Source organism: Herbaspirillum sp. WGmk3, assembly GCF_023952535.1.
GTDB classification, from domain to species: domain Bacteria; phylum Pseudomonadota; class Gammaproteobacteria; order Burkholderiales; family Burkholderiaceae_D; genus Herbaspirillum; species Herbaspirillum huttiense.
Map to the genome: position 1 here is coordinate 456,222 of NZ_JAKYWT010000002.1, position 57,671 is coordinate 513,892.

42 protein-coding genes and 4 pseudogenes (2 of these 46 cut by a window edge) are annotated in these 57,671 nt (G+C 60.8%); 22 read left to right on the top strand and 24 right to left on the bottom strand.

The features are described 5' to 3' along the window. The 5 genes from MKD49_RS08095 to MKD49_RS08115 all read right to left on the bottom strand — a co-directional run. Window positions 1-1,342 carry the 5' portion of a c-type cytochrome gene (locus MKD49_RS08095; protein WP_252696369.1) on the bottom strand. The gene continues 728 nt to the left of window position 1, outside the view, so only the first 1,342 of its 2,070 coding nucleotides appear in the window; its start codon is at window positions 1,340-1,342; its stop codon lies beyond the left edge, outside the window. A gap of 299 nt (window positions 1,343-1,641) precedes the next feature. Then, window positions 1,642-2,205 carry a cytochrome b gene (locus MKD49_RS08100; protein WP_134222444.1) on the bottom strand — a complete coding sequence of 188 codons (564 nt, stop codon included), beginning with the start codon at window positions 2,203-2,205 and terminating at the stop codon, window positions 1,642-1,644. 93 nt (window positions 2,206-2,298) lie between these two features. Further along, a complete protein-coding gene (locus MKD49_RS08105) occupies window positions 2,299-3,654 on the bottom strand; it encodes a HAMP domain-containing sensor histidine kinase (RefSeq protein WP_252696002.1) in 1,356 nt (451 codons plus the stop codon). Further along, a complete protein-coding gene (locus MKD49_RS08110; RefSeq protein WP_252696003.1) occupies window positions 3,651-4,322 on the bottom strand; it encodes a response regulator transcription factor in 672 nt (223 codons plus the stop codon). The genes MKD49_RS08105 and MKD49_RS08110 overlap by 4 nt, the downstream gene beginning before the upstream one ends. Before the next feature lie 129 nt (window positions 4,323-4,451). After that, window positions 4,452-6,071, bottom strand: coding sequence for an ABC transporter substrate-binding protein (locus MKD49_RS08115; protein WP_252696004.1), 1,620 nt, complete (start codon window positions 6,069-6,071; stop codon window positions 4,452-4,454). Between MKD49_RS08115 and MKD49_RS26430 the strand changes: the two genes are divergently transcribed. After that, window positions 6,070-6,204 (top strand): hypothetical protein, encoded by a 135-nt coding sequence (locus tag MKD49_RS26430; RefSeq protein ID WP_256497634.1) that lies wholly within the window; start codon window positions 6,070-6,072, stop codon window positions 6,202-6,204. The genes MKD49_RS08115 and MKD49_RS26430 overlap by 2 nt on opposite strands. Window positions 6,205-6,213: 9 nt before the next feature. On the opposite strand, the gene MKD49_RS08120 is transcribed toward MKD49_RS26430, so the two are convergent. The 3 genes from MKD49_RS08120 to MKD49_RS08130 all read right to left on the bottom strand — a co-directional run bounded on the left by MKD49_RS08120 (window position 6,214) and on the right by MKD49_RS08130 (window position 9,009). After that, complete coding sequence (locus MKD49_RS08120; RefSeq protein ID WP_252696005.1) at window positions 6,214-6,912, bottom strand: HAD-IA family hydrolase; 699 nt, start codon at window positions 6,910-6,912, stop codon at window positions 6,214-6,216. A 557-nt stretch (window positions 6,913-7,469) separates the two neighbouring features. Continuing rightward, complete coding sequence (locus tag MKD49_RS08125) at window positions 7,470-8,702, bottom strand: type II toxin-antitoxin system HipA family toxin (protein ID WP_252696006.1); 1,233 nt, start codon at window positions 8,700-8,702, stop codon at window positions 7,470-7,472. A gap of 1 nt (window position 8,703) precedes the next feature. Beyond that, a complete protein-coding gene (locus MKD49_RS08130) occupies window positions 8,704-9,009 on the bottom strand; it encodes a helix-turn-helix domain-containing protein (protein WP_134136366.1) in 306 nt (101 codons plus the stop codon). A 144-nt stretch (window positions 9,010-9,153) separates the two neighbouring features. Here MKD49_RS08130 and MKD49_RS08135 point away from each other — a divergent pair, with 144 nt between their 5' ends. From MKD49_RS08135 to MKD49_RS08150, 4 genes are all read left to right on the top strand, one after another. Further along, complete coding sequence (locus MKD49_RS08135; protein ID WP_252696007.1) at window positions 9,154-9,678, top strand: sigma-70 family RNA polymerase sigma factor; 525 nt, start codon at window positions 9,154-9,156, stop codon at window positions 9,676-9,678. 19 nt (window positions 9,679-9,697) lie between these two features. Beyond that, on the top strand, window positions 9,698-10,732 hold the full coding sequence (locus MKD49_RS08140; protein ID WP_252696008.1) for a FecR domain-containing protein: 1,035 nt from the start codon (window positions 9,698-9,700) through the stop codon (window positions 10,730-10,732). Between the two features lie 64 nt (window positions 10,733-10,796). Beyond that, a complete protein-coding gene (locus MKD49_RS08145) occupies window positions 10,797-13,250 on the top strand; it encodes a TonB-dependent siderophore receptor (protein ID WP_252696009.1) in 2,454 nt (817 codons plus the stop codon). A gap of 24 nt (window positions 13,251-13,274) precedes the next feature. Next, window positions 13,275-13,808: an RNA polymerase factor sigma-70 gene (locus MKD49_RS08150; RefSeq protein WP_252696010.1), complete on the top strand. Its 534-nt coding sequence runs from the start codon at window positions 13,275-13,277 to the stop codon at window positions 13,806-13,808. Here the strand turns inward: MKD49_RS08150 and MKD49_RS08155 are convergent. Together MKD49_RS08155 and MKD49_RS08160 are read right to left on the bottom strand one after the other, a co-directional pair. Next, window positions 13,741-15,048: a PepSY domain-containing protein gene (locus MKD49_RS08155; protein ID WP_252696011.1), complete on the bottom strand. Its 1,308-nt coding sequence runs from the start codon at window positions 15,046-15,048 to the stop codon at window positions 13,741-13,743. The two genes, MKD49_RS08150 and MKD49_RS08155, sit on opposite strands and share 68 nt — an antisense overlap. Continuing rightward, entirely contained in the window at window positions 15,042-17,282 is a 2,241-nt protein-coding gene (locus MKD49_RS08160) for a TonB-dependent siderophore receptor (protein WP_252696012.1), read from the bottom strand. The genes MKD49_RS08155 and MKD49_RS08160 overlap by 7 nt, the downstream gene beginning before the upstream one ends. 260 nt (window positions 17,283-17,542) lie before the next feature. On the opposite strand from MKD49_RS08160, the gene MKD49_RS08165 reads away from it, so the two are divergent. Beyond that, window positions 17,543-17,842, top strand: coding sequence for a hypothetical protein (locus MKD49_RS08165; protein ID WP_039785778.1), 300 nt, complete (start codon window positions 17,543-17,545; stop codon window positions 17,840-17,842). Window positions 17,843-17,954: 112 nt separating this feature from the next. On the opposite strand, the gene MKD49_RS08170 is transcribed toward MKD49_RS08165, so the two are convergent. From MKD49_RS08170 to MKD49_RS08195, 6 genes and pseudogenes are all read right to left on the bottom strand, one after another. Next, window positions 17,955-20,447: an EAL domain-containing protein gene (locus MKD49_RS08170; RefSeq protein WP_252696013.1), complete on the bottom strand. Its 2,493-nt coding sequence runs from the start codon at window positions 20,445-20,447 to the stop codon at window positions 17,955-17,957. A gap of 264 nt (window positions 20,448-20,711) precedes the next feature. Then, window positions 20,712-21,893: an acyl-CoA dehydrogenase family protein gene (locus tag MKD49_RS08175; protein WP_121045516.1), complete on the bottom strand. Its 1,182-nt coding sequence runs from the start codon at window positions 21,891-21,893 to the stop codon at window positions 20,712-20,714. 151 nt (window positions 21,894-22,044) lie between these two features. After that, a pseudogene (locus MKD49_RS08180) lies at window positions 22,045-22,755 on the bottom strand (LLM class flavin-dependent oxidoreductase); the annotation flags it as partial. Next, window positions 22,742-24,844, bottom strand: a complete 2,103-nt coding sequence (locus MKD49_RS08185; RefSeq protein WP_252696014.1) for a TonB-dependent siderophore receptor — start codon at window positions 24,842-24,844, stop codon at window positions 22,742-22,744. The pseudogene MKD49_RS08180 and the gene MKD49_RS08185, both read right to left, overlap by 14 nt. A 96-nt stretch (window positions 24,845-24,940) precedes the next feature. Further along, the gene (locus tag MKD49_RS08190) at window positions 24,941-26,170 is read right to left on the bottom strand and encodes an MFS transporter (RefSeq protein ID WP_121045398.1); all 1,230 of its coding nucleotides are present in this window, start codon (window positions 26,168-26,170) and stop codon (window positions 24,941-24,943) included. Continuing rightward, window positions 26,167-28,026, bottom strand: coding sequence for an IucA/IucC family siderophore biosynthesis protein (locus MKD49_RS08195; RefSeq protein ID WP_252696015.1), 1,860 nt, complete (start codon window positions 28,024-28,026; stop codon window positions 26,167-26,169). Before MKD49_RS08195 ends, MKD49_RS08190 begins: the two co-directional genes overlap by 4 nt. 324 nt (window positions 28,027-28,350) lie before the next feature. On the opposite strand from MKD49_RS08195, the pseudogene MKD49_RS08200 reads away from it, so the two are divergent. From MKD49_RS08200 to MKD49_RS08215, 4 genes and pseudogenes are all read left to right on the top strand, one after another. Then, window positions 28,351-28,688, top strand: a pseudogene (locus MKD49_RS08200) (transposase); the annotation flags it as partial. A gap of 272 nt (window positions 28,689-28,960) precedes the next feature. Continuing rightward, window positions 28,961-29,185: an exonuclease domain-containing protein gene (locus MKD49_RS08205; protein ID WP_252696370.1), complete on the top strand. Its 225-nt coding sequence runs from the start codon at window positions 28,961-28,963 to the stop codon at window positions 29,183-29,185. Between the two features lie 59 nt (window positions 29,186-29,244). Beyond that, window positions 29,245-29,466: a hypothetical protein gene (locus MKD49_RS08210; protein WP_252696016.1), complete on the top strand. Its 222-nt coding sequence runs from the start codon at window positions 29,245-29,247 to the stop codon at window positions 29,464-29,466. A gap of 16 nt (window positions 29,467-29,482) precedes the next feature. Then, window positions 29,483-29,902, top strand: a complete 420-nt coding sequence (locus tag MKD49_RS08215) for a hypothetical protein (RefSeq protein ID WP_371925447.1) — start codon at window positions 29,483-29,485, stop codon at window positions 29,900-29,902. A gap of 255 nt (window positions 29,903-30,157) precedes the next feature. On the opposite strand, the gene MKD49_RS08220 is transcribed toward MKD49_RS08215, so the two are convergent. Both MKD49_RS08220 and MKD49_RS08225 read right to left on the bottom strand, forming a co-directional pair. Continuing rightward, window positions 30,158-32,638 carry a hypothetical protein gene (locus MKD49_RS08220; RefSeq protein WP_252696017.1) on the bottom strand — a complete coding sequence of 827 codons (2,481 nt, stop codon included), beginning with the start codon at window positions 32,636-32,638 and terminating at the stop codon, window positions 30,158-30,160. 84 nt (window positions 32,639-32,722) lie between these two features. Continuing rightward, complete coding sequence (locus MKD49_RS08225) at window positions 32,723-33,418, bottom strand: helix-turn-helix domain-containing protein (RefSeq protein ID WP_252696018.1); 696 nt, start codon at window positions 33,416-33,418, stop codon at window positions 32,723-32,725. A gap of 276 nt (window positions 33,419-33,694) precedes the next feature. Here MKD49_RS08225 and MKD49_RS08230 point away from each other — a divergent pair, with 276 nt between their 5' ends. From MKD49_RS08230 to MKD49_RS08250, 5 genes and pseudogenes are all read left to right on the top strand, one after another. After that, window positions 33,695-33,976: a helix-turn-helix transcriptional regulator gene (locus MKD49_RS08230; RefSeq protein WP_252696371.1), complete on the top strand. Its 282-nt coding sequence runs from the start codon at window positions 33,695-33,697 to the stop codon at window positions 33,974-33,976. 59 nt (window positions 33,977-34,035) lie between these two features. Continuing rightward, window positions 34,036-34,509 (top strand): annotated as a pseudogene (locus MKD49_RS08235) (ArsB/NhaD family transporter); the annotation flags it as partial. 324 nt (window positions 34,510-34,833) lie between these two features. Further along, window positions 34,834-35,226, top strand: coding sequence for a hypothetical protein (locus tag MKD49_RS08240; RefSeq protein ID WP_252696019.1), 393 nt, complete (start codon window positions 34,834-34,836; stop codon window positions 35,224-35,226). Between the two features lie 79 nt (window positions 35,227-35,305). Next, window positions 35,306-35,626 carry a hypothetical protein gene (locus tag MKD49_RS08245; RefSeq protein ID WP_252696020.1) on the top strand — a complete coding sequence of 107 codons (321 nt, stop codon included), beginning with the start codon at window positions 35,306-35,308 and terminating at the stop codon, window positions 35,624-35,626. A gap of 115 nt (window positions 35,627-35,741) precedes the next feature. Then, a pseudogene (locus MKD49_RS08250) lies at window positions 35,742-36,490 on the top strand (IS3 family transposase); the annotation flags it as partial. Between the two features lie 231 nt (window positions 36,491-36,721). Here the strand turns inward: MKD49_RS08250 and MKD49_RS08255 are convergent. The 6 genes from MKD49_RS08255 to MKD49_RS08280 form a co-directional block, all read right to left on the bottom strand. Beyond that, window positions 36,722-37,165, bottom strand: a complete 444-nt coding sequence (locus tag MKD49_RS08255; protein WP_252696021.1) for a hypothetical protein — start codon at window positions 37,163-37,165, stop codon at window positions 36,722-36,724. Continuing rightward, window positions 37,155-39,479 (bottom strand): hypothetical protein, encoded by a 2,325-nt coding sequence (locus tag MKD49_RS08260; RefSeq protein WP_252696022.1) that lies wholly within the window; start codon window positions 39,477-39,479, stop codon window positions 37,155-37,157. Before MKD49_RS08260 ends, MKD49_RS08255 begins: the two co-directional genes overlap by 11 nt. Beyond that, window positions 39,476-41,005: a site-specific integrase gene (locus MKD49_RS08265; protein ID WP_252696023.1), complete on the bottom strand. Its 1,530-nt coding sequence runs from the start codon at window positions 41,003-41,005 to the stop codon at window positions 39,476-39,478. Before MKD49_RS08265 ends, MKD49_RS08260 begins: the two co-directional genes overlap by 4 nt. A gap of 2 nt (window positions 41,006-41,007) precedes the next feature. Then, window positions 41,008-42,228 carry a site-specific integrase gene (locus MKD49_RS08270; RefSeq protein WP_252696024.1) on the bottom strand — a complete coding sequence of 407 codons (1,221 nt, stop codon included), beginning with the start codon at window positions 42,226-42,228 and terminating at the stop codon, window positions 41,008-41,010. A gap of 70 nt (window positions 42,229-42,298) precedes the next feature. Then, a complete protein-coding gene (locus tag MKD49_RS08275; RefSeq protein ID WP_371925448.1) occupies window positions 42,299-42,712 on the bottom strand; it encodes a winged helix-turn-helix transcriptional regulator in 414 nt (137 codons plus the stop codon). A 756-nt stretch (window positions 42,713-43,468) separates the two neighbouring features. Then, window positions 43,469-43,723 carry a hypothetical protein gene (locus MKD49_RS08280; RefSeq protein WP_252696026.1) on the bottom strand — a complete coding sequence of 85 codons (255 nt, stop codon included), beginning with the start codon at window positions 43,721-43,723 and terminating at the stop codon, window positions 43,469-43,471. 736 nt (window positions 43,724-44,459) lie between these two features. Between MKD49_RS08280 and MKD49_RS08285 the strand changes: the two genes are divergently transcribed. From MKD49_RS08285 to MKD49_RS08315, 7 genes are all read left to right on the top strand, one after another. Beyond that, complete coding sequence (locus tag MKD49_RS08285) at window positions 44,460-44,663, top strand: hypothetical protein (protein ID WP_252696027.1); 204 nt, start codon at window positions 44,460-44,462, stop codon at window positions 44,661-44,663. A 995-nt stretch (window positions 44,664-45,658) separates the two neighbouring features. Continuing rightward, complete coding sequence (locus tag MKD49_RS08290; RefSeq protein WP_252696028.1) at window positions 45,659-46,165, top strand: RNA polymerase factor sigma-70; 507 nt, start codon at window positions 45,659-45,661, stop codon at window positions 46,163-46,165. A gap of 173 nt (window positions 46,166-46,338) precedes the next feature. After that, complete coding sequence (locus MKD49_RS08295; protein ID WP_209584958.1) at window positions 46,339-46,554, top strand: MbtH family NRPS accessory protein; 216 nt, start codon at window positions 46,339-46,341, stop codon at window positions 46,552-46,554. Further along, window positions 46,551-47,306, top strand: coding sequence for a thioesterase II family protein (locus MKD49_RS08300; protein WP_252696029.1), 756 nt, complete (start codon window positions 46,551-46,553; stop codon window positions 47,304-47,306). The genes MKD49_RS08295 and MKD49_RS08300 overlap by 4 nt, the downstream gene beginning before the upstream one ends. Next, the gene (locus tag MKD49_RS08305; protein ID WP_252696030.1) at window positions 47,281-47,964 is read left to right on the top strand and encodes a 4'-phosphopantetheinyl transferase superfamily protein; all 684 of its coding nucleotides are present in this window, start codon (window positions 47,281-47,283) and stop codon (window positions 47,962-47,964) included. Before MKD49_RS08300 ends, MKD49_RS08305 begins: the two co-directional genes overlap by 26 nt. Before the next feature lie 99 nt (window positions 47,965-48,063). Continuing rightward, complete coding sequence (locus MKD49_RS08310; RefSeq protein WP_252696372.1) at window positions 48,064-48,996, top strand: TauD/TfdA family dioxygenase; 933 nt, start codon at window positions 48,064-48,066, stop codon at window positions 48,994-48,996. 24 nt (window positions 48,997-49,020) lie between these two features. Next, on the top strand, window positions 49,021-57,671 hold the 5' portion of the coding sequence (locus MKD49_RS08315) for a non-ribosomal peptide synthetase (protein ID WP_252696031.1). Its footprint extends 3,550 nt past the window's final position; only the first 8,651 of its 12,201 coding nucleotides appear in the window; it begins with the start codon at window positions 49,021-49,023; its stop codon lies beyond the right edge, outside the window.

Consider the following 57,671-nt stretch of genomic DNA (forward strand, 5'->3'; position numbering starts at 1 on the left):
GCATGTCAGCCAGGCGCGGCGCTTCGAAGCGCGGCCCCACCGTATTTGCCGGCTGCGCGCCCAGTTCGGCACGCAGCCGTGCGACTTGGCGCTCACTGATATCCGCCTGTTGACGGCCGCCCCAGCTGGTCCGCGCAAAGTTGAGAATCTCGGCAATCTCGCCATCGCTCAACGCGGAAAACGCCGGCATGCTCATTGCCTTGGGCTGGGCATGGGTGCGCGCCGCCCGCCAACCGGTGAGCATGATGTGGATCAGCGAGGCGGGCTCATGGCTTTGCAGGGTCGGATTGCCCGCCAGCGGCGGGAACAGCCGCTGCACCCCGTTGCCGTCGCTACGATGACAGGTGGCACAGAACTGCACGTAACCCAGCCCGCCGCGCGAGAGGTAGAGGTCGGCCGGGATGGCGGCGACGACGGGTGCGGCGGTGGCCTGCGGCGGGCGCTGGCGCGCCGGCGAGGGCAGGCTGGCCAGATACGTGCCGATGGCCAGCAGATCCTCGTCGCTCATGTATTGCGTGCTGTGCTGGACCACGTCGACCATGTTGCCTGCCACCGTACCGAAGCGGTTGCTGCCGGTGCGCAGCAGCCCGGCCACATCCGCGGGCTGCCAGCGGCCGCGAAGGTCGAGCGCGCGCCAATTCTCTACCGTCTCGCCGGAGAGGAACAGCGGGCCATTGCTGCCGGATTCACTCATGGTTTTTTCCTGCATGCCGATACCCCGCGGTGTATGGCAGGCCCCGCAGTGCCCCGGCCCCTGCACGATGTAGGCTCCGCGATTCCATTGGGCCGACTGTGCAGGATCGGGCCGGAATGGACCGGCTTGCAGGAAGGCCATGTTCCATAGCGCCATCCCCCAGCGCTGGTTGAAGGGGAAGGACATCTCCAGCGGCCGGTTGGGTAGCGCCAGCGGCTTGACCGCCTGCATCAGGTAGACATAGAGCGCGCGCATGTCCTCTTCGCTCATCTTGGCGTAGGACGGGTAGGGCATCGCGGGATAAAGATGGCGACCGTCCGCCGTTACGCCCTCACGCATGACGCGATCGAATTGGGCGAAGCTGTATTGCCCGATTCCGGTCTGGCGATCTGGCGTGATGTTGGTGGAATACAGCTTGCCGAACGGCGTCTCCAGCGCCAGGCCGCCAGCCATCGGCTTGCGCTTGTCTTGCGTATGGCAGGCCACACAGTCGCCCAGCCGGGCGACATAGCGGCCGCGCAGAATTTGCTCGCGGGTAGTGGCATCGAGCGCGTCGCTGAAGTCGGAAGGAAGATCGTCGCTCAGGTTGGCCGCGCTCGTCGGCCTGGCGACGGCCGGTGCAGCACTGGCCAGCGGTGAGCAGAGCATCAGCGTGGCGAGCAAGAGAAAAATCAGGGGAAGAAGGGGGCGGTGAAGTGTTGTCATGATGGGTCCGGATCGTTATTCCGAGAGTGAAACCTGCCCCATTTAAACCTTGCACTGTGACCACATCGATGCGCTGATCGGAAGCCGTTTGATCTTCCGCAAAGACCGCTGGCGCGGCCTCTGTCAGGTTTTTGATGGATTTCACAAACCGGCCTTTCACAACAAAAAACGCCACCCGAAATGTCCGGATGGCGTGGTCGACGAAGGCGGCGCAGCATTCGCTGCGCGGGTGGCAAATCCGCTTACTTGCGTGGCGAGCGCAAGGACATGCGCTGCAGGATGGGCATGCGATCAAACAACTGGTGCCACAGCGCACCCAGCACATGCAGCCCGACCAGGAAATACACCGCATTGCCCATGAATTCATGCACTTCCTTGATGGGACCTCGCACGGCCATGTCCTTGGCCAGAATCACCGGCAGCGTCATGCCGAAGAACACCACATCACGGCCACCGGCCTGGGTGAACAGGATGCCGGTGATGGGCAGGCCGATCATCACGGCATAAAGCAGCAGGTGCACGGCGCTCGCGCCCAGCTGCTGCAGGCGCGGCAGCGGCAGTTCGGGCGGCACGCCCAGCAGCTTGCGGGCGATCAGGCGTACCACGACGAAGATCAGGACCAGTTGACCGGCATGCATGTGCACCGTGCGCAGCAGGTCGCGCAGCGGGTCGCCCTTGGGGATGTCGTCGCGGTATTCGATGGTGGCCAGCGCCACCACGAACAGGATGAACATCAGCCAGTGCAGGGCGGCGTAGAGGGGGTGGTAGCGGGTGCCTTGCCCGAGGGCATTATTGGTTTTGTTCATCTGGGTTCCCATTGGAAAAATGAGCCTGCATGGTAAGTCAGGAAACTTAGTTCAGCATTAGCCTGGCGCAAGAAACTGCCGACCAAACCTGACTCAGGCCTGGCCCGGCGCAGGAATATCCAGGATCACGCGCAATCCGGTCTGTGATTTCTCGTCCGATGCCTCCAGCCCGATCATGATATCCAGCCGCGCCGCCACCGACTGCACGATGGCCAGCCCAAGGCCAGCACCGGGAGCGGCTGCGGGATCGAGTCGATGGAAGGGCTGGAAAACGCGCTCGCGCTCGCTGGCCGGAATGCCGGGACCATTGTCGGTGATCTCAAGACGCACGCGACCCGGCGGTGTCTGAGCCGCTGCGGCCAGCGCCAGGCTGATGCAGCCACCCGGCGGCGTATAGCGGATCGCGTTGTCGATCAGGTTGCCCAGCAGCAAGCCGAGTTCTACCGGATTGCTGTCCACCTCGACCTCCAGCAGTCCGTCTACGCCAAGGTCGATGTCCCTTTGCTGAGCCAGCGGCAGCAGGTCCTCCAGCACCGGCCGCACGGCCTCGCGCAGCACCAGCCGGGTGCGAGGGGAGGCTGCCATCTGATCCTGGGCGCGCGCCAGGGCGAGCAATTGGGTGACCAGCGTGCGCGCCCGCTCCAGACCCTGTTCCAGACGCTGCAAGCGTGCGCGGGCGGTATCGGAGAGCTCGCTGCGCTGCAGCCCTTCGGCCTGCAGCGAGAGCGCGGCCAGGGGCGTGCGCAACTCGTGCGCGGCATCGGCCACGAAGCGGCGCTGTGCCGTCATCGCGCCTTGTACACGCGCCAGCAGTCGATTGATGGCGTCAACGAAGGGGCTGATTTCAGTAGGCAGGCCTTGGGTGGCCAAGGGATCGAGCTGATCATCGCGCCGCTGGTCGATCTCACGGCGCAGTTGGGCCAGCGGCGCGAAGAGCGTGCGCATGATGCGCCGGAGTGCCAGCAGCAGCACCGGTACCAGAAGCAGGACGGGAATCACTGCGCGCCAGGCACTGCGCGATGCAATGCCATCGCGCACATCAGTTTCCTGCGCCAGCGCGATGCGGCGGCCGGAAGGAAGCGGCTGGACATAGACGCGGAAATTCTCATGAAACATGACGGCCGTCTGGAAGCCGTCCCGCAGGCCCGAGGGCAGCGGCAAGGCGGCAACCGCCGATGGGGACTGGCCCGGCTCGGGCAGCCATTGCACGCTGATGCGCGATTCATGATCGGCACCGGGGTAGCTGCCCACCGCGCCATCCTCGGGCAGCGTGCCGCCCAGGCGGGCGATGAGTGTGCCCACCTGCAGCAACAGGTCGTCCTGCTGCCGGATCGAATCGCGATAGGCGCTGAGGAAGCCGAAGGCCCCGGCACACAGGGCCACCGCCAGTATGGCCAGCGTCAGCGCCAGCGACAGCCGCGCTTGCAGGGAGCGTTGCAGGGGTGTCATGACGCGCTTGCTCCGCGCGCCACCATCCAGCCCATGCCACGCACATTCCTGATGGCCGTACGATCCAGTTTCTTGCGCAATGCATGGATCAGGAATTCGACCGCATTGCTTTCCACTTCCTCGCCCCAGCCATAAATTCGTTCTTCCAGTTCGCTGCGCGACAGGATCGCGCCAGGGCGATGCATGAGTGCCTGCAACAGCGCGAATTCGCGGGCCGACAGCGTCACCGGCGCCTGGCCTTGCCAGCGGGCGGTCTTGTCGGCCAGATCCAGAGACAGTTCGCCATTGTCCAGCACCACCGTAGCCGCCCCCGACTTGCGCCGCATCACCGCGCGCAGCCGCGCCAGCAATTCGCCCATGGCAAAAGGCTTGAGGATATAGTCGTCGGCACCGCTGTCGAGTCCGTCGATGCGGTCCTGCACGCCATCGCGGGCGGTCAGGATCAGTACCGGCGTGGTGGCGTGCCGGCGCATCTGGCGCAGTACCGACAAGCCATCGGCACCGGGCAGGCCCAGATCCAGCAGGACGGCGTCGTAGTCCTGCTGGACCAGGGCAGCATGCGCGGCGTTGCCGTCGCGCACCCAGTCCGCCGCGTAGCTGGCCTCCCGCAGGGCCGCGCGGACTTCCTCGCCAATCATGGCGTCATCTTCCACCAGCAGAATTCGCATCGCTTGCCATGCCTCCTTCAATGCATCCGGCCATCGGATGGTGCCAGAGTCTAAGGCAAAAGCGCGAGTGACTGCGGAAAAGTGAGCCAGGCCGCCGTCGGACAAGCCCTCCAGCTTGTATGGATCAAATCATGAATCGAGCCATACATGCTCGGCAAAGGAGTAGCCCATCATGCCGCCCAGCGGAATCGGCGAGAGGCCCTTGACCTTGCTGCTGTAGCCATCCAGCAGGGCGAGGAACATGGGGATGCCGATCCCGGCTTCCTCATGGATGATGGTTTGCATGTCTCCATACATCTGCTTGCGCTTGCCGACATCGATCTCGGCCCGCGCGGCCGTGAGCAGCTGGTCGAACTTCTCGCTCTTGAAGCGCGACTCGTTCCATGCCGCCTGTGACTGGAAGAACTGGGTGAGCAGCACGTCGGCACTGGGGCGCGGGTTGACGTTGCCGAAGCCGACCGGATTGCTGAGCCACTGGTTGGACCAGTAGCCTTCCGGTGGCATGCGCTTGAGTTCCAGGTCCAGTCCGACGCGCTGTGCGGTCTGCTGCAGCACCGTGGCGATGTCCACCGAATACATGGCCGCCGCCGAACAGACCAGCGGTATCTTGCCGGTCACGCCGGACTTCTGCAGGTGGTATTTGGCCTTGTCCAGATCCATCTGGCGCTGCGGCAGGCCGGCGAGGTAAAAGGGGTTGGTCGGATCGATCGGCTGGTCATTTCCCAGCACCGCATGGCCGCGCGCGATGTTCTTGCGCATGACCTCACGGTCCATCAGGTACTTCATGGCCAGCACGAAATCGGGGTTGCTGCCGGGGCCCACATCCTTGCGCAGGATCAGGTCGGTATAGGCTCCGGATGGCGTTTCCAGCACCGCAAAGCCGGCACTCCCCTTGACGCGTTCGATGGAACGCGGATTGAGGTTGGCCACCAGATCGAGACCGCCCGAGAGCAGGGCGTTGACGCGCGCATTCTCGTCCCCGATGCCGACGAATTCGATCTCGTCCAGATAGGGCTTGCCGGGTTTCCAGTAATTGTCGTTGCGCACCACCACCGAGCGGATGCCGGGAGTGAATTCCTTGAGCTTGTAGGGACCGGTGCCGATGCCGGTGCTGAAGTCGGTGGTCCCGGCCTTCACGATGTGGAAGTGGAAGGTGCCGACGATGACCGGCAGGTCGGCATTCGGCGCGGTCAGGGTGACGGTCACTTCATTGGGGCCGGTTTCCTTGACGCTCTCGATCTGGTCGGCCAGGGTCTTGGCCTTGGAGGCGGTGGCCGGATCCTTGTGGCGCATCAGCGAGAACACCACGTCGGCCGGCGTGAGCGCCTTGCCGTCGTGGAAGCTGACACCCCGGCGCAGCTTGAACACCCACACCCTGGCATCCTTGCTGATGAAGGATTCGGCCAGCGCAGGTTGCGGCGTGAGGCTGGCATCCAGCGAGGTCAGGCCGTTGTAGAGCATGGTGCCGCGCGAGTAATCGGTCTTGTTGGATTGCTTGGCGGGATCGAGCGTGTCGCTCACCGAAGCCGTGTCGCCGCCCACGCGCAGCTTGCCGCCGCGACGCGGGGTCTGGGCGTAGGCACTGGCGGCGCTGGTGGCAAGACCGCCCGCCAGCGTGGCTTGCATGCCCCCGGCCAGCAGCATTTTGAGAATGTCGCGTCGGCTGGCACCGCGCTTGAGGCAATCCATCAGGCCAGCGGTGTCGCTGGCGCTGAGCAGGTCGAGTTTGTTCTTGCTGTTGTGGTCCATGGTGCAGCTCCCTGTGTTGTTGAGGCGTGAGAAGACCGGCGGGGCGATGGCGGCCCGCCTGGACTCGGATGCACTGATGCAAGCCGGCACGGCGCTGCGTGCCGGTGAACGCGGAGTCGGCGGTCCGCTGTGAGGGTGAAGCTTATTGCCCCGCTTCTACCGCATCGGCCAGTTGCGCCAGCGTGTGGAAGTGGTAATCGGGAACGGTGTGCTCGGAGGCGATGGTGCCGCCCGAGCTGGACTTGCCGTGACGGCGCTCGATCCAGCAGGTGGTGATGCCCAGGCGCTTGGAGACGCCGATGTCGTGATACTGGCTTTGCGCCACATGCAGGTTGTCGGCCTGGCGATAGCCCCATGCGCCTTCGAAGCGGCCGCGGGCGTAGGCGAAATATTGCGGGTCGGGTTTCTCGCAGAGGGCGTCGTCGCAGCTCAGCAGCAGGTCAAACGGTTCGCCAAGGGTGCGGGCGAAGTGTTGCAGGGCCCAGGTTTGCGCATTGGTCATGGTGACCAGCTTGTAATGCTTGCGCAGGCGTTGCAGCGCCTCGACCGAATCGGCAAAGGCCGGCCAGTCGGCCACCGAATCGCGCAGGCCGCGCGCCAGTTCCGGGGTGTCAGGCAGACCCAGGCCCGGGGCGATGACATGCCAGCAGCGCTCGAGGTCATCCGGATACCAGCCGGTGTTGCCATCGCTGCGCGCGGCGCGATAGGCGGCCAGGAAATCCTCGTCCGAGATCTTGCAGTCGGGAACGGTTTTGCGCAGGTAGGCGAGCATGCCGCCTTCGAAATCGATGAGAGTGCCGACGACGTCAAACGTGAGTACCTTGAAATCCTTCAGAGGCATGTCTTGCTCCAGAAAAAAGGGAATGACGATGAGAGTGGGGGACCTGGCCACGAATGGCTGCGCGGGGGCCAGTGGGTCCAGAATACGGGCGCGCGTGCCGGAGCTTGATGCAAAAAGGGACACTCAAACCGCACAGAATTTTTTTCTGGACGGCTGCTACAGCACGCTGTAGCAGCCGCTCCCGGCCTCTTCCGCAGGCCGGGAATCCGCGCCTGCGCGTTCTCATCACGAGGCCGCCACGCTGCAGCATGGCGAGGTGGCGGATGCCTTGTCGGGCAGCCGCAAGATGGTCAGTCTGTGGGAGGGCGGCGGAAGAAGCGCGCCGGGCAGGGAAACAACGGGGCAGGCACGGCAGAGGATGCCACGAGAAGAAAGCAGATGAGTCCCCCCCGAGCTGCCGACGCCGCGCTATGCGGGCCGATCTTTTCCCCCCTCCAGGGTGACTCATCTACCAGCGGCATTCTAACGGGGCTTGCCGGGAATGAAACTAGTCCATTTGGACTGGTCAGGGCACGGACCTTACGTTCCGGAGCGCGCGGCGCAGAGCATGGACGCGTTCAACGGCCGGCATCGATGCAGGTCCCCAGCAGCTGAAGATCGGTACGGCTTACCCCGCACTCCGCGAAGAGCGTGCGCCAGCCCGCAACACAAGATCGCACCTCCTCGATGATCGTCCGTGCTTCTTCCGGCGTGAGAAGGAAACGGCGGGATTGCGACAGGGCGTTGATGGTCGTGCTGGCAGCACCATGGTCCCCCACGCCGATGGATTGCGGCAGATAGGCGGCATCCAGATGCGGAAGCAGGTCGAAGGCGGGAGAGAGTCGATAGCGGCCACGCGTATCACGCAGCAGAGCATGATTGCGCATGTGGTCATCAACATTCCCGATCAGGATGTTGAAGACCATTCGGCGGAACAAGGCGTGAGCGTCCCGCACGGCATAATCGTCCAGCGGACGAAGGGCTTCGGCGATACCGGCATAGGAGTAACGGGTTCGAAGGAGCCCGGGGTCTACCTGGTCGATGTCGATGAGGCTGTTGGCGCTGAGATAATGAAGACGGCGTCCATCGTCCGTGCGGTCGAATCGGGTCAGCAGAAGCAGAGAACGGCTCCCCAATGTCACGAGTTCAAAGTCGGGTACGTCGATGCCGGCCTGGAGCGCCAGACGCAGTGTGGCATATTCAACCGTCGGAACGTCGAATCGATCGTCGAGGCGGCTGAACTTGGCGATGGCCTCCCGGCCTTCATGCAGCACCACGGTCTTTGGCCGGACACCGCCAAGGCTGGCACCGGGAAAGAACAGGCGCAGTGCTTCCTCATCCAATTCGCTATCCGGGTCACCCGTCAGGGCCTCGATCGCATGGGTCTGCCGCTCGTCCAGTCTCGACAACGGCTCGGGCCGGTTACCGGGCACGGGTACCACCGAATGGTGTTCGGAGAATCCCAGGCAGCCCGATCCGAAATGCCAGCAGTGGATGAACCAGTCTACCGGCGTCTCGGGCTGTGGGCGGCCGTACTGGCGATTGATGCTGGCGGTCAGGCGCACACCCCAGGCGTTTGGTCCGGCATCGGAGAGCACGCCGAAGGAGCCATCACGGCGTCGGCGCACTGTATGCAAGTCAGTCTGGAGCGGTAAGTGAACCGGGTCGAGCGAGAACGCGTCAGGGTGTGCAACGTAGTGCTTGCCGTAGCCCAGCCTGCCGTCGCCGTTGGCGTCGAGCGCGAAACCGGCCACCGGGCGGGGCGCGTCCGGATTGGAGCAATCGAAGACAGTGCAGGCTGTTTGCCGCATGTCAGAAGTCCTGATCGACTATTGGCGACGGCGCATCGCGCAAGTGCCGCGGAGTTTCCGGGCGGTTGACCAGCAATTCAACATCCGATAGCTCTTGCAAGGCTTCCAGTACGGCGAGGAAGCCGCCAATGGAAACGCCCGGGTCACCCAACTCCAGTCTGCCCAAGGTCGAGCGGTGGATGCGGGTGATCTGTTCCAATTGCGACAACGACAATTTGCGCGCTTTGCGCGCGCGCCGGATTCGCAGTCCAAGCTGGGTCAGCGTGTCGTGTACTGTCGCAGTAAGGAAATCCGATTTATGGCGCATAAATGCATCATGCAGAGAATAATGATGTATTTATACAGCATTAAAAAATCCATCGCAACGCAGCGTACCTTTCCCACCGTTGTCAAACTTCATATCCGCCGTTAAAATGAGAATTATTATTATTTAGAGACCGCCGGCTCCCTCATGTCTGTCCCGCACCCCGCCGACGCCCAGCGCATCGACTCGCTCTACCGCGAGCATCATGGCTGGCTGCAGCAGTGGCTGCGGCGCAAGCTGGGCAGCAGCTGCGATGCGGCCGACCTGGCCCAAGATACCTTCCTGCGGGTTCTGGGCAAGCCGCAAGTGCTGGCTGAAGTACGCGAACCGCGCGCCTGGCTGACCCGTATTGCGCAGGGCCTGGTGGTGGACAAGGTTCGGCGCGACGAGGTCGAACGCGCCTGCCTGGAGGCCATCGCCCATCTGCCGGCACCGGAAGTGATCTCGCCCGAGGCCAGGATGCTGCTGGTGGAGGCGCTGGCCACCATCGACGCCATGCTGGAAGGCCTGGGAGCCAAGCCGCGCGAGGCTTTCCTGATGTCCCGGCTGGACGACCTGGGCTATGCCGAGATCGCCCGGCGCATGGGCGTCTCGCTGAGCAGCGTCGAAAAATACATGGCGGCCGCCATCCGCCATTGCTACCTGATGCGGCAAGCCTGGCAAGCCAGCTGAAGCACATCCTTTCACGCTGATGTCTGCCAATCCAATGCCTTCGGCCTTACCTGATCCGGTCCTGGAGCAAGCCATCGCCTGGCTGGTCCAGCTGCGGGCGCAGCCCTCCGGTGTGGCGCCGGATCCCGCCTTGCAGGCCCGCATCGATGCCTGGCGCGCGGCAGATGGCCGTCATGAAAGCGTGTGGTCCGAGCTGATGGCATCAGAAGCCCAATTCCAGCGGCTGGTGGCCTTGCCGGTCGCGCCCGCGCAATGGCAGCAACCGCTCTCGGCGCTGAACCGCTCGCGCAGCCGCCGCCAGTCGCGCCGTCGCTGGCTTGGCGGGGTGGCGCTGGGACTGGGCAGCGTAGCCCTGGCCGGCCTGGCCGCGCGTCAGGCCGGGCTGTTCGATAACCTCGCCGGCCAGCGCTACGCCACCCGGACCGGCGACCAGCGCCGCGTGACCCTGGGCGACGGCACGCAACTGGCCCTCAATACCGCGACGGCCGTGCGCCTGCAGTTCGATGCGGAGCAGCGCCTGATCGCGCTGGAACACGGCGAAATCTTCATCGATACCGGGCGCGATGCACTCTCGCCCCGCCATCGCCCCTTCCTGGTCCAGACCGCCCAGGCCCGCCTGCAGGCGCTGGGTACGCGCTTCGCCGTGCGCCAGCAAGAGGGCGTGACCCGCCTGAGCGTGCTGGAAGGGCGGGTGGCCGTGGACCCGGGGCAGGGCACGCGCACCGTGATCGTCCCCGGCGAAACGGTGGAGATCGATACGCGCGGCGAGCTGCGGCGGCAGGCCATTCCGGCGGCCGCCATGGACCCCACGGCCTGGCTCGATGGCTCGCTGGTGGCGCGCGACATGCGCCTGGGTGATGTACTGGCCGAGATGGCACGCTATCGCCACGGATGGCTGGTTTGCGAGGACGCCGTGGCATCCTTGAAGGTGTCGGGCGTGTTCCAGCTGCGCGATGGCGATGCAGCGCTGGAGTCGCTGGCGCAAGCGCTGCCGGTACGCATCGAACAGCGTACCCGCTTCTGGGTCCGGGTGACGGCGCTAAACAGCCGATAAGAATTTTCTGGCAGGGATTGCGGGTTTTGGGGGCCTGCTTCGGCATACCTCATGAAACCAGTGAATGTTCTTGTCATTTTCCATGCCCGCCTTCATCCCGCCGCGACTGCACGCTGACCGTCTGCACCGCCCCTGCCTCGTGCTCGGGCTGCTGCTGGCCTGTGCCGTGCCGGGCTTCGGCGGATTCGCCTGGGCGCAGGAGGCGAGGGCAGTGCATCGCCATTACCAGCTCGCTGCCGGACCGCTGGACGAAGCCCTGAACCGGTTCGCGCGTCTGGCTGGCATCACGCTCTCCTATGCGCCGGACATGGTGCAGGGCCGAACCGCCCCCGCCCTCGATGCCGATCTGGCGGTGGAAGAGGCCCTCGCGCAGCTGCTGGCCGGATCCGGCCTGCGGGCCGTGCGCACCCCGGGCGGCGGCTATGGCCTGCAATGGCAGGGGCCGGCGCGCTCCGGCAATGACCTCATCCCCGAGCAGGGCCAACGCCTGAAACAGGTCGTCATCATCGGCCGTCCCGACCCTCTGGCGATGCACGAGGGGCAGCCAGACTACGCCGCCACCCACGGCCAGACTGCAACCCGCACCGCCACACCGCTGCTGGAGATCCCGCAATCGCTCTCGGTCGTCACGCGCGAGGAAATGGACGCACGCGGAGCCGCCAGCGTCATGGACGCGCTGCGCTACCTGCCGGGGGCCAACACCCAGACCCATGGCGTGGACCCACGCGGCTACGACTACTTCAACCTGCGCGGCTTCATCAATGCCCAGAACACCAGCAACTACCTCAACGGCCTGCGCCAGCTGGTGGCGGGCTTCGGCATGTTCCGCACCGAAGCCTATGGACTGGAGCGGGTCGAAGTGCTGCGCGGTGCGGCCTCGGCCACCATTGGCCAGGCCGATCCGGGCGGGGTGGTCAACCGCATCAGCAAACTGGCCGGCGCGGAGTCGCCCGATGAACTGGTGCTGTCAGCTGGGACCTTCAACGCGCACCAGCTGGCCGCCGACCTCAGCGGCACGCTGGATGAAGACGGACAGGCGCAGGCGCGTCTCGTGGCACTGGTGCGTGAGAGCGATACCCAGTTCCGTTACGGCAATGGCCGCGCCGTGGAGAACGACCGCCTGTATCTGGCCCCCTCGCTCAAGCTGCGCCTGAGCAGCGACACCAGCCTCATCTTGCTGGCCGACTACCTCAAGGACCGCAACGGCAGCAGCCGCTGGACCGCCGTGAATGCCGACGGCAGCCTCACCCACACGCTGGTGGGCGATCCCGGCATCGACCGCCAGCGCGGCGAGCAATGGTCGCTGGGCTGGCAACTGGCGCATCGTCTGGATGAGCGCTGGCAGCTGCTGCAGGATTTCCGCCAGGCCGGCTTGCGGTCGCAGTATTCGGTCCTCAATCCGGTCAGCCTCAGTGGCAGCGTGCTCACCCGCATGGCGGCACGCTACGACACGCAATTGGAAAGCAGCCAGCTCGATACGCGCCTGCAAGGCCAGTTGCAGCAGGGCGATGCCGAACATACGGTGGTGCTGGGCCTCGACCTGACTCGCCTGCATCAGGACGAGCAGCGTTATCGCGGCAGCGCACCCAGTCTGGACCTGGATGCGCCGGTCTACGGCCTGCCCATCGCCATGGCCTCGCAACTGGCCGCGCGCTTGCAGGAGGACATGCAGCAGACCGGGCTCTACGTGCAGGACCAGATTCGTGACGGCGCACTGGTCTGGACGCTGGGCAGCCGCTACGACCGCGTCACCGACACCACCCGCAACCTGAGCACGGCAGTGCGCACCGACACGCGCGCCCATGCGCTCAGTCATCGCGCCGGTGTGTCGTGGAAGCTGATGCCGTCGCTGGTGCCGTATCTGAGCGTGAGCACGTCCTTCCTGCCGCAGCCTGGGCAGGATGTAGCGGGCCGGCCGTTCTCCCCCAGCCACGGACGTCAGATCGAAGCCGGCATCAAGTTCCAGCCCGAGGCGGGGCGGGCGCTCTACACCGCTGCGCTGTTCCAGACCACCAAGGATCACGTCCTCACCAGCGATCCGCAGAACGCCAATTTCTCGGTCGACCAGAGCCAGGTACGCTCGCGCGGCTTGGAACTGGAAGCGCGCGGTGCGCTGTCACCTGGACTGAACCTGCTGGCGGCCTACAGCTGGACGCAGGCCATCAATACCGCCCATGCCGATGCGTCGCTGGTGGGCAAGACGCCCATGCTGGTGCCGCGCCATGCCGCCAGCCTGTGGCTGGACTACACGCCGGGTGAAGCCTTGCCCGGCCTGGGCATGGGCGCGGGCGCACGCTATACGGGGGCCAGCTACGCCAATGCCGACAACAGCGTGCGCAACGCCGCCACGGTGCTGCTCGACGCGATGTTGCGGCTTGACCAGGGCCATTGGCGCTATGCCCTCAACGTCAGCAACCTGGCCAATCGCCGCAGCACGTCCTGCCTGGCGGAACCGACGCTGACCTGTTTCTGGGCCGAGGAGCGCACCGCCGTGCTCAGTGCCCGCTATCGCTGGTAGCACTTCACGAGGAGACCCGGACGCATGCATCACGCCACCGCCGCCACCCCCACCGGCCTGCAACAGCACTTCATCGGCCAGCGCCAGCGCTTGCGCGAGGCGGCCCAGCGCATTCTGGGATGTCCGCATCGCGCCGATGACGTGGTGCAGGATGCCTATCTCAAGATCCGTGAAGTGCAGGAACAGGAAAACTGCGCCATCCGCCAGCCCCAGGCCTACCTGATGCGCATCGTGCGCAACCTGGCGATCGATCGTCATCGCCGCTGCCGCTTTGAGAGCGATGTCTTTGCCGAGGAAGAAGCCGGCGAAGACATCCACGAAGAAGCGCAGGGTCCCGAGGCCATCGCCATTGGCCGCCAGACCCTGGCACTGGTGAGCCAGGCGCTGGACGGCTTGCCTGCCCGTACCCGGCGGGCCTTCGAGCTGTATCGCCTGACCGGACTGAGCCAGCGCGAGATCGCAGCCGAACTGGGCATCTCGGTCACGCTGGTCAACTTCCTGATCCGCGATGCCCAGGCAAGCTGCCGCCAGTGCCTCGCCCTGACACCGCCGCCCTGACCGAACGTGGAGCGCGCGCCGCGCGTTTCTTCCACCAGATGACGATACCGGTCACGGTGAGCACGCTCACCAGCACGCCCAGCACGGCCAGGAAGATGCGCCATGGCAGGCCGAACACCTGGCCCATGTGCAGTGCGCCGATCCAGTTGCTGAAGGTATTGCCGCTGCGGTCGCCCTGCGGCAGCCAGTGGCCACGGATATCGCCGGTGGCGGGGTCAATCAGCAAGCCGGTATTGCCGGCGTCGCTGCGGATGTCTGCATTGCTGTGGACCATGTATGCATACAAGCCCCTGCGACGGTCCATACTCAGTTTTTCTTCGAAGTCGATGCTCAGGCCACGTTCCTGCGCGAAGCGCGCCATGGCCGCACGTGCCATGGCATGGGCCTGCGGCCATTCCAGCGGCGGCTGCGCCAGCGGCTTGGGCAGTGACGGGCGGCCGCGCCAGCTGGTATCGAAGGGCAGGATCTGCGACATCACCGGCAGATAGATCTGGTCGCGCAGGTTGAACATCACGCTGGACCATGCGATCAGCAACAACATCACCCATAGCCACAGGCCGCAGGCACGATGCAGGTCGAGATTGACGCGATAGAAACCGGCCTGCCACTTGATGAGCCAGGCCGGTTTCCATTTCACCAGGAAGGGCCGCGCGCGCGGCCAGGTGAGGATCATGCCGACGAAGCAGTCGAGGGTCCACAGCAGCGCCACGATGCCCATCAGCAGTGCGCCCGGCACGCGCGGCAGGGCCATCGAATGATGCACCTTGAACAGGAAGGGCATCAGTTGCGCGGGCCGCAGGCTGATCGCGTTGCGGTCCCGCACGCCCTGGACTGTGCCATCGTAGGGATTGGCGAAGACCTCGTCATAGCTGAGCCGATAGGGCTTGCCGCTGGCCGGATCCAGCGCCGGTTCCGCGATGAAGCGAACCGTGCGTCCCGGTTGCGGATGCAGGATCAACTGGTTCACCTGTGCCTGCGGTCCCAGCGCTCGTTCCACCCGTGCGCGCAACTGGTAAGGATCGAGCATCGCAGTGGCCGCCTGGCCCGGCGCCGGCTGCGCCAGGTGCAGCTCGGGTGCCAGCCAGGTATCGAGCTCCTCTTCGAAACTCAGGAGGCTGCCGGTGAGGCAGGCCACCAGCAGGAAGAAGGCGATGGCCAGCCCGGTCCAGCGATGCAGCAGGACCAGGTGGTGGCGGCGTGGCGCACGGCGACACAGCCAGGCGGACAGCGTGCTTACCATCGCGTGGTCAACTGCACGAGACCAGTGCGGCGCGCGCCATACTCGCAGAGTTCCGAGCAGAACGCGTAGACGCGATCAGTCACGTTGTTGAGCTTGAAGGCCAGCTCGAAGTTGCGCCAGTCCGCATTGATGCGGCCCAGGTCCAGGCGCGCGCCGAAGTCCAGCAGCGTGACCGAAGGCACCTCGAAGGTGTTGAGCGCATTGCCGTAGGAACGCCCGATGTAGCGCACGCCTGCCGACACATGCGCACCGGCCAGCGCGCCGCGCTGGAAGGCATAGTCCGCCAGCACGCCTGCATTGTGTCTGGCCGCGCCGGGCAAGGCCTTGCCCTCGGTGTTGGTGCTGCTGCTGGTGGCATTGTTGCTGGTGACCTTGGCGTTGGTATAGCTGTAGCTGGAGGTCAGGCTCAGGCCCTCGGTGAGGGACAGCTTGCCTTCCAGCTCCACGCCCTTGGAGCGGGCCGCACCGGTCTGCACCGAGTAGCCGGCATGGGCCAGGTCGGTGGTCGCCACGTTCTGGCGACGCAGGTCGAATACCGCCAGCGTGAAAAGCGCATTGGTATTGACGGGTGCGTATTTCACGCCGGCTTCATATTGCTTGGCGCGTTCCGGCTTGAGCATGTCGCCGCCGAAACTGGTGCCGGTGGTGGGCGTGAAGGATTCGGTGTAGCTCAGGTAGGGCGAGACGCCATTGGCCAACTCATGCACCAGCCCCAGGTTGCGCGTGTTGGCGCGGTCGCTGCGCTCGGTCCGGGTGCGCGCGATGGCATTGCTGACGGTCTGTTGCGAGCGGTCGTGGCGGATGCCGGCGGAGACAAACCAGCGTTCGGCGATCTTCAGCTGGTCCTGCAGATAGAAGCCCAGTTGGTCATCCACGGTGCGCAGATTGTAGTTCTCGGATACGGCGGGCAGATTGCCGTAGCTGGTCGTGTAAAGATTGGAGAGCACATAACCGGCCAGCGTATTGGGACTGACATAACCGCGTACCGTGCCTGCGGTGTGATGGAAGTCCACCCCCATCAACACCTTGTGCTGCACGGCACCGGTGCTGAAGTCGGCCTGCAGCTGGTTGTCGGCGGTGAAGGTATCGGACTCGGTACTCAGTCGCCAGCGCTGCAGGGCGGCGGTCGCCGACTGCGTGGCCGGATAGAAGGCGGCGAAGCGCATGCTGTTGCGGGTGCCGTTGTAATCCGTATAGCGCAGGTTCTGGCGGAAGCTCCACACCTCGTTGAACTGATGCGAGAACTGCGAGCTGAGCGACCAGTTCTCGTAGCGCTCGCTGTTGTCGGCGCTGCGGCCCACTGCCGTGCTGGTCGGGATCTGCCCGTTGGGATTGGCCGTGACCGTGCCGCTGGCGGGGAAGACGTTGTTGGACAGGCCTTCGCTGCGCTGGTATTCGAAGCGCCCGGTCCATTCGGTGCGGTCGGACGGACGCCAGGTGATGGCCGGGGCCAGGAACAGGCGGCGATCGACCGTACCATCGACCTGGGTGCCGGCGTCACGTGCCAGCCCGGTGATGCGATAGGACCAGACGCCGCCTTCATCGAGCGCACCCCCGAAGTCGCCGGCCACCTGCTTGCGATCAAAACTGCCGGCCTGCAGCTGCAGTTCACGCAGGGTAGTGGTGGTCGGTTTCTTGGAGACCACGTTGATCAGTCCGCCCGGCGCATTCTGTCCGAACATCACCGAAGCCGGTCCATGCAGCAGCTCGATGCGTTCCAGTCCGTAGGGTTCCGGCGCGTAGCGGCTGTAGCTGGCGTTGGAGGCGGTGAGCGTGCCGTCGCGATAGAGCGAGCCACCATTGTTGATGGGGAAGCCGCGCAGCAGCGAGGCCGTTTCGGAAATGGCGAAGGCACCATTGGAGACCTGGATGCCGCTGCTGTAGCCCAGTGCCTCCGAGACGGAACGCGCCTGCTGGGTGGCGATCTGGTCGGCCGTGACGACCGAGATCGATTGCGGAGTTTCGGTGATGGGGGTATCAGTCTTGGTCGCAGTGGCGCTGCGCTTGGCGACGAAACCGTGGACCGGGCCGGTGGCCTGTTCTTCCTGGCCGGCGGTGACGGTGACCTGGGGTAGCGTGGCATCGGTGGTGGTCTGCGCCCAGGCGGGGGCGGCGGCGGGCAGGCCCAGCAAGGCCAGGCGCAGCGCCTGCACCATCAGGCGGGGACGGACCACGGGAGAGGGCAGGAGAGCGCGGGCGTGCGGGGAAGTGCGGCAGGTTTTTCTTGTCGTCATGGTCAGGAGCGTGGTCGCAAAGAGGGATCGCCAGCGGTGCTGGCACGAACCGAAGGGCCCGCTCTCTGGTTGACGAATGAGACGTGTTCTTGTTTAGGATGACAGGCGGCACGGTGAAGAAATCACGGCAGCAGATTGGGCAAGGCCGGCTTTTCATCGCCCGGGAATGCGCGCTGCTTGTCGATGTTGAAATCAGGAAACGCCTGATGGCGGTGTGGATGGCCACGTCCTATCTTGGTTTGCATAACAAGGAGGGAGACATGTGTACCAATGCCATGAGCATCGCGCGGCGTCATCTGGGCATCATCGTGCGGCTGTGTGAGATGTCGGAACAGGATGAACCGATCGCCGAGCTGGTGCGCGCCACGGTCCGCAACTGCCTGCTGGCCATGCAGACGGCGGGGACCGAACCGATGGAGGCCGCCGAGATTATCGAACAGCTGCTGCAGCATGAACTGGCGGCCTTGCCGGCAGAGCGCGCCAAATGCCGCAAGGTGCTGGAAGCAGCGCACCTGCATGCGGAATACCTGACCATGGCGGAGCGTCGCGCCACCCATTGAATGAGGCAACACGCGCGAATTCAAGGGTGAAATCAAGCCTGAATTCACACCTGAATTCGCGCTTGAATTCGGGCGTTCATTCAAGCGTTCATTCGAGCCGGCAACCCATCCCTCATATCACGTCATCAAACTGTTCCGCAGGCACCGGCCTGCCGAACAGGTAGCCCTGATAGCGCGTACACCCCAGCGCCGCCAGGAACTGCTGCTGCTCGCGGGTTTCCACGCCCTCGGCAATGACTTCCAGCCCCAGCGCATCAGCCAGGGTGATGATGCTCTTGGCGATGGCCACGTCGCTGGGCGCGAATAGCAATTCGCGCACGAAGGACTGATCGATCTTGAGCTGGTCGATCGGCAGCCGCTTGAGCAGCGACAGCGACGAATATCCGGTCCCGAAATCGTCCAGCGACAGGGCCAGGCCGTGCTGCTTGAGTTCCATCATCTTTTCGATGGTGGCCTGCACATCCTCGACCATGGCGGACTCGGTCAGCTCCAGCTTGAGGTGGCAGGGATCGGCTCCGGTCGCTTGCAGGGTCTCCAGGATGCACTTCACGAAGTCCGGCTGGCGCACCTGTACGGCGCTGACGTTGACGGCAATGACCACCGGTACCCGCCGGCCTTCGCGGTTCCAGCGCACCGACTGCCGGCAGGCCTGCTGGAACACCCAGTGACCCAGCGGCAGGATCAATCCCGAGGCTTCGGCCACCGGAATGAAGATGGCCGGCGAGACGCTGCCACGGAAAGGACTGTTCCAGCGCGCCAGCGCTTCCACGCCGATCAGGTTGCCGGCCTGGTCGCGCTGCGGCTGATAGTGCAGCAGGAATTCGCTGCTGCCGATGGCGCGCCGCAGGTCGCTTTCCAGACCGGTGCGGAAATGCAGCGCATGTTCCATCGCCTGGTCAAACAGGCAGCTGGTATTGCGCCCCTTCTGCTTGGCCGCATACATCGCCAGGTCGCCCTGGCGCAACAGGTCTTCGACGCTGGCCCCTTGTCCGTGCATGAGGGCGATGCCGACCGAGCAGGTCGCGAAATGACTGAGTCCGTCCAGGTCGAAGCGCTGCTCCATGGCCGCCACGATGCGCTGTGCGAATCCGCAGGCGCTCTCTTCGATGAGGGCTGGCGAGGCCAGGGGCTGCTGCTGCAGGATCACGAATTCATCACCGCCCAGGCGGGCGACCAGGGCCCCGCCAGCCAGTTCCTGCAGGCGTGTGGCGATCTGGCAGAGCAGCCGGTCGCCGATGGAATGCCCGAGGGCATCGTTGAGATCCTTGAAATTGTCGATGTCGATGAAGAACAGCGCTGAGGGCTGGCCGAGATAGCTGGCGGCGGCGATCTGGTCGAGCAGCAGGCGGCGGTTGGGCAGGCCGGTGAGCGGATCATAGAAGGCCAGTTGCCGGGTTTCGTCCTGCAGGCGCTTCTGGTCGCTGATGTCGATCTGGGTGCCGACGTAGTGCGTGATGTGTCCGGCCGGATCGGCCACGGCGGTCAGGGTCAGCATGGCGCAGAAGGTTTCGCCGTTCTTGCGCCAGACCCGCACCTCTCCCTGCCATTTGCCGTTGCGCTGGACCAGCGTCCATAGCCGGGCGCGAAAATCCTCCTGGTCTTGCTCGCGCTGGCAGGGCGGCATCCCCTCCGCAGGCAGCTCGTGCAGCTGGTAGCCGGTCAGGGCGATGAAGGCGGCATTGGCATCGAGCACGTTGCGCCCGGCGTCCAGCACCCAGATCGCCTCGGACGAATGAAAGGCCGCTGCCGCGATGCGCAGCGAGGTCTCGCTCTGCTGCAGCCGTGCCGTACGGCGTGCCACTTCGCGCCGCAGGTAGGCGGCAATCAGCAGGGCACACAGCAGCAAGGCCAGCGCGCCGCACAGCAGCCACCAGACATGGGCGGGCAGGCTGGTATTGCCGCGCCCCCACTTGCGCAGGATCTGGAAATACACGGAATCAGGATCGGCCTGCCATTGGCTGAGCGCGCGGTCGATCGCGGCCAGCACTTCCGGATCCTCTTGCTTGCCACTGACGAAGAACAGCTTGACCGGCTGGAACACGATGCTGGTATCGGCCAGATGATAACGATCGGCCAGCATGTCGCCCGCTTGCTGGCTGGCAACGATGCCATCGAGCTCGCCCGCCGCCGCCATCCGGAAACCGCTCTCGACGTTGTGCAGCATGACCAGGTGGACCTTGATGCCGGAGTTGTCGATCAGGTTGCGGAAATAACTGGCCTGCACCGAGTTTTCGAGCAGGCCGATCCGCTTGTCCTTGAGATCGAAGACGGAATTGATCGCCACCGAGCGGCTGCGATAGAGGATCGACCAGCTGTAGAGCGCCGGTACGGATGGGAACTGGAATACCTTTTCGCGCTGCTCGGTCCAGGCCACGTCGGGCAGCAGGTCGATCCGGCCCTCCTCAAGCTGCTTCAGACAGGCATGCCACTCACAGGGGGCGAAGCGCAATTGCCAGTGCTCGCGTTCGGCAATGAGCCGGATCAGGTCGATGTGCAGGCCGCTGGCCGTCCCTTCGCCGTCGAAGAAGATCTTGGGGGGATTCTGATAGACGCCGACCGTCAACAGCTTGGCAGGTGCGCCTGGCGGCTGGGCGTGCGCAGTCATGCAGACGCTGCCAGCGGCCAACAGGCCCAGCAGTGCGAGCCGTTTCAGCAGACATGGCCACGAACGCCGAAGCCGCCACGCGTTGCCGCTGGACGGCTTGCCTTGATGACCGCTGGCCGGTTTCTCCCCTGTCGCAGCCAGAGTGGGTGCTGGTTGATTCATGCTGCCCGCGCCTGTCCCTGATTTGGTTTTTTGTCTACTTTATAGGACAACTAACCAAATGAAAACCCTGGCGGGCGCAGGGTATTACGGGCAGGGTCAGGCTCAGAAGAAGCCTTGCGTGGGCAGCCGGACCTGGTTCACGCTCAGGTTGCCCAGCGCATAGGCCTTGTGCGAGGTCGGGTTGTGGGTGGAGATGGTGCGGATGTTGCGCCAGTGGCGATCCAGGTTGAACTGGGCGAGCGTGGCCGAGGCCCCGGCGATATCGAACAGCGCCGTGGCGGCGTGATGGGCGATGCGGTCCACCGTGATCTTGGCGCGGGCGGCGGCAGCGGCCGCATCTTGCAGGCGATCATCGGCGTCAGACGCGTTGGCCTTCAGGGCGGCATAGGCGCGGTCGGCTTCAGCGGCCGCGGCCAGCACCACGGCGCGGGTGGCGAAGGCATCGGCATCGCGTTCGCCCAGGGCGGTCAGGAGGATGGGATCCTGGGCAGCCGAGGGCGTAGGAGCGTAGTAGTAATTGCGCTTGCGCTTGCCCAGCAGGGCGGCGCCGTCACGGGCCACGGCGCTGACCACGCCGGCGATCACCGAGGTCAGGAAGAGCTGGGCGATGGTCGAGCCGAAGACGGCCTGGCGCGCCGGTACCTGATCCGGCAGGACTACTTCATCGGCGGCCACCACCACGTTTTCGAAGACGGTCGTACCACTGCCGGTGAGGCGCTGGCCCATGCCGAACCAGTCGTCGACGGTCTGCACGCCTTCACGCTGGCGCGGCAGCAGCACGACGGCGCGGCGGCCATCTTCCACCGACACGGTCACGTGCAGCCAGTCGGCGAAGAGCGAGCCGGTGGAGTAAAACTTCTGGCCGTTGAGTACGTAGTGATCGCCCTGGCGCACCAGGCGCGTGGCCAGCGGTGCGTTACCGCCAATCTGGGGCTGGCCCAGTTCGGTGTGGGAAGCGCCGACCAGATCTCCGGCCCGCACGCGCTCGCGCAGGCGCTGCACGCCCGCATGCTGCAGAGGTGCATTGAGCAGGCGTTCGAGGGCGACGTGGTGATTGCGCCAGATGTGGGCGACGTTGGGATCGGCCGCACCCAGCTGGATGGCCGTATCGAGGGTCTCGACGAAGCTCGCGCCGCCACCGCCGTAGTCGGCGTCGAGGCGGCCGGCACCGAAGCCGGTGGCCTTGACCTCGGCGATGACGTCAAAGGGTTGTTCGCGCTGGGCGTCGCGCTGGGCAGCGCCGTCGGCGATGCGTTGCAGGAGGTCGGGAGAGATTGTGCTCATGAGGTCGTGTCTGAAGAGATCCGGGAATCGGCCTTGCAGCGGATGGCAAGGATGAGGACATCATAGGGTCATGCAGCGCCGGACCAAACTGCGAAATTCTTCTTAGCTTGCGCGGGCGGCGCATACCCGCGCAAACCTGTTCCGAACCTTGCTACGCCACCTTGGTCAGCGCGCTATCCGGGCGGCTCGGCCGTTGGTGCGCGGGCCTGGCCAGTCCAAGGTTCTCGCGCAAGGTCCGGCCCTCGTATTCGGTGCGGAACAAACCGCGCCGCCGCAACTCCGGCAGCACCAGCGCAATGAAATCGTCCAGCCCGCCCGGCAAGGTCGGCGGCATGATGTTGAAGCCGTCGGCACCGCCTTGGGTGAACCACGCCTCCAGCTCATCGACGATGCTCTCCGGTGTGCCATAGAGCGACCAATGTCCGCGCGCCGTCGCCAGGCGCAGGTAAAGCTGGCGCAGCGTCAGTCCCTCGCGCCGCGCCAGTCCCGTGACCAGCTGGAAACGGCTCTTGGACCCGTTGGGCTCGCGCAAATCTTCCGGCAGCGGTCCGTCCAGCGGATAGCCGGACAGGTCGATGCCGCCCAGATGCTGCTGCAGCATCGACAGCCCGACACTGGGATGGATCAGGGATTGCAGTTCTTCATATTTTTCCTGCGCTTCGCTGTGGCTGCGCCCGACCACCGGGAACACGCCCGGCATGATCTTGAGCTGGTCCGGGTCACGGCCATGGCGCGCCATGCGCGACTTGAGGCTGGTGTAGAAGGCCTGGGCATCGGCCAGCGACTGCTGGGCCGTGAAGATCACAGGATCCGATGCGGCGCAAATCACGTACGCGGCCGCTCCGCTATCAGAACCGGTAACGCGTACTCACCAGCAGGCTGCGCGGCTCGCCGGGCATGTTGTAATCGTTGGCGGCACTGTGGGCGGAGATGAAGTAGCGGCGATCCAGCAGATTCTTCAGAGACAGCGTGACGTCAAACTTCTCGGCTACATAACCTGCGCCCAGATTGATGACTGCATAACCGGGCAATACCGTCAGGTTGTCAGAGGAAGCGAAACGCGCCGATTCGGCCCGCGCGCCCGCCGCCACCCAGTAGCCATCAGGCAGATCGCGCTTGAGCCACAGGTTGAAGGTGTGACGCGGCGTAAGGGAAGACACGTTGCCCTGGAAGGGCGTGCCGGCGGAGGTCAGCCCGCTGGATTGCACGATGAGCCCATTCATGTAGGCATAGCCGGCGATGAGATTCCAGTGCGGCGCAAGCTCGCCGCTGGCGGACAATTCCACACCGCGCGTGCGTTGTTGGCCGACGTTGATGGCAAAGCCCGGCCGGTTGGGGTCGGCGACCTGGATGTTGTTCTGCGTCATCTCGAACAGTGCGGCCGTCAGGCTGGTCTTGTCGTTGAGCTCGTACTTGATGCCGACCTCCTTGCTCTCGGTCTTGGTCGGTTCCAGCTGGGCGCTGTTGCCGTAGAAGACGAAGGAGTCCGCCAGCGGCTGGAAGGAACGGCTGTAGCCGGCATACAGCGAGGTGCGCTCATCGGGCTGATAGACCAGGCCCACACGGGGCGACAGCGGGGTGTCGACGCGATTGAGGCTGGATCTGGCGACCTTGTCATCGCGGTCCTGGGACAGGCGCTCATAGCGCAGACCGGCCAGCAGTTTCCATTGCGGCGTCAGGCTGATCAGGTCCTGGACATAGGTGGCCAGCGTATTGATCCGGGTCTCCGCATTGATGTTCGGCACGGCGTTGGCTGCAATTGGCGACAAGTTGGCCAGCACTGGATTGAACAGGGAATAGGTCGCCGCATTGTTGCGCGTGACCTGCCAGTCAGTCTTGTTTTGCCAGCTGTATTCCACGCCATACAACAGCTCGTGGTGCATGCCCGCCAGTTGCAGTTTCTGGGTCAGTTCGTTTTGCCAGAACAAGCCACGCTCGGCACGCTGGCGATGGGCCTGGGCGATCGTCACCGTCGGATTGGCGGTCTGGGTGACCCGGCTGATGGTGGTGTAGTTGCGGTCGAGGTCGAAATCATAGGTGCGCAGTACCGAGCGCCAGGCCAGGCTTTCGCTGAACTTGTGGTCGAGGGTAAAGGTGGCGTCCTTCACCTCGGATTGCACGAAGGCCCTGTCGCGCCCGTTGGCCGCACCGTAATAGGTGGCAATGGGCACATCGGCGGGACGGCCCCGGTAACTGGGGATGCCCTGGTCGGCCAGTCGCCTGTCGTGCAGATAATTGAATTGCGCCGTGAAACTGGTCTGCGCATCCGGCTTGTAGGTCAGGGAAGGGGAGAGTGCCTGGCGTTCCAGGAAATACTGGTTGCGGAAACTGCTGGAGTCTTCCACCGCGCCGGTCAGGCGAAACAGCAGCGTGCCGTCGGCGCTGTTGCGGCCTACGTCGAATTCGGTGCGCTTCTGTCCTTCGCTGCCGACGGTGAGCCCGATCTCGCTGACCGGATCGTCGCTCGGTTTCTTGGTCACACGATTGACGATGCCGCCCGCCGAGCCGCGTCCGTACAGCACGGAGGCCGGACCCTTGAGCACTTCCACGCGTTCCACATTGGAGAGGTCGCGGAAATACAGCGCATCATCGCGCACGCCATCGATGAACTGATCGGTGATGGCGCTGAAGCCGCGGATGATGACCTGGTCGCGCTGGGCGTCGCCCAGACTGAAACTGAGACCGGCCACGTTCTGCAGGGCATCCTGCAGCGACAGGGCATTCTGATCGCGCATGACCTGCTTGGTGACGGTGTTGACGGTTTGCGGCACGTCGCGCAGCGGTACGTCGATCTTGGTGGCCGCCGAGGAGTTCTTGGGCCGGTAGCCGCTGTTGTCATCTGCAGTCGCCTTGACGGTCACTTCCGGCAGTGCATTGGTTTGGACTTGTTGCGCGTAGCTGTCGAAGGCCAGGGCCAGCAGGGCACTGAGGGTACACAGTTTGGTGTTCATAGCAATATTGTTTTACGTTGTGAATGGACGAACTTCTGTTGCAGAGGCTGGCGGAAGGCTGGCGGAGGGAAAGCTTGTGACGGCAAGGGAGGTGTTTCAGCTGGCGGCCTCGCGGGTGTCGGAACGTCGCTGCAAACCATGCAGGGCGGCGGCCACGATCAGATAGACGGCAGCGTTGGGCCAGAACACTTCACTGATCGGCAGCCAGCCCATGGCCAAGGCACCGGCAGCTGTTCCCAGCAGGGCACCGGCCTTGGCGGCGCTGTTGCCAGCGCCGAGCACCCAGCCTTGGCGGTGGCCATCGGCCTGGCGTGACAGCAGGGTGTAGAACACCGGCAGCAATGCGCCGAGGAACACGCCCCACAGCAAGCGTGCCGCGACAAACCAGGCCGGCACATGACTCATGGACTGCAAGGCCAGCGTGGCAGCGCAGGCCAGGGTGATCCACTTGACCCGCTGCAGGACTTGCTCCGGTGCCAGTGCAGCGAAGGCGCGTGCCCAGAGCGGAGCCGCAATGCACAGGCCCAGTGCGGTAGCGCCATAGCAAAGGCCGGTGAAGCTGGCATTGGCATGCAGGACCTGATCGGCATACACCGCAAAGAAAGCCTGCGGCATGATCTTGCCCGCCTGCACCAGCAAGATGCCCAGCAACAAGCCTTGAAACGCCTGCAGTGCAGGGCGTTCTGCCGCCGTTGGAGCAACCGGCTTTGATGATGCGCGCTGTCGATCAGTCGGCGCGGCTGGCTTGACGAAGGGCAGGGCCACCGCAGCCAGCAGCGCGCACAGCACGCACACCAGCGCGGTCGTCAGGTTGACGATCCAGAAGCCCCAGAGGTCAAACAGGAGGCCGCCCAGCCATGGGCCCAGGGCTGAGCCCATGGCGGTGGCCACTTGCAATCGTGCCATGAGTGAGCTGCGCTGCGCCGGGGTGGCCAGACCCGCGCCATAGGCTTGCGCCGTAGCGATGAAGCCGCCCAGCGCGCCCTGGATCAGGCGCGCCAGCAGTACTACGGTGACGCTGTCGGTCCAGGCCGCCATCAGCTGGCTGACCGCCAGCGCCAGCAAGGCCCGCACCACCATCGGCTTGTGGCCCGTCTGGTCGCCCAGGCGGCCCCACCAGGGGGCAGTGAGCATGGTCATCAGCAAGGGGCCGGCATAGACCGCCATGCTGACCCAAGCCAGCGTGGCGGCCGACATGGGAGCCAGCTCCCGCAAATGCAGAGGCCAGAAGGGGCCGCTCATTTCCATCGCGCCCATCGAGAGCAGCTGGATGGCCATCAGATAGCGCAACGCCACAGCCGGACTGCGGCCCATCAACACGCTCATGCTGCGCCCAGCAGGGGATTGGGCATGCGCAGGACGACGTCCTCGGAGGTGTCGCTCAGGCGCATGCGGACGAAGGACTTGGCCGGCCAGTCATCCTGCAGCAGTGCCCGATACTCGGTTTGCCAACGCTGCGGTTCGGTGTTTGGCTTGAGTTCCGCGAAGCAGGCTTCGAGACGCTCGCGCAGTACCGCCATGAATGCTGCTTCCGGCTTCTGATAGGTGCGTGAGAGCAGCAAGGCAAGTTCGATGATGTGGCACAGCATGAAGGCGTGCAGAAATTTGTCGCGCACGGAATCGTTGTCTTCGAACAGGGTGTGCTTGCTGCTGTAAGTTTCCAGCGCCAGTCTGCTGTGGCGCAAGGCGGGGGCATGGATGCGCAGGTCCCCAAAGTCTCGCAACAGCATCTGCACGGGCCGAAGTTGGGCATCCACCATCACGAAGCTGTTCTGCTGATGGGCTTCAAAGGCGATGCCATAGCGCAGATAAGCTCCCAGCACTGCCGGCAAAGCGACGTCCAGATAGGCAGCAAAGAAGTGTTCGGCAGCATCGGCGTCGTCTCCCCACGCTGCGCTGACCAGATCGCAGACCAGCGGACGCCCGCTCAGAGGGGAATCTGCAAACAAGGCACCCACCGGTACCGGCATGCGCTCCTTGCAGCGTTGCGTCATGGGGTTGCTGCGGTAGAGCAGGGCCAGGTGGCGGGAGACATCGTCATTGCCCTGCGGGTCGCGGTAATACAGGCCGACTTCTTCACCGAGGATGGCCAGTCGTCCGCCGAAACCGTTTTCCCCGGCGATGATGTCGCGCAGCAACCTGGTCAGGCGCGGGCCCATCACGGCAGACTTTGGCGAGACGGTACGCTCGACGCTGGTCAGGCGCAGCGATACGGGCAATTTCATGTGCGGCTGTGTCGGCGAGCCTTCAGGGGCCACGGTGCGGAAGGACATGGTCGGCCGGGCTGGCAGGCTCGCTTCGGGCAGCAGCAGGAGCTGGCGCTTTTCCAATGCCTGAGCGAAGCGTTCGGGGATGGCGCGATCCAGCTGGTAGGGATGCAAGGGCAGGGGGAGCCAGTGTGAAACGTCTTCACCTCGGTGCTGCAAGGATGCTGTCCACGTTTCCCAGGCTTGCGGGTAGTGGGTAGCGAACCATTGCCGGTATTCGGCGTGGTCCTGGCCGCCGGTGATGCAGGCGACATCGACGTGCATTGCTGCCAGGGAGAGCGTGATCGTGGCTTCAAATTCGGGCGAGAGCGCCATGACCTCGGCGCTGCTCAAGCCGAGTTTGGTCTTGTAGTTGGGGTGCCAGGGATGGCCCAGCGTGCCCCATTGTTCCAGCAGCAGGCTCGGGTTGGGGTGCGCTGAACGGAATAATGCAGAGACAAAATTGGTCTGCTGCTGCCCGAAATCAGCACGCAATCGAAGTCCCCAGTGTTGGCGGTAATTCAGGCAAAGGGCGTCATTTTCTGCGCTGTTGGAGAGCTCCATGATCAGCCGTTGCAGGCTGGCTTCGGAAATGTCCTCATGCGCCCGAGCCACCTTTGCCAACAGCATGGACGAGCTCAGCAAGGCTTGCGGGACCGGGTTTCCGACACTGTAGTGTGCGATGGAACCGTGAAGCTGGCAGTTGTCCGCCACACCCAGGTGCAGGCCCTCGATGCGCAGCATGCTTTGCGCTTTCCACAAAGGCAGCCAGGCGTAGTGCCCATCAAAGATCAGGTGTTCCCGCTGCAGCAGCTTTTCGCGGAACAGCGCTTGCAGGGTGCGTTGCAGACTGCGCTGCCGGGCTTGATGCCAGGCTCGGTTGAGATGGACATCTTGGGGTTCACCTAGGTCCTGGATGAGATTCAAAGTACGCATATTGTTGCCTCATGTAACAAAGTGTCTTTGAATTGTATCAAATGAGAATAGCTATTATTCGTATTTATTCGAGGGGTATTTATATCGACCCTTGGTAGTTAGGGATGGTGTTGCGCCTTATCTTCCTTTATTTTATTGGGAACAATCATTCATCTTAAAAAATACTGTTGCGAATAAATAGATCCCAGTTTTGTTGCGCAACTTTTGAGACGACACGCAACAGCCTGCCGTCAGAGTGATATTCTTGGTAGTAGCCGTGACCCGAGACGAATTTTGTAGCCACCGGATAAGTGAGTTCTTTATGCTAACGCCAAGGAGAACTCAATGAAGAAGCGATTTGCGGACGAACAGATCATCAGCATCTTGCGAGACGTAGAGAGCAAGGAGATTGCGACGGTAGATCTGTGCAAACGTCACAACATTACTGAGCAGACCTTTTACCGCTGGAGAAACAAGTTTGGTGGTATGGGTGTCTCGGACGCCCGGCGGCTCAGAGAGCTTGAATCCGAGAACGACAAGCTCAAACGCATGGTGGCGGAACAGTTACTGGTGATTGATGGCTTGAAGGAGTTAAGCCGGAAAAAATGACGACCTCCGCGGGCCGGCGCGAAGCGCTGGAAGTCCTTACTCGCCGGGTGAATATTCTCCGTAAAAGAACACGGCAATATTCTTAAGCGGCACCACCTTCGGAATTTAAAAGGCACCACCTATTCTCGCGAAATGGAGCCAGGTTCGCGCTATCGTAGCCACTCTTTATCCCATGGGGAAAATTGCTCTTCTCTATCCCTACTGTAGCCTATCAGCCGCTACATTCCGATGCGATGGGTTATGCTTTCTGTTTGCCAGAAAGAGATGACTTACGATGCCAAGTCGAATTCTTGTGGTTGAACTTGAAGCGACCTGCTCAGATGATGGCTCCATCAGCGCAGAAGAAATGGAAATTATCGAAATTGGAGCCTGCTGGGCTACCCGAGACGGTCAAGTGCTGGAGCGATTTCAGCATCTGGTAAGGCCGCTGGTGCGTCCAATTCTCACGCCGTTTTGCAAACAGTTGATCGGGATTAGGCAAGAGGAAGTTGATCAAGCTCCCTCGTTCCCAATCGCAGCACGAGCGCTCCAGACCTTCGTCAATGACTTGGTATCCCTCCCATCTGGATGAGTTGGGGCACTTACGACCACAAGCAACCCCTAAGAGATGCTCAGCGCCACGGTGTCGCAATGCCGCTGGCTATGCCTCATCAGAATGCCAAGCGGCTGTTCGCGAAGGCACAACGCATCGGCAAAGAAGTGGGCATGACCAAGGCATATGCTCTGGCTGGCCTTGAGTTGGAGGGGCAACATCGTCGCGGACTAGACGATGCGGTCAATATTGCTAAGCTGCTGCCTTGGGTGTTTGGGCAAGCCTCTCTTCGGGACGCCAATAAGCCAGCACAGTCCTAATCTGACGGAGAAATTGATGCTGTTCAACGTCTTTATCGACACCGAATTCACCGATTTCATTGACCCACATTTGATCAGTATTGGTCTAGTGGCACAGAGCGGCGAGGAGTTCTATGCCGAGCTTCCCTATGATGTGTGTGAATGCAGCGAGTTCGTCAAAGCTGCCGTCCTTCCGCTCTTGGGATATGCGCCTTATGCAGAAATGACCATGGACGATCTTTATGTCCAGATGACGAACTGGCTCAGGTCGGTAAGGCCGAAGGATCAAGAGGTCTACATTTGCTACGATTACCAGACAGACTGGGATCTCTTTTACGACGCCTTGGACGGCCATGTCCCCTCCTGGTGCAAGCGTCGTCTTGTCGCAGATCGCATTAATGAGTTACTTCGGTACGAATACCATAAAAAAACTTGCTTCCTGAGCACCACTCCCTGAATGATGCTAGGGCAAACCTTTATGCATCCAGAGAGCCCGCATAGGAGTTCACGAAGCCTAAACTCTTGCTAGATGTAATCGGAAGAAAACGAGCAAACGACGACATGCTCACTCGGTCGCCAACGCCCTTAAACTCGCGCTCTGTCTTCGCAATGTGATTCGCCAGCTTGGCCAGCGCTTTGGTTGGATCGATTCCCACGCGCACCGACATAAGTGGCGTAATTTGACGAATTGCATCAGTATTAATCCGCAAAGCTATTTGCGATGCTGAAGCGCCCCTCGATCAATAACAGTCTTTACCGCTGTAAAAGTATGATCTTGGGCCGCCAGCAATTCGACGAAATTGTAGTAATTCTCGTTGAAAGAAAATGCATGCCATTGTGTTTCTAGATATTGGCGAAACCGCTCAGCCTTTCGATATCGCTTCTCAATATCGAAAGACGCTGCATATTTCACTACCTCTGCCCTGGCGTCATCGTCGAAAATGGGCGTGTCAGTGGAGACTGCATCTAAGAACGCAAATGAAGCACTCCAGTAGCGGATATGATAAATACCGACGGATGTGGCGCGGTAATGAAATTGATCGGGTAACTCATGGTCATCGACGGAAAGCTCCCGATAATGAGCGTGAGGAGTTTCTATCAATCTTTTAGTTGCAAGCTTTCTAATGGCATGGCGTATTTGGTCCTCGAAAAAGCCATGACGAAGCATTTCCGAAATAAGTGCCTGCCCGGCGACGAACCCGTCGTTGTCTAGAAGTGGCGCATTTGAATGCAAATAAGCTACGACTAAACTCGCTAAAAAGTGCTCACGCGGATCAGCCGAACTTATATCGAAAAGATTGCAGGCAACTAAAGATGAATGAGCGTTGAAGTAGGCATATTCGCCTAGCAGTGCATGCTTAGTAAATTCATGCAGAGGGATTTTATAGTCCCCCTTCTCTTCTTCGATACGAACAATCTTTGGAGAATCAACATTCGGACTGCCAAAGAATCCAGTAATTAGCTCAATAACGGCTCTAGTATTTCCACCGGTAATATTGCTTAGAAATTGCCTTATTGGCTCACTGGTTCTCACCGATCTCAAAGTCGCGTTTAAAAACGAAACCACATTACTGAGTCTAATCCGAATTCCAGATAACGCAGCTGGCTCAACCTTTCCTTCCGCGACTCGAACGGCAAAAATCAGACGTTTCTGAATGACTTCATCGGCAGGCGGAGGTGAAATAGTGAGTATTTTATTTTGATATGCGGAAAGAGCGCCTGTCGTTTTGGAGACATAGAAAGTACTTGGCCGCAAAGAAACAAACACAATTAGGTTCCTAGTGGCAGCAAGCTCCTGCGCAATCAGGAAGGCCTCTTGCTGAACAGCGAAGCTTCGCTGATCAGCATTATCAAGGATCAAAATAATTTGCTTGTTGCGACCATGAGCAAGATGGCCCAAAGAGGCCTGCAGATGAAGATCTCGACGATTGACCTTTTCATTCAAGAATCCAATCCGCTCTTTTTCATAACCATCAGGGTCAATCCTCTTAAGCGCGCCTTTAACGCTTTTATCAAAATCAAGCAGATCATGATGGTAAATGGCGTTCGCAAAATCTTCTGACTCAATGTCAACCCCATATTTTTTCTTCAATACGGTTGCGATTTCACTCAAAACAAAAGCTTTGATGTCAACGGTTAGCGTAGCCTTAATGCCGAGATCCAGATGGATAAAATACGTATTTGCCTTCTCCGTTCCCTCCAAATTTTCGTATAGATTCTCGAAAAATGATGTCTTTCCAACTCCTACGTCACCTATCACTACAACCGGCCTGGAGCTTCCGGCACTGATGGCGGTCGGATCAGTGAACTTCAATTTCCCTGGCCCTTCGACAACGGCAATTGAATCCAAGGCAGATGGAGCAATATTGTTCTCACCCACTCTCTTATAACGTGACTCGATCAGCTTTTTGCTAAGCAATAGATGGCGGTTGTTAGCCTCAAGAGGGACGTAGCACTCTTTATAGAACGAGGATTTTAACTTCGGATTATCCTCAATTTCCTCCAATAGCAAAGACGACAATGAGCGAAGATTTTCTTGAAACTCGCTCCGGTATCGATGTTTATTGGGTTCAGCGATTGATGTTGATGCCTTCTGCGGCATCCGGGGATTCCTATGGAGAGACAAGTCCCGATATGCTGTGTTTTCTGCCACCCCTTCGGGGGAAAGCAATTTCCACAACAAAGGAAAATTATTTACATAGGACTCAAATCCATCAAAAACGTAACACTCACCGTCGAGAGGAGAAAGATTTGGAATGTAAGCTTGAAACAGCACTAGCTGTGGTCCATTACAAACGATTGCGATTGATACTCCTCGGACCGCGCAATAAGGTATGACTTGATTTACAGCGGCCGATAATTCTTTGGATGCTGCAAGTAATGGCCTTAACTTCCGAACAGGTGCCACACCGGAAACAGGTGGAAAATCAAAGTGCTTCGATTCTTTTTTCGCTTCAAGGACGGCCTTAGGAGGCATACCATTACCCAACAAATAATCAGCCCGCCCGCCTAAATCATCATATTCCTCGACCGCCATATTGGGCTGCTGCCAACCCAAACATTCGACCAACAATCTATCTATAAACTGGAAACGATTTTGCGCCTCACTCCAATGGAGAGCGTCAACAGGAAAAGAAGCAAGAATAGACTTAAGGTTCGCTAGACCATCTGTAAGTTCAAACGCCGCCTGCATAGATCCCCCCAAAAATATCCGAAAGTAAATACGTAATTGGTTACCAATAAGCGATTTCGAGGTCAATAAATTGAGATTGTTGGATTAGCCAATCCGGATCCCTCCGGTTCTGGGTGTCGCGAAAGTTTCCGGTTCTTTTCCCAGCGGGAATCCTACAATGTATGCGACTTCTACCTGCATGGGCTTGCCTTCGCTCTCACCAAAGCGCACTGACATCTGCCGCTTAGCGTACCGTAACGACATGCCGAGCGAGCGCAAAGAATCAATCTGTGTCTGCATCTCGTCATATACATCGAGTTTGTCCGATTGAGTGTAGAGATCATAGCTGTCGCGGTACTCTCGGAAATAATCTACTAGGCTGGCAAGCGTTTGATCTAGTTCGCGAGGCACGTCATAGGCAGCTTCAAAGAGATCCATGGGGCAATTTTCTGCCAACTGAGCCAATTGCTTTCCGGTCGTGAGCGGAGATGCTTTCAGAGTGACATGCTCTTTATCGAACTTCTCTTTTTGGGCCGCCAGCTCCTCCGCGCTTGGTATTGCAAAAAGCTTGTTGAGGGCATCAATATCGTCAAACTCAAATGCTCGTGCAAGTGCGCGACGGCTATCCATGCTACTCGGCTCACTTTGCTCGATGCGCTGGACCGTTCGCACACTCAGACCAGAAATTTCAGCCAGCTGCTCCTGGGACCATTGACGGAGTTCACGGAAAAACTTCACAAAAATTGCTAGCTCTTCAGCGGTCAGCATACGGAACTGAGTGGTTTGTTCAGAAGTGTTCATTAGTCGCTCCAATTGGCTTTCTCGATGTCGTGAAGTATGGTGGCCCGGCCTCCTTGGGGACACGACAGTAACCCGACACCGCGAAGACACGCTTGCGTAGGCTGAATCGCGAGCAAGTGCCATCGTAGCTTGATCCTCCACGTAGTGACAAAATCCGACACGTCCCTTGTTTTAAGTAAATATTTCAACAATAGTTGAAATATTGTGTTTTGTGAGAGACTCATGGAAACCAAGACCGTTATCACCGCAATGGCTGCATTAGCCTAGGAATGGCGCCTGGCCATCTTCCGGCATCTGGTCCAGGTGGGACCAGAGGGCTGTGCCGCCAGCAAGATCGGAGAAACCTTGGCCATTGCTCCTTCGTCCGTATCCTTCCACATGAAAGAACTGTCGCACGCTGGCCTTGTGAGCTCACGCCAAGATGGGCGTTTCGTCATCTACGCTGCCAACTATGGCGCGATGAATGATGTTTTGAGTTTCCTGACGGAAAACTGCTGCGGGGGAAATCCTTGTTCGCCCGTGAGCGCCTGCTGCGAACCGTCCACCACCGCCAAGTAGCCATCGCCTGCACCTATCAGGCGTTTACCCCCCCCCATCTTATCGACTAAGGACAGAAAGTGCTGGCTGCTTTTGTCATTTTCCTGCTCACCCTGATTTTTGTCATCTGGCAGCCCAAGGGGCTCGGCATTGGCTGGAGTGCGTGCACCGGCGCCGCCGTGGCTCTTACTGCCGGCGTCATTCATCTTTCTGACATACCGGTTGTCTGGCACATCGTCTGGAACGCCACGGGGACTTTCATCGCCATCATCATCAGTCTGTTGCTAGACAAGGCGAGCTTTTTTGAGTGGGCTGCCTTACATGTAGCCCGTTGGGGAGGCGGGCGTGGTCGCTCGCTGTTCGTGCTGTTGATCCTGCTGGGCGCGGCTGTATCGGTCCTGTTTGACAACGATGGTGCTGCACTGATCCTGACGCCGATTGTCATCGCCATGCTTCTGGCACTTCGTTTTTCACCCCAGGCGACACTCGCTTTTGTGATGGCGGCAGGTTTCATCGCCGACACGGCAAGCTTGCCGCAGGTGGCTCATCGTATGCGTTGTTCTGGGCTGCGTCAGTCACGTTCAGTCACGCCTCATTTGAATATTCTCTCCCAATACTATCTTCACCCCTAGTCGGTTACTAGCCGATGTTTTAAGCTTCATCAGCGACGTTTTTCTGCACGTGGAAATCCCATTTCCTGCGCTATCTATCTGTATTTAAAAGAACTTTCCAATAATTGCTTTAATACTGTACTGATTAAAATGTCGGAAAAAAGACAACCGCGTCGCGTTCCCGAAGTGGATAAGATTCGTTCGATTTTCTGGTTTCATTGGATCGGGGTGCAGATCGGGACAAGCCAGGCGAACGAAGTAAGATAAGTGCTGGAGCCGAATAAGACGCAGCTGAGCGCGAGCGGGGAGCCGGATAAGAACGACAAGTTCTCCCACTACAAATTGGGTATCCGCATGCCCAATGCGACCCTCATCGAACATGCGAACTGGTTGGTTCCAAGCTCTATGGGGATCATCAATCTTACGTTGTGGAGTGTGTTGCGCCACCAAGGCCCGGTAGCTAACGTCGCGATGCAATGGATCGTCCGCTTGAGCCCCAAGGTTCAAAACCTGATGATCAAACAGGATCATCGCGTGCGCGACCAGGCCAGCGATATCTACCTCAGGGAACTGATCAAGGTCGGAAAATGGGATAGCTTGGCTGGTTTGACCATCCTGTTGCGGATCAACTTGGATGCAGGCGATCAAGATGCAGTGTGACGGTGCGCCCATGCAATCTTTGGTCTTCTCATCCTTCTATCGACCGAGCTGATCGCTTACGGCATTGCTGGCGACCTCTATGCCCTTTATGCCGAGAAGTTCTTCAAGCAAGCCAAAAAAAGGAGCGTATCAGGGTGCCTGGGGCACTCTACAATTTGAGCGGACCGCAATTGGTGCGCTCATATGGGCCGAACGCGAGAGAGCACTGACGACTGGGCGCAAGCGATCCATCGAGTATTACATCATGGCCGCGGTCAGCGGAACGCTGGAGAATGGAAGAAAAAACATCGTGCCGATGATGATTCCGGATCTGGACGTTGGGCCGCCTACAGAACAAGGAGCACTGATGCAGGAGAGATATCGAAACGCCGTGAATAAGGCTGGCTCCGCTTATAAATAATAGGTGGTTCCCTTTAAATACATTCGGTGGCGCCATTTATTTCGGCAATGTGGCGCCGGAAGCGGAGAATCGCTGGCTCCGCTTAAATCGCCGAGGTGGCTCCTTTACGGAGAATACTCACCGGGGGCTGTCGCAACGCAAGGCATGTCGTTATCTGGAACTGAGCCAGCGGGTAGCGGGTTATCAGTTGCTACAACCTGAAAGGATCGGAGCCTGACGCAGCGGCTCATCGCGGCATCGCAAGAGGTCCCTCGCTTCGGCTATCGGCGTATGTCTGCCTGGCTGGCCTTGGGCGAGTCCCGAGTGCGACGGCTCTGGGACGCTCTAAAACTGGGCATTCCACGAAAGCGGCTTCGCAGGCGTCGATGCGGCAACGACATTCGGCTACCTGGAGCAACCAAGCCTGATTCGGTCTGGAGCTACGACTTTGTTCATGACCAGATGGTGGATGGACGCTCATTGAAGATGCTGTGCGTGATCGATGAAAACACCAGGGAATGCCTGGCTATAGAAGTTGCTGCCAGTTGCGCTCCCAGGATGTCATCCTGACACTCTCGCGATTGATGCGGTTACATGGAAAGCCAGCTTACGTCCGGTCGTACAACGGAGCCGAGTTCACAGCGGCCAAGGTCATGCGCTGGCTGCGGGATGCCTCCGTTGGCCCCGCCTTCATTGCCAGGCAGTCCATGGCAGAACGGATTCGTAGAAAGCTTCAATGGCAAACTGCGTGACGAACTGCTTAACCGAGAGTGGTTTCGCAGCCGGGCAGAGGCAAAAGTGCTGATTGAAAGATGGCGTCAGTTCTACAACGAGCGCCGGCCGCTTAGCGCCCATAACTACCAACCTCCAGCTACGGTCCGTTGAGCCAGGCTGGAATCGAATATGTTCGACAACCAACTCACTGCCTGACTGGCTACCAATTACCGATGCAGGTCAGCCTCTGTTGCCTTTACTGCTCATCCTCTCACGTACACTGCTGGTCACTATCATCGAAACGGACCGAGCGGCTAACCATTTAGTCTTCAAAATGCTGCGCTGCTAAGATGCACGTTAGCTCACTGCTGCTCTATTGTTGAGCAGACAACTCGGCAGCAACTATGGCGACATGCCTGTTTTATCCAATGCTTCTAATTTAGTCCGCACGGCCGCATAGGATTCGTAAAACTGCGCCCACTTGGCGAATCCCCCCAACGCCCCTACAGTACGCAACATGGCAATATGCGATGCTGTTAGAAGTTGAATGGTCGCTTCATGGTTTGAAACTTGCTGTTCCAATGCGGCCAATGTGGCCGCCGAGTCCGACGCAGACAACTTTGCGGTACGGCTTCGCCAGCGTCGAAATTCTGCTTGTCGTGCCTGAAATTGGGAGAGAAGGGCGCTTCGGACAGTATTCCGGGTGATGGAGGAAGCAGCCTTCAAAGTCGGATGCAAGCGTGCCACAGCCCTGGCTGTAATCTCCGCGTCCTCGGCTAGTAAGCGTTCGAGCACTCCTAACATTTCCTGCTCGGTCTGTCCAGGAGTTTCAGTTTTAATGTTCATCTAGAACTCCTCGCGATTCTGGTATAGATAGGTCAGCACCGAGAGGGAAGGGTGCTTGTCCTGGCGGCGTAGCTAGAAGCTTCTGAATGCCTGCGAGACGAGTTTCCGCATGCTCAAGCTGGTTCTTCCAGCCCAAGCTGGAAGAGGGGCGGGCTCTGATTGCTTCAAGGGCGGATTTGAACTTTCCTTCAAGGCGGATTAAGTTTTGACGATTTTCTGGCAAGTCGGTAGCCGATAGATGCCTGCAATTCGCGAAGCACTCGAGGTGCTTCGGACAGGGATCCACCGTGAATGAATTTAGGCAATGTCCATATGGCGTCGCATGAAAGCCGTCGGCTTCGACCCGTAGGTACTCGTAGGCAGCCATATCGCCTTCGTTAGCTTGAATACGTAAAAAAGCTTCTACTACCGGTCCCGACGCCTTCTTCGCCTCGATCATCTTTGCGACCGTCGTTGCCTTCTCTCCCAAGGCCAGTTCCACTTCTTCCGGAATCGAAATTTGTTCCAGTTCTTCGGCCAAGCTGCGGTGGTCATACTCGTAGCTCGGAGTAACACTTCGACGGTTATAACGCTTGGAAATAATCGTATCCGCCACGCCTAAACGGAAGAGTTCGGTGTTTTGTAGGTGACGCAGCATGTGGGATTCAAGACGTAACTCTTGGTCCGCCGCAGTCGCACCGTATCGTTTGAAAATGGAAGGAGTATCCGTTTTTTCCCCCAGTCCAATGCTAACTAAACTCGGATCTGGACGGCTGACGGAAAAGTATCGTGTGACATCGCAAATACCGTCGTTTCGTTCTTCAGCAAGGGATCGTTTAGGATGAAGGAAGAGCAATTCCCAGGGAGGAACAGGGCCGCTGTCGGCGGTCATAGACAATGTGTCCGAGATTTTCGTAGGTGTCATCTTCCGAATATGCTCTTCGACTTCCCCAACGATTAGGTAGGTATCGCCCCATGACATAGGCACTGAAAGTTCGACGGGATTCCCACTTGATGTTCTGAATCGCAAGTTTGTTTGGTTCGCTTGCATTTGCTTTCGCAGGTTGTTACCGAACTGATAGATCGCCGTGTCGAGCTTTGTTCGCGCTGCTGCATATTGTTCTGCCTGAACCATTTGCAGTCGCCGCAGGATATCGGGATCAAACTGCTGTCGGTATTCACTAACTATGCTACCTCGATCGCAGGCCAGCCAGAAAGGGTTTCCGCTCCAATAGCTATATAGCTCGGTAAATGGAATCAACGCTTTTTCATCAAACCATGGTAGCAGCCGGTTAGTTTCGCATTGAAGTTTCAGGGTGACTCTCAATGGGCTAGTAATACTCGCGACGCGTTCAAGCGTTTCAGTGAGCACGTCACGAAACATCTCGGGGACTGGTTGCATGCTCTCCCGTAAAATGCGGCTGTCCGACTGCTCGTCCTGCTGCTTCTCAGCGAAATGACGAAGCATCAGAGCACTGCTATAGCCTCCAATTGCGCCAGGATCACCTCCTTTACGATCAACGTAATACCTTTCTCTTTTGCAGTCGAGAGGAAGCAATGTGGCTTCGCCCGAGCGCAATCCGGTGATGATCATTATGCGAATCGCAGCGAATCTCAGTTCATCCATGAACGAAGTAGGGCGCTCCGTCATAACAATGCGCACAAGCTCCCAGAAAGCCCGGCGGGTAGGTAATCGTTCGGCGCGCCTTCTCTCCTCAAGTTGAGAGCGAAGCTCGTCTTCAGTAAGAGTTTGCCGGGACTTAGAGTTCGTCGTCTTGATGCGTTTAATGTCCAGAAAACCATACATCTGGCCCGCGTCGCATAAATGATACGTGTCGAAAAGTACTTTGACCAAGCCCACCACGAGATCCGCAAGCTTGCCGGATTGCTGAACACCCTTCGCAATGCGTACGGCAAAACGGAAGTCGTCAAGCGTCAACGCCCAGGGCTCCTTGTCTACACACGTCGCCAGCACACGAAGCGGCCGTGCGATGCTTTGATATACATAGGAAGTTGAGGTTCTCCTAACCAGTAGCTGCTCAGCGACTGCCGCTTTAATCAGATCCTGCCAAGCTGGCGAAAGGGCGCGCATTGGTATGGGTCGATCTCCAAAAGTTGCAAGCGCTGTATTCAGTACTTTGAGCGTGTTCTCGTCTGTGCCGAGATCACGAAGGTAGAATGCCGGAGGGGGAACATCGCCGACGCACGCCGTTAAGTCCCAGCCTTTTTTGTCAGCTGCGATTCCCTCTCCATCCACGACAAAATTCCAGTCCAGTTTTTTTTCGGAGGACAAGGATTTTCCTAAACGAATGAAAGCAGCGAAGTGTGGATTCATTTCCCTTCCCCTTCTAGCTCACCAATAACCGTCTGAATTTCGGAGATTGTTCTCTGCAGCTGCATATATGCAGGTGACTTGACATCAGCCCGCGAGCTACGTTCAAAAAAGAGTACTACCTCGCGCATGTCGCTAAGGACCTGGCCATGAAGTTTTAGATCCGTTGTTGGCATGAATTTTCGGCAGCCATAACAGGATGTGATAGGGTTGTACGGACATGCTGGCTGGCCAGAACGACAGCCGCCTATACCGGCGATAGGCATTCCATGTGGAACCGCTGCGATTTGCTGATCTTCTTTGAGCGCAGCTAGTTCGCTAGGAGATATAAAGCGATCATGGGAAATTTTCGCGACCTGGCGATAGATGTCTGATGCTCCCAAGGCGCGATTGACTCTCTCTGCATGGGAAGCGGACGTGGCGAAATAGACCAATCCGGTGACTGTATGAGAATGGCCGAGAAATTCAGCCAATTCCTCGTGGCTGGCGCCTGCATCCACTAAGCGCTGCGCAGCAGTGTGCCTTAGGTCAGTTGCATTCCCTAAATCCTTTGTGCCAATAAGCGTATAGACCAAAGTAGCGATGCGCCGGCCTACCTCTTGTGCACACTGCGCCTGAAAGAATTTTCTGTCACCGGGCCCTTCAAAACTTTTAAGGGACGTATGCAGGTACACAAATATGCAGGCCCACTCTCGTTTTACTCGCCGAGTTAGAGAAATTCGTGTTTTCTTCCCACGCTGTTTAGCCATGTGGAAGGTCAAATGGACGGTGAGATCTGCGTCAGTCCCGTCATGCCAAATTCGAACATGTTTGGAATCTAGCATAGCTATTTGAACCGGACGCATGGCGAACTGGTATGCACAAATCAGCATGCCCGCGTCGGCAACCGAGGAATAGGGCAGAGAAGCTGCACTCTGAATGCCCGTCGCAATTCCATCGAGATGTCTCACGATGAGCGCCTCCTCGTCAGCGGACAGAAACGAATCGCCAGAGCGAACGCTCGAGTACTTATCCGTCGCTGGCAGAGGAAGGGTGGTTTTTAAGAAGGATATATATTCATTTGACCATCCATTCCATCTGTAGATGCACAATAGATAAAGCACATGTTTGGCCAACGAATACGTGTTTCGCTGCCATTCACGAGCACGCCACGATGACCAAAGCAGGCCAATCTCCAGTGGCCCGGTACGGAGTAGCATCTCAAGATCGTCGTCCGTAACCTCATGCATTCCGGCAAAGCTGGATGCAATACTTGCCGGTGAAAGGTTTTTCTCCAACATCATCGCAAAGACATGCTTGAATATCTGCGCACCATGTTCCCGCCGCCTTTTGAAATCGATCTTCGTAATTCTGCCGTAGACGTATAGTTCGAATAACTGTGCCTCTGCTGGCGAACTTATTGATCGCGTAGAATCGTCGAACTCGTCGTAGTACCGAAGTAATGTTGGAAGCGGTTGAAGCTGTGCGCAGAATTGCATAAGCGCGTCCATTCCGGTTGAGGCGGCGAGAATAACGTTCTCAGGCTGCATTTTCAATGACCTCCCGGAAGAGCTCTCAATATTTCGCTCCGATCATCGAAAGCGTTATTCCAGACACCTGCTAAGCGGTCTTCAAATACCGCACGTGCGTAGCGTGTGGGCATCGCAGACTGCCGCGACCACCCAAAGAACGTGCGCATTTTCTGTAGTGCTTCATCCATGGAATCTCCTTGCAAGAGAAGTTGATGAAGGCGTACGACTGCACAGGTATGCCGGAGGTCGTGGGGCGTGATAGTTGTCTTTCCCGTTCGGGATTCAAGCTCGACGATCACACTTCGAGGAAGCTTTGAAGATATCGTTACAAATGCTTTCGTAAGGGCTTCGGTGGAGAACGGCGCGCGCGTCTTTGAACTTAGCAAAAATGAATGTTGTGCACGCCCTCGATAGTTCTCTGCATATAGTTGGACAATCTTTGAAGTGGTTTCGCTTATCGGAATTTGCCGTATCGACGCTTGGGTCTTAATACCGGGCTTGGAGTGGCGAGGATCCTGATCCGAATCCTCATATTCGTTCTTGCGGATATTGATCCAACTTCTGACACGCCCGAGCCTTGCGTCATAGCCTCCTTTTACGGCATCGATTGGTAGAAGCAGAACCTCACCTCGTCGTAAGCCTTGGTGCAACATCAAAATGAACGCAACGTATACGCGCCAGCGAGTTTGAATATAAGGGAAAGGATTAGTTGGCGACTCCGGGTCAACAAGGTGATATAGAGCCTCGACCGTCGAAGCCGGTAGCGAGCGAATCAGCTCCGGTGCATTGCGTTTCCTGACGTGAAACTGGCTGTATAGGACTGATAGCTGGTGAAGGCGGGCTTCAATCTGTCGCATCACCTGGTCGGACTGACTTTTCGCAAGCCAAGATACTACGGAGCTGACGAAACTGAATCCGGTTTGCCAACGCATTTCGTCAGCTCCAGTGGTTTGTGGCTTGTTTCGAATCGAAATGAACCATGACTCGAGTATCTGCCCAAGCACCTCATCATCTAATGAAGTCAGTGCATCGTCCAGGGCCCCCAGACCACAGAGTTCGTCGGCATGTTGATAGAGGCTGTCGAGATACCGCAGTTTTTTCAAATGAGTAGAGGCCGCTAGTGCACCAGCCGTCACGGTCGACCAGACCGTGGCCCAGTATCGCGGTAGTCCGTTGGAATCCACTAGGGCGGGACCTCTCAAACTCGGAGGAACTTGCGAATCGTCCAGTTGAATGATCATAGGCGTCTTGACCTGCGTCGGTAATTTGTAGCCCGTCAGGCAGTGAGTCGGTTGTCGATCCTATTCGATTCTAGCCGGGCTCGACGGACCGTAGCTGGAGGTTGGTACTGATGTGTGTTGATTTGCTCGCAGAATTGATCCTTTCCGTTTGCCCCACCTTCCATTGCCTCCCGAAGGCTGCTACACGGTCGTACGAACCTTCATATCCCAGCTCCCTTAAGTCCAGGAACATCTGTTTCAGGGTTCGTTTCTGCTTGCGCGATTTGACCGCCTCGGCGCTGAGCCAAGCTGAAAGTCGAGGCGCGAATCCATCGAGGGAGTTGGATGATCGCGTGGATGGGCAGGATGGCTCGATCGCTCCGGATCGGATATAGCGACGAACCGTGTTTCGAGAGATGTCCAGCCGGCGGGAGATTTCCCTGATCGAGATGCGATCGCGGAAGTGCCAGCGCCGAATAATTCCAAATAGGGCCACGTCTATCACTCCGTTCTCCCGCTCGCTGTCATGAGCAGGATTGTGGTCTAAACATGGGTCAGCTTAGGATGCATGTTTCCCGGGAAAGTGGGGCAGTTTTGGATGCAACTCACATGACCAATGTGTAGAGGTGCTGACCAAATTATTATTCTTGCAATCTTATTTTAATCTGATCAAGTATCCAGTCCAACTCTGCCTCGGTGTAGCCCCATCTTTTGTCGGCTATTCTCGTGCGAACTGTAGGTAGAAGAGTTTCGACGGTTGTTCCAGGTAGCCTAGTAAGCTTCTCGGTGCAGTAGGGCGTGAGGTACTCCACAAACCTGCGGCACACATCAAATCTTTCCACTAGCTCGGAGTCGGTCCAGCCGTCCCAGTATCGGCCTTGGACCTGCCGCAGCAGCAATTTAGGCTGAGCGCCCCCAATGGCAGAAAGTTGGCGGGATCTGGGAAAGTCGTCGGGTACATCCAATAGAGTGGCAGAGACCATATGTATGCGCACTTTTGAGATAAAAATGAAATGTAGTTTCGCAACGGCCTCTGACCTGCTCGGGCGAGTCAGAATTCTCGTGTAAGCGAGGGGTGGTCTCGTTTATAAAGATAAGTCCACCTGCCTGAATAGTAGGTCGAGTCAGCGCAGCTTTCAAATCGCATATAGGCAGCTTCCAGTTTTACTGATGTTGCGCTGAGCAAGGGAGATGAGCGTGACCAACTCGATAGCATTTCTCGCTGAGACAATTGCGATCAATTCCGGCGAGCAACCCGCTCTTATATAGCGGTAAGGACTTTGCGCAGCGCCATAACGATTGAGACAGTTTTTTCCAAAACTTCCTCTTGAGTATTCAGACCAAAGTCTTCTTTCAATTGCACCAGGCTTTCGCGCGTCGTTGAGCTTACCCGGACGTTCAGTCTGCCGCTGGGCTCCGAAATGAAACCCGGTACTTTTTGCTTTGGCTTATTCTTCGATCCCTTTGGTCTGCCCATTCTCTTCTCCTCATGGTGAACAATCAGTTGCAAGTTCATGTAAATTGGTAATTCCCCAATTTTTGACGCGCTCCAGAAGTAGGGAGTAAGCGACGAGTGCGATTTTTTTTGGGGATGCCGTCCAAGGCCATATTCGGCGATTGTGATTGTAGGCCCAGGTCGGCGCGTAGCAAAATCCCGAATCTCAGCGAGCGTGTCGAATACATGGAGGGCGCTCTTCGTCGTCTCGCCCCCCGTTCCACCACACGAAGGCCTGTTGCGTGGCTTCGTTCATTGCTGCTAAAAATATAGAAGCATAGTCGCCCAGCCCATCGATGCCACGACCATCTTTTGCAAAAACAGACTGCTTATCAGCGGCGCGATCTGCGGTTTGAGTTCTGCCAATGCGCGCTTGACGATTCTTTGTGGACTCACAAGATGAGCCCGCGGAACACGAACAATATGGAACCGCAGTCCCTCAGGAACTCCCGCTTGGGAGACCTGAGATGCGATTCCATATAGATAAGTAGGCACGCCTGTCCTAGAAGTGGTCGAGTAGGTAGTTATCAGCTGTTGGCTAACAAAAGAAGGTAATCAGGTTAAGGAGGAGCGAAAGGGGGGAGGGCTATCGAGCTGATTGGCCGAACTTGGGCTAGACGTGACTTGAGCTGGCTCAAGTCTTTAGTACTGCGCAATACGAGCTGCGCAGGGAACGCTGTTGTCACTGGGAATGGTTCCTTGCTTAGTCTCATTCTGAACCTATACTGAAAACATCTCCATCAGACGTGGTGATGCCATGCCCAACGTAGATATATATCCTGAGATTGACCTCAAAATCGCTTTTGATACACTTCTCCAGTTGGAGCAAGAAAGCGGCGATGTAGGTGGTTTGTATTGGCATAAGGTGGCAACGATACTGCGGCAGTCCGATATAAATCGGCGTCTTCTGGCCCAAGCCCAGCAAAAGCTAACCAAAATTCAGGGCGTTCTTGATCTGTAGGCGAATACTTGCAGAGCTCTGAGAACGAGCTGGCTATCTGAGGGTAGGGAACTGTAGCCGAATACCACGTAAGAACTAGATTTCTCGTACGAAAGGTGCGAAGCCTTCAATGTCAATGAGCTTGGCTTTGTATATGGCTTGTCACAAGAGATTTGGAAGGCGTCGTTTGCCAGCCCGAGGGGTTCACTCCATTTCTAAGGAAATTTGTATCCTAAGTTGACCCATGTTTAGACCACAATCCTGCTCATGACAGCGAGCAGGAGAACGGAGTGATAGACGTGGCCCTACTTGAAATTATTTGGCGCTGGTACATCAGAGACCATATCTCTATCCGGAAAATCGCGCGCCGGCCGGGCATCTCCCGCAATAGTGTTCGCCGTTATATCCGTTCGGATGCGATCGAACCAGCATACCCCGCAAGGCATTCGCCTAGCTCTTGATCTGTTCGCTCCCAGGCTCTCTGCTCGGCTGAGTTCTGAATCCGTCAAATCTCCCAAGCAACGAAGAACCCTGGAACAGAGTTCCTGGATCTAAAAGAGCTGGGATATGAAGGGTCTTACGGCCCCATGCCCGCCTTTGGAAGGCAGTAGAAAAAGGGCCAACTGGCGAGGGTCAATTCTGCTAGCAAATCAACAGTGTTCGCCTCAAAAACACTACAGAAGGTCCTTTCAATTGATAATAGTTCTTGTTATTATCTGCGACGTAAGTGATATTCAAGATTGCGACGTACGTATCCAGCGTCTGTAGTGCTATTCGCCGCCTGTCGTGACAATGCAGTTAAGAAATACCCCACCAAACAGACAGCCATTGCCTCGATCCCTCTGCCGCGATCGACGGTCGTTAGCCATCCAAACAGTCAGAACACGCTCTGTGCCGCTGCTATCCCACCGCCGAGGATAGTTAGTTGAGGACGCGCTTCGTCACTTCCCTTGAACTGCTTCCGGTAAAACGAAGGAGTGCACGGGGCACGCGTGTATTTGTAAAGGAGAAGCGCTATGTCTGAGCATACCGATCCTATCGAGTTGCGCCTGCAGTTCATCGCTTGCCGTGTCCAGTTGCGTGATGCAGCTGCACGCATTCTCGGATGTCGCCAGCGTGCGGAGGACGTCGTGCAGGACGCTTGGTTCAAAATTGCCGAGTTGCCTGAGGCTTTCTCCGTCCGCCATCCGAAAGCCTTCCTGTCCCAGATCGTACGCAATCTGGCGATCGATCGTCAGCGCCGCATGGCGATTGAGTCCTTTATGTTCGCTGAGGAAGAGGAGGGCGCCGGCGTCATATGCCCCCAGGCAACTCCCGAGGGCGCAAGCATTTCAAGGCAGGCCCTAGGGAACGTCGTCCGCGCCTTATCAACACTGCCGGAGCGCACCCTGCGGGCCTTCGAGCTGCACCGCCTGGATGGCTATACCCAGCGCGAAGTGGCTGAGTACCTCGGCGTCTCCACCACGCTCGTCAACTTCATGATCCGCGACGCGACACATTGCTGTCTCAAGAAAGTGATCTGAGACGCCAGGTTATCCGTGCCTGTCCACCGCCAAGAAACTATAAATTTATGCCGTCGCGATTCGTCTCAATAAATAAGAGTGATTCGTATTTGCAGATTGCAATATGAATATTCCACAAACCTGGTGAACAGTTTCAGCACGTTCACCGCGAATCATGAAAGATGAGGCGAACGATGGGCTTTGATCGCGAAGACGGCGTATTTCGTGTACTGGTCAACGAGGAAGAGCAGTATTCCCTGTGGCCCGACTACAAGAGCACCCCCGGCGGCTGGCGTGATACTGGCGTCAGCGGCAGCAAGCAGACCTGCCTGCAACATATTGAAACGGTGTGGACCGATATGCGTCCGCGCAGCCTGCGCGAATTCATGCAAGGCCAGGGCCAGGCATGATCACGCTGTTCTGCCTGCCTTGCGCCGGTGGCAGTGCCAGCATGTACTTCCCCTGGCAGTCTGCGTTGCAAGGCGCGGCACGGCTGCAGGCCGTCGAGCTGCCCGGCCGTGGCCGCCGCATCCGCGAGCCGCTGCTGCAAGACTATGCCGTGCTGCTCGGCCAGTTGGCTGATGAGCTGGCCACTGCTGCTGCACCCTCCTGTGGTTATGTGTTGTTCGGTCACAGCATGGGCGGACTGCTGGCGCAAGGACTGGCGCGGGTGCTGCCGCAGCGCGGCTGGCCGGCGCCGCTAGCCCTGATGGTGTCGGCCTGCGCCGCGCCGCTGGCGCGGGAGTGGATCGAGCCGGACGACTCCGATGCGGCCCTCATCAGTGCCATGCGCCGCCAGGGCGGTACCCGCGATGAAGTCTTCGACTGCCCTGAGCTGCTGGAACTGGCGCTGCCGGTACTGCGCGCCGATTATCGCGTGTGCACCAGTTTCCAGGCGCAGCGCCCGGCCATCGAAACCGCCGCCTTGCTCGATCTGCCGGTGCACGTCTATGGCGGCATCAGCGATTCCGTTGGCGCAGCGGCGCTGGAGGCGTGGCGGCGCGAAACGCGCGGCCCCGTGACGCTGGACTGGTTCGAGGGCGGCCACTTCTATCTGCAAGCCCAGCAGGACGCGCTGCTGGCCCGCCTGCAGGGCCATCTGCAGGCGCAGCCCACTTCCTCCGCGTACGTCAATCATGCTGCAGCGCTTGCCCACGCCTGAGGGCATCCCAGCCCAGATCGAACTGTGGCAGGTCCTGTTCGACCTGGGCTGCGGGGACGGCGCAGAAGATGAGCTGGTGCTCAACGCCGAGGAGCGCGCCCATGCGCGCCGCTATCGCCGCAGCGACGATGCCCGGCGTTTTCGCTGCATGCGCGCGCTGCTGCGCCGCCTGCTGAGCCAGCGGCTGGGCTGCGCGCCGCAAGCCGTACCGCTGGTGCGCAACGCGCATGGCAAGCCGCAACTGGCTGTGCCCGGCATCTTGTCCTTCAATCTCGCGCATGCCGGACGGATCGGTTTGCTGGCCCTGGCGCCGGGACTGGAACTGGGCATCGACGTCGAACGCGCAATCGCCGCCGAGGCGCAAGAGCTGCAGGGCATGGCCGGTCAGGTGTTCAGCGCGCGCGAATGGGCTGCCTTGACCGCCCCCTTGGATGGAGCGCAGTTCCTGCACCGCTGGGTCGCCAAGGAAGCCGTGCTCAAGGCACTGGGCATAGGCATAGGCGAGCACCTGCAGTCCATCGACATCCACCTGGAGACGCATCCGCGCTACCAGATCTTCCACCAGCAGCCGCACTGGCCCGCCCCCGCGCGGCTGCATGCACGCGCCTTGTCCACCTTGCCCGGCCACGCCGCCGCGCTGGCCTGGATCGACGCCTGATTCCGGAGAATCACCTTGACCATTGCCACCCTCAATACGCCCGTCGCCACCTCGTCGCCATCGTTGACCTTCAGCCGCCATCCACGGCCTGATGCGGGCATGCAGGCCTTGCCGGCGCTACTGCAGCCCGCACACGCCGGCCAGACGCTGGCCCAGGCCAGAGACCATCTGGCCGACCAGATCGAGGCGCATCTGCGCAGCGTCGGCGGGGTCTTGCTGCGGGGTTTCGAGGTGCCCAGCGTGGCCGACTTCCAGCAGTTCGCGGCCAGCTTCGGCGATCCGCTGCTGCGCTACGAATTCGCCTCCACGCCGCGCTCATCGGTGGCCAATGGCATCTACACCTCCACCGAATACCCGGCGCACCAGCATATCCCGCTGCACAACGAACAGGCCTACACGCGCGAATGGCCCATGCGCATCTGGTTCCACTGTGTGACAGCCTCGCCAGTGGGTGGCGAGACTCCGATCGCCGACAGCCGTGCGATCTATCGCAGCATGCCCCCGGCCATCCGCGATCGCTTCGCCCAGGGGCTGCTGTACGTGCGCCACTACAGCCATGATTTCGACCTGCCCTGGCAGGCGGTCTTTGGCGTGGAGACGCGCGCCGAAGTAGAAGCCTTCTGCCGCCGCCAACGCATCGAATGGCAATGGCTGGACGACGATGGCCTGCGCACGCGCCAGCGCTGCCAGGGCGTGGAGCGCCATCCGGTCACCGGTGAGATGGTCTGGTTCAACCAGGCGCATCTGTTCCATGCCTCCAACCTGGCGCCGGAAGTGCGTGCATCGCTCATCGATCTGGTCGGCGAGGATCAGTTGCCGCGCAATGTCTGCTGGGCCGATGGCAGCACCATCGACGATGCCATCCTCGACCAGGTGCGCGCAGTGCTGGACGCCGAGACGGTGATCTTCCCTTGGCAGCCGGGTGACGTCCTCATGCTCGACAACATGCTGGTGGCCCACGCCAGAACGCCGTTCTCCGGCCCGCGCAAGGTGGTGGTAGCCATGTCGCGCTCCCACACCAATCTCGACTGACTTCTTTGCCCAGGATTGCCATCCATGACGATTTCCGCCGAATCCTCCGACCGCGCCGCCCACATCGTCGCGCGCCTGTTCCAACTGGCGCAGACGCGCCCGCATGACCTGGCCCTGACCACTGTCAACGCCGAGGGCGAGCGCAGCTTCGATTACGCCGAACTGGCCGCCGCTGTGCGTGCGTTGGCCGCGCGCCTGCAACAGGCCCATGCCCCCGGCGCGCGCGCCTTGCTGCTGCTGGACAATGACCATCACTACGTCACCGCCTTCCTGGCTTGCCTCGCGGCCGGCCTGATCGCGGTGCCGCTGCACCGTCCGGAGTCGATGCGCCAGCAGCACCTGCAGCGCCTGGCCGGAATCGCCGAGGACGCCGGTGCGGCCTGCTGGCTGGTCACCGCCGCCGTGCGCGAGGCATTGCAGGCCGCGGCGGCGCCGCTGGCGGGGCAGGCCGACATGCTCGCCGTGGATGAGACGGGGGCCGGGGAGGGGGTTTTCCATGAGCATATGATTGCCCCTGGCGACGTCGCCTTCCTGCAATACACCTCCGGCTCCACCTCACGTCCCAAGGGCGTCATGGTCACCCATGCCAACCTGATGGCCAACGAGGCCGCCATCGAGGAACGCCTGGGCGTGGGCAGCCAGGACGTGTTCGTCAGCTGGCTGCCGCTGTATCACGACATGGGTCTCATCGGCGGGCTGCTGCAACCGCTGTACCGCGGCATTCCGGTGGTATTGATGTCGCCGGCCTTCTTCCTGGAACGTCCGGTGCGCTGGCTGGAAGCCATTGCCCGACATCGCGGCACCATCAGCGGCGGCCCCGATTTTGCCTATCGGCTGTGCGTGGACCGCATCCGTGGCGAACGCGCGGCGGGGCTGGATCTGTCCTCATGGCGGGTGGCCTTCTCGGGCGCCGAACCGGTGCGCCACGATACCTTGCAAGACTTCATCGAATGCTTCGGCAAGAGCGGTTTTAGCGCCGATGCCGTCTATCCCTGCTATGGCCTGGCCGAATCGACGCTGCTGGTTACCGGCGGGCAGCGCGGCCAGGGGATGCAGGTCGCTGCCTTTGATGCCGAGGGCTTGCGCCAGGGCCGCGCGGAGGTCGCGGGCGAGGAGCAGGATGCGGTCCATCTGGTCGCCTGCGGCATCTCGCCCCAAGGCCATGCGCTGCGCATTGCCGACCCGGCCACGGGCACCGCGCTGGCAGAGGGACAGGTCGGCGAGATCTGGGCCGCCGGTCCCAGCATCGCCAGTGGCTACTGGCGCCGTCCGGACGACAGCGCCCACACCTTCGTCGAACAGGATGGCCGGCACTGGCTGCGCACCGGCGACCTCGGCTTCTGCCGGGCGGGCGCCTTGTTCATCACGGGCCGCAGCAAGGACATGATCATCGTGCGCGGCCAGAACCTGTATCCGCAGGATATCGAGCGCGCCATCGAGAGCGAGCTCGACCTGAGCCGCAAGGGTCGTGTGGCGGCCTTCGCCATCCCGCGTGAATGGCATCCGCAGGGCGTGGAAGGCATCGGGGTGGCACTGGAAATCTCACGCAGCGTACAGAAGATGGTGGCGCCGCAGCAACTGGTGGAGGCACTGCAGGAATGCATCGTGCAGGCCTGCAACGAGGCCGCCAGTGTCATCGTGCTGCTCAATCCGGGCGGCCTGCCCAAGACCTCCAGCGGCAAGTTGCAGCGCAGCGCCTGTCGCGAAGGCTGGCGCACGCAGAGCCTGGATGCCTATGCCATCCACGCCTTTGGCCGCCTGCAGGGCGAACCTGAAGCGGCGCCTTGCGCGGACACAGCGCCCGCCGACTACAGCCCGGAAACTGCCATCCTGCGCATGCTGTGGGAGCGCGTCATGCATACGTCCGCAGCAGCCGGCCAGTCGCATTTCTTCCGCCAGGGCGGCAATTCGCTCAAGGCGGTGCAGTTGGCCGCAGCCATCGGGGAGCAATGGCAGATCGATTTCCCAGTGCGCCTGATCTTTGAACATCCGCAACTGGAGCAGTTGGCCGAGCAATTGCAGGCAGTGCGCCAGAGCGCGCCGCGCCAGCCGCTGGCCGCCATCGCGGCGCTGAGCGAAGCCCAGCGCCAAGCTGGCCTGCCGCTGTCGCCGGCCCAGCATTCGCTGTGGACCACCTGGCAGCTCGACCCCGGCAGCGCGGCCTACAACATGCCGGGCATCCTGCATCTGCAGGGGGCGCTGGATGTGGCAGCGCTGCGCCGCAGCCTCGATGATCTGGCCGCGCGCCACGCCATCCTGCGCACGGTGTACCGGTTGCAATCCGACGGTGTACCGGTACAGATAGCGCTGCCGGCCCGCCCAGGTGTACTGGAGGTGTTGGACGAAGTGTGCGCCGATCCGGCCAAGGCGCGCGCGTGCCTGGAGCAGCGCGCACACCTGCCATTTGCGCTGGACCGGGAGCGGCCCTTGCGCGCCTGCCTGGTGCGCATCGATGAACAGCGCCATGCGCTGGGCATCACGCTGCATCACATCGCCGCCGATGGCCAATCCCTGCCGGTGCTGCTGCAGGACCTGTGCGCCCTCTATGCTGCCCATAGCCAGGGCCAGCCCTTGCCGGCTGAGCCTGCGCTGCAGTTCAGCGATTACGCCCTCTGGCACCGCCAGCAGCTGGACAGCGCCGAGATCGCACGCCAGCTCGACTATTGGCGCAGCCAGCTGGGCGGCGAGCACGAAGCCTTGCCGCTGCCGGACGGCCGCCGCCAGGCTAGCCCTGAAGAGGGCTTGCCCGAAGCGCGTCATGCCTTCACCTTGCCACCCGCTACTGCGCGCTCGCTGCGCGAACTGTGCGCGGCCCAAGGCTGCTCGCTCTTCATGGGTATGCTGGCGTTGCTGGATCTGCTGCTCTATCGCGCCACCGGTTGCAGCGACCTGCGCGTGGGCGCGCCCATGGCCGAGCGCAGCCATCCACAGACGCGCGCCATGATCGCCTATCTGCTCAATCTGCAAGTGCTGCGCACCCGCCTGGACAGCCGCCTGGGCTTTGACGCCTTGCTGCGCCAGGTGCGCGAGACGGTGCTGGCGGCGCGCCAGCATCAGGACGTGTCCTTCGACATGTTGGTGCAAGCCCTGCAGCCAGCGCGCCAGCCGCACGTGCATCCGCTGTGCCAGGTCAAGTGCACCGAACGCGAGGTCTTGCCGGTATGGCAGGCCGGTGCACTGTCGCTGCAACTGGAGGAATTGAGCGGAGGGCAGGCCCACTTCGATCTGAGCTTGGATTTCAGCCTGGAGGGGGAAGAACTGCGCTGCCTGTTTGCCTATGCCAGCACACGCTGGACGCCGCAAGAGATCAGCCAGCTGGCCACCGCCCTCACCGGGTTCGCCGCACAGGTCTGCGCTGCCCCGACATTGCCGCTGGCCGGCCTGACGTGGCCGCAAGCGCCGGCGCCGCTGGTGGCGCCGCTGGCCGAATGCGAGGCCACGGCGGGTCCCGGAGACGTGATCGCGCTGTGGCTGGCTCACACCGAACGCGCGCCGCAGGCGCTGGCCGTGGCCGATGAGCACGTCAGCCTGAACGCACAGCAGTTGCGTGCCCAGGTCGACCACCTGGCGCAGCGGATGCGTGCGCTGGGCGTGAGCACCGAAGCGCGGGTGGCCATCGCCAGCAGCCGTCAGGTTGAGTTCGTCGTCGCCGTGCTGGCCTGCCTGCGTGTGGGCGCGTGTTATGTCCCGCTGGACCCGCAATTGCCGGATGAGCGACTGACCTATCAGCTGGCCGACAGCGGCGCTTGCCTGTTGCTGACCACTGCCGAAGGAGAGCGCCTGCACACTTTGCCGGGTGCACCAGCACAGTACCTAGCCATTCCACCTGCCACTGCCAATACAGTGGCGCAGACAGCGCAAGAGCACTGGCCTGAGGCGCAGCCGCAGCAGGTCGCCTATCTGATCTACACCTCCGGCTCCACTGGCCGTCCCAAGGGCGTGGCGGTGAGTCGTGGCGCGCTGGGCAACTACGTGCAAGCGCTGCTGGCCCGACTGGCGCTGCCGCAGAGTGTACGCAGCATGGCCATGGCCTCGACGGTGGCGGCCGATCTGGGCCACACCACCTTCTTCGGCGCACTCTGTTCCGGCCGTGCGCTGCAGTTGCTGCCGGCCGAGGCTGCCTTCGATCCGGCGCAGTTCGCTGCCTTCATGCAGGCGCGCGCCGTCGATGTGCTCAAGATCGTGCCCAGCCATCTGCAAGCGCTGCTGCAATCGGCACAGGCCGCGCAAGTCTTGCCGCGCCATACCCTGGTCGTCGGCGGCGAGAGCACCAGCCCGGCCTTGTTGCAACAGATCCTGGCGCTGCGTCCGGACTGCCGCGTGGTCAATCACTACGGCCCGACCGAAACCACGGTCGGCGTGCTCACCCAGGTGCTACGCGCCGAAGAACCCTTGCCGCTGCCGCTGGGCCAGCCGCTGGCGCAGTTGTCGCTACAGGTTCTTGATGCCGAGCTGAACCCGGTGCCGTGCGGGGCAGCCGGCGAGCTCTACATCGGCGGCGCCTGCCTGGCACGCGGCTATCACGGCAAACCGGGCGCCACCGCCGAGCGTTTCATTGCCGATCCTGCTGGCAGCGGCGCACGCCTCTATCGCAGCGGCGACAAGGTGAAACTGGACCGCGCCGGCCGACTGGTCTTCCTCGGCCGCGTCGACGACCAGGTCAAGATCCGGGGCTATCGGGTGGAACCGCAGGAAATCGCGGCCGTCCTGCGCGCCCAACCGGGCGTGAGCGCAGCCGAGGTGTTGGCCGTGCCCGGCCCCGAGGAGCGTGTGCAATTGTGCGCCTACCTGGTCGGCACCGCCGATCCGGCGGTCCTGCGTACGGCACTGGCGGCGCGACTGCCCGACTACATGGTGCCGGCCCACTTCGTGGTGCTGGCACAATTGCCGCTGACGGCCAATGGCAAGATCGATCGCAAGGCCTTGCCGCTGCCGCAGGACAGCCGCGATACCGATGCCGGACTGCCCATGCAGGATAGCCCGCAAGAGGGCGCCGAAAGCGTGATCGCGGCGATCTGGCAAGACGTGTTGGGCGTGGCCCAGATCGGTCGCCGTGATAATTTCTTCGCCCTTGGCGGCGATTCCATCCTGACCCTGAAGATCGTGGCGCGCCTGCGCAAGGCGGGTTGGCGCCTCACGCCGCGCCAGCTGATGCAGGCGCAGGATCTGGCCGCCGTGGCCGCGCTGGCGGTGCCGCTGGAAGGGCCGGGCAGTGTCCCCGCCGCGACCACCCCCGCGCCGGCGCAGCCCGACCCGCACCTGTTGCCGCTCACGCCGGTCCAGCAATGGTTCTTCCAGCATCATGCCCAGCCTCCTGCGCACTGGAACCAGAGCGTGCTGTTGGAGGGGCCGGCCGATACGCCGGTGGATCAGTTGCATCATGCCGTGCAGCGACTGGGGGCACTGCATGAGGCGTTGCGTCTGCGCTTCCGCCAGGATGACGCCGGAATCTGGCGGCAGACCGTGGCGCCGCACGCGGGCGAGTGCTTCGAGGCCCGGCAAGTCGCTGACGAGGCTGCGCAACAGACCGCGATTGCACGGGCACAGCGCAGCCTGGATCTGTCCCACGGACCGCTCTGGCGGGTACTGTGGCTCACCCGCCCGCGCCAGACGCGCGGCGTGCTGGTGCTCATTGCGCATCACCTGGCCGTCGATGGAGTGTCCTGGCGCATCCTGCTGGAGGATCTGGTGAGCCTGCTGCAAGGGGGTGTGCCACCGCAGAGCAGCAGCGGCTTCAGCGCCTGGGCCAGCGCCGTGTCGGCAGCGCGCCTGGGTACCTCGGAACAGGTCCATTGGCAGCAGCTGGCCCAGACGGCCAACGACGATCTCCCCTGCACCCCGGCACACAGCGTCGGCAAGCGCGAGGACAACACCGTCGCCCGCAGTGCCCGCGAAGCGGTGGTGCTGGACAGGGAGAGCACTGCCTTCCTGCTCGGTGAAGCCCATGCCGCCTACCGCACGCGCAGCAACGACCTCCTGCTGGCGGCCGCCGCACAGACGCTGTGCGAATGGACGCAGCGCGAGCGTATCCTGATCGAGGTAGAAGCCCACGGCCGCGAGGAATTGCCCGGCGCGAGCGGCGATGCGCCGGACCTGAGTCGCACTGTGGGCTGGTTCACCGCGCTCTATCCGGTCCAGCTGGCGGTCGCCAGCAGCGCGCCGGCGGCCTTGCTGACCGGGATCAAGGAGCAGTTGCGCCAAGTTCCGGGCCAGGGTCTGGGCTACGGACTCTGGCGCAGCCAGAGCGGGCATACCGGGGTACAACCGCAGGTCAGTTTCAATTACCTCGGCCGCTTCGATGCGCTGCCGGAGGCCTCGGGATGGCAGATGCTGCCTCGCACGGCGGCACTGGCCGAGCAGGAGCGCGATCCGGCCAGCCTGCGCCGCTGCCTGCTGGACTTTACGGCCATGGTGAGCGATGGTCAGCTGCATCTGGAGTGCCTGTATTGCAGCGCCTTGCACCAGCAGCCCGCCATCGCCGCGCTGCTGCGGCAATTCCTGCACAACCTGCGCGCGCTGCTGGCCCACTGCGCCGAGGTGCGCGGCCTGGCGACGCCTTCGGACTTCCCGCTGGCGCGCCTGCAGCAGTCCCAGCTCGACACCCTGATGCAGGGCCTGCCGGCTGAACGCGTCGCCGATCTCTATCCGCTCTCGCCCATGCAGGCCGGTTTGCTGTTCCACGCCATGCTGGCCCCGCAGGGTGGCGCCTACCTGAACCAGCTGCAGGTGCGCCTGCATCGCCTGGACGTGGCGCGCTTCCGCCAGGCCTGGCAGAGCGTGCTGGAACGCCACGACATCCTGCGCAGCGGCTTCCTGGCGCACAGCGAACACCCCCTGCAATGGGTGGCGCGGCATGCCGTCCTGAGCATCGAGGAACATGACTGGCGCGAGCGTCTCGACCAGGATCCGGCCCTGCAGGCCCTGGCCGCCACTGAGCATGCGCGCGGCGTCGATCTGCAGCATCCGCCGCTCATGCGCCTGAGCCTGGTACGGGTGGCCGATCAGGTGCATCACCTGATCTGGACCCGCCATCACCTGCTGCTGGACGGCTGGAGCACCCAGCAACTGATCGGCGAAGTCTTGCGGGTCTACCGGGGCACCACACTGGCATCGCCGGCGCTGTGCTACCGCGATTACATCGCTTGGCTGCAGCAGCAGGACCGCAGCAAGGCCGAACGATTCTGGCGCGGCCAATTGGGCGGCGTGGACGGGCCGACCAGCTTGGTCAACGCGCTGCCGCCACTGCAGCGCCCGGGCAAGGGTCAGGCCAGTTGCATCGCCATGCTGGACCTGTTGACCACAGCGCGCCTGCAGACCTTCGCGCGCGAACAGCAATGCACCCTCAATACCCTGGTGCAGGCCGCCTGGTGCCTGGTACTGCAGCGCTACTGCGGCCAAGCCACGGTAATCTTCGGGGCCACCGTCGCGGGCCGTCCGAGCGAGCTGGAAGGGGCCGACGAACTGCTGGGCCTGTTCATCAACACCCTGCCCATCGTGACGCGCACGCAGCCGGAGATGACGGTACAAGCGCTGCTGCAGACCCTGCAGGCCAGCAACCTGGCGGTGGGCGAATTCGACAGCACGCCGCTCTATGACATCCAGTCCTGGGCCGGCCATCCCGGACAATCACTGTTCGACAGCATCCTGGTGTTCGAGAACTATCCCCTAGACCTGGCCCTGCAGGCCGAACAGCAGCAGGGACTGCGCCTGGAAGTGCTGCACAACCGCGAAGAGACCCATTACCCGCTCACCCTGATCGCCACGCTGACCGAACGGCTGCAACTGGAGTGGCGCTACGACACCGCGCTCATCGCGCCCGGCACGGCCGAGGCGTTGCAACGGCTCACCGAGTCGCTGCTGCTGCAACTGGGCAGCCATCTGCACAGGCCGCTGGCGGAACTGGTTTATCAGAGCCCGGCTGAACAAGCGGCAGCGCTAGTCGTGTCGTGCAACCCGCAAACGCATGAGGCCGGTGACGTACTGGCGCTGATCGAGGCGCAGGCACAGGCGCACCCCGGCCGGCCGGCCTTGCGCGTGCCGCATACCGGACAGGCGCTGGATTACGGCCAGCTCAATGGCCGCGCCAATGCACTGGCACACTGGCTGATCGCACAGGGCGTCAGCCGCGATCAGCGGGTGGGCGTCTGCATGGAGCGTTCCGAGGACATGGTGCTGGCCCTGCTGGCCATCATGAAAGCCGGGGCCGCCTACGTCCCGATGGACCCCGATCATCCGCCGCAGCGCTTGCGCTACTTCATCGAAGACAGCCGCACCTCTCTGCTGCTGACCCACGCAAGTGTACTGGGCCAGTTACCGGAAGTGTCCGGTTGCCGTATCGTTGATGTCGCCTTACTGTCCGGTCTTCTGCCTGCCGGGAATCCCGGCCTGCCGATTCATCCGGAACAACTGGCCTACGTCATCTACACCTCCGGCTCCACCGGCCAGCCCAAGGGGGCGGCGAACCGCCATGGCAGCCTGCACAATCGGCTGGCATGGATGCAGGCAGCCTATCGGCTGGGCCCCGATGACCGGGTGCTGCAGAAGACGCCCTTCGGTTTCGATGTCTCGGTGTGGGAATTCTTCTGGCCGCTGATGACCGGTGCCGAACTGGTCATGGCCGCGCCCGGTGAACACCGCGATCCGGCACGGCTGGCGGCGCTGATCGAACAAGCCGG

What these genes read in the sequence shown, in the direction of transcription:
- MKD49_RS08100 (WP_134222444.1), bottom strand. Translation starts at nt 2,205, where the DNA reads ATGAACAAAACCAATAATGCCCTCGGGCAAGGCACCCGCTACCACCCC.
- MKD49_RS08105 (WP_252696002.1), bottom strand. Translation starts at nt 3,654, where the DNA reads ATGACACCCCTGCAACGCTCCCTGCAAGCGCGGCTGTCGCTGGCGCTG.
- MKD49_RS08110 (WP_252696003.1), bottom strand. Translation starts at nt 4,322, where the DNA reads ATGCGAATTCTGCTGGTGGAAGATGACGCCATGATTGGCGAGGAAGTC.
- MKD49_RS26430 (WP_256497634.1), top strand. Translation starts at nt 6,070, where the DNA reads ATGGTGCAGCTCCCTGTGTTGTTGAGGCGTGAGAAGACCGGCGGGGCG.
- MKD49_RS08115 (WP_252696004.1), bottom strand. Translation starts at nt 6,071, where the DNA reads ATGGACCACAACAGCAAGAACAAACTCGACCTGCTCAGCGCCAGCGAC.
- MKD49_RS08120 (WP_252696005.1), bottom strand. Translation starts at nt 6,912, where the DNA reads ATGCCTCTGAAGGATTTCAAGGTACTCACGTTTGACGTCGTCGGCACT.
- MKD49_RS08125 (WP_252696006.1), bottom strand. Translation starts at nt 8,702, where the DNA reads ATGCGGCAAACAGCCTGCACTGTCTTCGATTGCTCCAATCCGGACGCG.
- MKD49_RS08130 (WP_134136366.1), bottom strand. Translation starts at nt 9,009, where the DNA reads ATGCGCCATAAATCGGATTTCCTTACTGCGACAGTACACGACACGCTG.
- MKD49_RS08135 (WP_252696007.1), top strand. Translation starts at nt 9,154, where the DNA reads ATGTCTGTCCCGCACCCCGCCGACGCCCAGCGCATCGACTCGCTCTAC.
- MKD49_RS08140 (WP_252696008.1), top strand. Translation starts at nt 9,698, where the DNA reads ATGTCTGCCAATCCAATGCCTTCGGCCTTACCTGATCCGGTCCTGGAG.
- MKD49_RS08145 (WP_252696009.1), top strand. Translation starts at nt 10,797, where the DNA reads ATGTTCTTGTCATTTTCCATGCCCGCCTTCATCCCGCCGCGACTGCAC.
- MKD49_RS08150 (WP_252696010.1), top strand. Translation starts at nt 13,275, where the DNA reads ATGCATCACGCCACCGCCGCCACCCCCACCGGCCTGCAACAGCACTTC.
- MKD49_RS08155 (WP_252696011.1), bottom strand. Translation starts at nt 15,048, where the DNA reads ATGGTAAGCACGCTGTCCGCCTGGCTGTGTCGCCGTGCGCCACGCCGC.
- MKD49_RS08160 (WP_252696012.1), bottom strand. Translation starts at nt 17,282, where the DNA reads ATGACGACAAGAAAAACCTGCCGCACTTCCCCGCACGCCCGCGCTCTC.
- MKD49_RS08165 (WP_039785778.1), top strand. Translation starts at nt 17,543, where the DNA reads ATGTGTACCAATGCCATGAGCATCGCGCGGCGTCATCTGGGCATCATC.
- MKD49_RS08170 (WP_252696013.1), bottom strand. Translation starts at nt 20,447, where the DNA reads ATGACTGCGCACGCCCAGCCGCCAGGCGCACCTGCCAAGCTGTTGACG.
- MKD49_RS08175 (WP_121045516.1), bottom strand. Translation starts at nt 21,893, where the DNA reads ATGAGCACAATCTCTCCCGACCTCCTGCAACGCATCGCCGACGGCGCT.
- MKD49_RS08185 (WP_252696014.1), bottom strand. Translation starts at nt 24,844, where the DNA reads ATGAACACCAAACTGTGTACCCTCAGTGCCCTGCTGGCCCTGGCCTTC.
- MKD49_RS08190 (WP_121045398.1), bottom strand. Translation starts at nt 26,170, where the DNA reads ATGAGCGTGTTGATGGGCCGCAGTCCGGCTGTGGCGTTGCGCTATCTG.
- MKD49_RS08195 (WP_252696015.1), bottom strand. Translation starts at nt 28,026, where the DNA reads ATGCGTACTTTGAATCTCATCCAGGACCTAGGTGAACCCCAAGATGTC.
- MKD49_RS08205 (WP_252696370.1), top strand. Translation starts at nt 28,961, where the DNA reads ATGGAAATTATCGAAATTGGAGCCTGCTGGGCTACCCGAGACGGTCAA.
- MKD49_RS08210 (WP_252696016.1), top strand. Translation starts at nt 29,245, where the DNA reads ATGCCGCTGGCTATGCCTCATCAGAATGCCAAGCGGCTGTTCGCGAAG.
- MKD49_RS08215 (WP_371925447.1), top strand. Translation starts at nt 29,483, where the DNA reads ATGCTGTTCAACGTCTTTATCGACACCGAATTCACCGATTTCATTGAC.
- MKD49_RS08220 (WP_252696017.1), bottom strand. Translation starts at nt 32,638, where the DNA reads ATGCAGGCGGCGTTTGAACTTACAGATGGTCTAGCGAACCTTAAGTCT.
- MKD49_RS08225 (WP_252696018.1), bottom strand. Translation starts at nt 33,418, where the DNA reads ATGAACACTTCTGAACAAACCACTCAGTTCCGTATGCTGACCGCTGAA.
- MKD49_RS08245 (WP_252696020.1), top strand. Translation starts at nt 35,306, where the DNA reads ATGCCCTTTATGCCGAGAAGTTCTTCAAGCAAGCCAAAAAAAGGAGCG.
- MKD49_RS08255 (WP_252696021.1), bottom strand. Translation starts at nt 37,165, where the DNA reads ATGAACATTAAAACTGAAACTCCTGGACAGACCGAGCAGGAAATGTTA.
- MKD49_RS08260 (WP_252696022.1), bottom strand. Translation starts at nt 39,479, where the DNA reads ATGAATCCACACTTCGCTGCTTTCATTCGTTTAGGAAAATCCTTGTCC.
- MKD49_RS08265 (WP_252696023.1), bottom strand. Translation starts at nt 41,005, where the DNA reads ATGCAGCCTGAGAACGTTATTCTCGCCGCCTCAACCGGAATGGACGCG.
- MKD49_RS08270 (WP_252696024.1), bottom strand. Translation starts at nt 42,228, where the DNA reads ATGATCATTCAACTGGACGATTCGCAAGTTCCTCCGAGTTTGAGAGGT.
- MKD49_RS08280 (WP_252696026.1), bottom strand. Translation starts at nt 43,723, where the DNA reads ATGAACTTGCAACTGATTGTTCACCATGAGGAGAAGAGAATGGGCAGA.
- MKD49_RS08285 (WP_252696027.1), top strand. Translation starts at nt 44,460, where the DNA reads ATGCCCAACGTAGATATATATCCTGAGATTGACCTCAAAATCGCTTTT.
- MKD49_RS08290 (WP_252696028.1), top strand. Translation starts at nt 45,659, where the DNA reads ATGTCTGAGCATACCGATCCTATCGAGTTGCGCCTGCAGTTCATCGCT.
- MKD49_RS08295 (WP_209584958.1), top strand. Translation starts at nt 46,339, where the DNA reads ATGGGCTTTGATCGCGAAGACGGCGTATTTCGTGTACTGGTCAACGAG.
- MKD49_RS08300 (WP_252696029.1), top strand. Translation starts at nt 46,551, where the DNA reads ATGATCACGCTGTTCTGCCTGCCTTGCGCCGGTGGCAGTGCCAGCATG.
- MKD49_RS08305 (WP_252696030.1), top strand. Translation starts at nt 47,281, where the DNA reads ATGCTGCAGCGCTTGCCCACGCCTGAGGGCATCCCAGCCCAGATCGAA.
- MKD49_RS08310 (WP_252696372.1), top strand. Translation starts at nt 48,064, where the DNA reads ATGCAGGCCTTGCCGGCGCTACTGCAGCCCGCACACGCCGGCCAGACG.